The sequence below is a fragment of the Pseudomonas sp. HMSC065H01 genome (assembly GCF_001815235.1).
GTDB lineage: Bacteria > Pseudomonadota > Gammaproteobacteria > Pseudomonadales > Pseudomonadaceae > Pseudomonas > Pseudomonas aeruginosa.
This window is the reverse complement of the sequence record NZ_KV819855.1, coordinates 1-54,811: the sequence shown is the minus strand read 5'-3', so window position 1 is coordinate 54,811 and position 54,811 is coordinate 1. Positions and strand designations below refer to the sequence as shown.

55 protein-coding genes and 1 pseudogene (1 of these 56 cut by a window edge) are annotated in these 54,811 nt (G+C 67.5%); 26 read left to right on the top strand and 30 right to left on the bottom strand.

Annotated features, from left to right (window positions below; all coding sequences use genetic code 11):
• From HMPREF3014_RS05890 to HMPREF3014_RS05875, 4 genes are all read left to right on the top strand, one after another.
• Positions 1 to 784, top strand: the 3' portion of a protein-coding gene (locus HMPREF3014_RS05890; protein WP_023087648.1) for an alpha/beta hydrolase family protein. 101 nt of this gene lie to the left of the window's left edge; 784 of the gene's 885 nt are visible here — the last part of the coding sequence; its start codon lies off the left edge, out of view; the stop codon is at positions 782 to 784.
• A gap of 382 nt (positions 785 to 1,166) precedes the next feature.
• On the top strand, positions 1,167 to 2,615 hold the full coding sequence (locus HMPREF3014_RS05885) for an efflux transporter outer membrane subunit (RefSeq protein ID WP_023087954.1): 1,449 nt from the start codon (positions 1,167 to 1,169) through the stop codon (positions 2,613 to 2,615).
• Positions 2,612 to 3,763: an HlyD family secretion protein gene (locus HMPREF3014_RS05880; protein WP_016561669.1), complete on the top strand. Its 1,152-nt coding sequence runs from the start codon at positions 2,612 to 2,614 to the stop codon at positions 3,761 to 3,763. The genes HMPREF3014_RS05885 and HMPREF3014_RS05880 overlap by 4 nt, the downstream gene beginning before the upstream one ends.
• Complete coding sequence (locus tag HMPREF3014_RS05875) at positions 3,753 to 5,264, top strand: MDR family MFS transporter (RefSeq protein ID WP_003082523.1); 1,512 nt, start codon at positions 3,753 to 3,755, stop codon at positions 5,262 to 5,264. The genes HMPREF3014_RS05880 and HMPREF3014_RS05875 overlap by 11 nt, the downstream gene beginning before the upstream one ends.
• A 2-nt stretch (positions 5,265 to 5,266) precedes the next feature.
• On the opposite strand, the gene HMPREF3014_RS05870 is transcribed toward HMPREF3014_RS05875, so the two are convergent.
• Positions 5,267 to 6,049 (bottom strand): AraC family transcriptional regulator, encoded by a 783-nt coding sequence (locus HMPREF3014_RS05870; RefSeq protein ID WP_023087651.1) that lies wholly within the window; start codon positions 6,047 to 6,049, stop codon positions 5,267 to 5,269.
• A 191-nt stretch (positions 6,050 to 6,240) separates the two neighbouring features.
• On the opposite strand from HMPREF3014_RS05870, the gene HMPREF3014_RS05865 reads away from it, so the two are divergent.
• The gene (locus tag HMPREF3014_RS05865) at positions 6,241 to 6,744 is read left to right on the top strand and encodes a thioredoxin family protein (protein WP_003086710.1); all 504 of its coding nucleotides are present in this window, start codon (positions 6,241 to 6,243) and stop codon (positions 6,742 to 6,744) included.
• 21 nt (positions 6,745 to 6,765) lie between these two features.
• On the opposite strand, the gene HMPREF3014_RS05860 is transcribed toward HMPREF3014_RS05865, so the two are convergent.
• Genes HMPREF3014_RS05860 through HMPREF3014_RS05845 form a run of 4 tightly spaced genes read right to left on the bottom strand, consistent with a single transcriptional unit; the run spans position 6,766 to position 10,177 of the window.
• On the bottom strand, positions 6,766 to 7,023 hold the full coding sequence (locus tag HMPREF3014_RS05860) for a DUF2790 domain-containing protein (RefSeq protein ID WP_003107483.1): 258 nt from the start codon (positions 7,021 to 7,023) through the stop codon (positions 6,766 to 6,768).
• Entirely contained in the window at positions 7,020 to 9,059 is a 2,040-nt protein-coding gene (locus HMPREF3014_RS05855) for an FUSC family protein (protein ID WP_023087652.1), read from the bottom strand. The genes HMPREF3014_RS05860 and HMPREF3014_RS05855 overlap by 4 nt, the downstream gene beginning before the upstream one ends.
• A complete protein-coding gene (locus HMPREF3014_RS05850) occupies positions 9,059 to 9,967 on the bottom strand; it encodes an efflux RND transporter periplasmic adaptor subunit (protein ID WP_003112442.1) in 909 nt (302 codons plus the stop codon). The genes HMPREF3014_RS05855 and HMPREF3014_RS05850 overlap by 1 nt, the downstream gene beginning before the upstream one ends.
• A 12-nt stretch (positions 9,968 to 9,979) precedes the next feature.
• Positions 9,980 to 10,177: a DUF1656 domain-containing protein gene (locus HMPREF3014_RS05845; protein ID WP_003082517.1), complete on the bottom strand. Its 198-nt coding sequence runs from the start codon at positions 10,175 to 10,177 to the stop codon at positions 9,980 to 9,982.
• 133 nt (positions 10,178 to 10,310) lie between these two features.
• Between HMPREF3014_RS05845 and HMPREF3014_RS05840 the strand changes: the two genes are divergently transcribed.
• Together HMPREF3014_RS05840 and HMPREF3014_RS05835 are read left to right on the top strand one after the other, a co-directional pair.
• Positions 10,311 to 11,117, top strand: a complete 807-nt coding sequence (locus tag HMPREF3014_RS05840; protein ID WP_023087653.1) for an AraC family transcriptional regulator — start codon at positions 10,311 to 10,313, stop codon at positions 11,115 to 11,117.
• A 109-nt stretch (positions 11,118 to 11,226) separates the two neighbouring features.
• Positions 11,227 to 11,577 carry a hypothetical protein gene (locus tag HMPREF3014_RS05835; RefSeq protein ID WP_003082515.1) on the top strand — a complete coding sequence of 117 codons (351 nt, stop codon included), beginning with the start codon at positions 11,227 to 11,229 and terminating at the stop codon, positions 11,575 to 11,577.
• A gap of 76 nt (positions 11,578 to 11,653) precedes the next feature.
• On the opposite strand, the gene HMPREF3014_RS05830 is transcribed toward HMPREF3014_RS05835, so the two are convergent.
• Positions 11,654 to 12,502 carry an aminoglycoside phosphotransferase family protein gene (locus tag HMPREF3014_RS05830; RefSeq protein ID WP_073647858.1) on the bottom strand — a complete coding sequence of 283 codons (849 nt, stop codon included), beginning with the start codon at positions 12,500 to 12,502 and terminating at the stop codon, positions 11,654 to 11,656.
• Between the two features lie 38 nt (positions 12,503 to 12,540).
• Entirely contained in the window at positions 12,541 to 13,149 is a 609-nt protein-coding gene (locus HMPREF3014_RS05825) for a TetR/AcrR family transcriptional regulator (RefSeq protein WP_003123120.1), read from the bottom strand.
• Positions 13,150 to 13,254: 105 nt separating this feature from the next.
• Here HMPREF3014_RS05825 and HMPREF3014_RS05820 point away from each other — a divergent pair, with 105 nt between their 5' ends.
• A complete protein-coding gene (locus HMPREF3014_RS05820) occupies positions 13,255 to 13,881 on the top strand; it encodes an NAD(P)H-dependent oxidoreductase (RefSeq protein WP_003116364.1) in 627 nt (208 codons plus the stop codon).
• 7 nt (positions 13,882 to 13,888) lie between these two features.
• On the opposite strand, the gene HMPREF3014_RS05815 is transcribed toward HMPREF3014_RS05820, so the two are convergent.
• Entirely contained in the window at positions 13,889 to 14,668 is a 780-nt protein-coding gene (locus HMPREF3014_RS05815) for an NAD(P)H-dependent oxidoreductase (RefSeq protein WP_009876095.1), read from the bottom strand.
• Positions 14,669 to 14,752: 84 nt separating this feature from the next.
• Between HMPREF3014_RS05815 and HMPREF3014_RS05810 the strand changes: the two genes are divergently transcribed.
• From HMPREF3014_RS05810 to HMPREF3014_RS05740, 15 genes are all read left to right on the top strand, one after another.
• Positions 14,753 to 15,646, top strand: coding sequence for a LysR family transcriptional regulator (locus HMPREF3014_RS05810; RefSeq protein ID WP_003082510.1), 894 nt, complete (start codon positions 14,753 to 14,755; stop codon positions 15,644 to 15,646).
• A 95-nt stretch (positions 15,647 to 15,741) separates the two neighbouring features.
• Positions 15,742 to 16,899, top strand: coding sequence for a murein transglycosylase A (locus HMPREF3014_RS05805; RefSeq protein WP_003082509.1), 1,158 nt, complete (start codon positions 15,742 to 15,744; stop codon positions 16,897 to 16,899).
• A 719-nt stretch (positions 16,900 to 17,618) separates the two neighbouring features.
• Positions 17,619 to 19,439, top strand: coding sequence for a non-ribosomal peptide synthetase (locus HMPREF3014_RS05800; RefSeq protein WP_023087654.1), 1,821 nt, complete (start codon positions 17,619 to 17,621; stop codon positions 19,437 to 19,439).
• Complete coding sequence (locus HMPREF3014_RS05795; RefSeq protein ID WP_023087655.1) at positions 19,436 to 20,698, top strand: hypothetical protein; 1,263 nt, start codon at positions 19,436 to 19,438, stop codon at positions 20,696 to 20,698. Before HMPREF3014_RS05800 ends, HMPREF3014_RS05795 begins: the two co-directional genes overlap by 4 nt.
• Complete coding sequence (locus HMPREF3014_RS05790) at positions 20,692 to 21,306, top strand: alpha/beta fold hydrolase (protein WP_023087656.1); 615 nt, start codon at positions 20,692 to 20,694, stop codon at positions 21,304 to 21,306. Before HMPREF3014_RS05795 ends, HMPREF3014_RS05790 begins: the two co-directional genes overlap by 7 nt.
• Positions 21,303 to 22,181, top strand: a complete 879-nt coding sequence (locus tag HMPREF3014_RS05785; protein ID WP_003120545.1) for a phytanoyl-CoA dioxygenase family protein — start codon at positions 21,303 to 21,305, stop codon at positions 22,179 to 22,181. Before HMPREF3014_RS05790 ends, HMPREF3014_RS05785 begins: the two co-directional genes overlap by 4 nt.
• Positions 22,178 to 23,545 carry a 2-isopropylmalate synthase gene (locus HMPREF3014_RS05780; protein WP_003086676.1) on the top strand — a complete coding sequence of 456 codons (1,368 nt, stop codon included), beginning with the start codon at positions 22,178 to 22,180 and terminating at the stop codon, positions 23,543 to 23,545. Before HMPREF3014_RS05785 ends, HMPREF3014_RS05780 begins: the two co-directional genes overlap by 4 nt.
• Positions 23,542 to 24,288 carry a class I SAM-dependent methyltransferase gene (locus tag HMPREF3014_RS05775; RefSeq protein WP_003112447.1) on the top strand — a complete coding sequence of 249 codons (747 nt, stop codon included), beginning with the start codon at positions 23,542 to 23,544 and terminating at the stop codon, positions 24,286 to 24,288. The genes HMPREF3014_RS05780 and HMPREF3014_RS05775 overlap by 4 nt, the downstream gene beginning before the upstream one ends.
• A 9-nt stretch (positions 24,289 to 24,297) precedes the next feature.
• Entirely contained in the window at positions 24,298 to 25,776 is a 1,479-nt protein-coding gene (locus tag HMPREF3014_RS05770; protein ID WP_003159809.1) for an ANL family adenylate-forming protein, read from the top strand.
• A complete protein-coding gene (locus HMPREF3014_RS05765) occupies positions 25,776 to 27,374 on the top strand; it encodes an asparagine synthetase B family protein (protein ID WP_003123124.1) in 1,599 nt (532 codons plus the stop codon). The genes HMPREF3014_RS05770 and HMPREF3014_RS05765 overlap by 1 nt, the downstream gene beginning before the upstream one ends.
• Positions 27,371 to 28,330, top strand: a complete 960-nt coding sequence (locus HMPREF3014_RS05760) for a clavaminate synthase family protein (RefSeq protein ID WP_003082503.1) — start codon at positions 27,371 to 27,373, stop codon at positions 28,328 to 28,330. Before HMPREF3014_RS05765 ends, HMPREF3014_RS05760 begins: the two co-directional genes overlap by 4 nt.
• Complete coding sequence (locus HMPREF3014_RS05755) at positions 28,327 to 29,556, top strand: MDR family MFS transporter (protein WP_003082502.1); 1,230 nt, start codon at positions 28,327 to 28,329, stop codon at positions 29,554 to 29,556. The genes HMPREF3014_RS05760 and HMPREF3014_RS05755 overlap by 4 nt, the downstream gene beginning before the upstream one ends.
• Positions 29,553 to 30,188: an alpha/beta fold hydrolase gene (locus HMPREF3014_RS05750; RefSeq protein WP_003082501.1), complete on the top strand. Its 636-nt coding sequence runs from the start codon at positions 29,553 to 29,555 to the stop codon at positions 30,186 to 30,188. Before HMPREF3014_RS05755 ends, HMPREF3014_RS05750 begins: the two co-directional genes overlap by 4 nt.
• Positions 30,189 to 30,305: 117 nt before the next feature.
• Positions 30,306 to 31,004: a pirin family protein gene (locus tag HMPREF3014_RS05745; RefSeq protein WP_003086661.1), complete on the top strand. Its 699-nt coding sequence runs from the start codon at positions 30,306 to 30,308 to the stop codon at positions 31,002 to 31,004.
• 169 nt (positions 31,005 to 31,173) lie between these two features.
• Positions 31,174 to 32,109 (top strand): DedA family protein/thiosulfate sulfurtransferase GlpE, encoded by a 936-nt coding sequence (locus tag HMPREF3014_RS05740; protein ID WP_003112452.1) that lies wholly within the window; start codon positions 31,174 to 31,176, stop codon positions 32,107 to 32,109.
• Positions 32,110 to 32,125: 16 nt separating this feature from the next.
• On the opposite strand, the gene HMPREF3014_RS05735 is transcribed toward HMPREF3014_RS05740, so the two are convergent.
• From HMPREF3014_RS05735 to ycaC, 7 genes are all read right to left on the bottom strand, one after another.
• Positions 32,126 to 33,625 carry a flavin-containing monooxygenase gene (locus HMPREF3014_RS05735; RefSeq protein WP_003082495.1) on the bottom strand — a complete coding sequence of 500 codons (1,500 nt, stop codon included), beginning with the start codon at positions 33,623 to 33,625 and terminating at the stop codon, positions 32,126 to 32,128.
• A gap of 166 nt (positions 33,626 to 33,791) precedes the next feature.
• A complete protein-coding gene (kefB, locus tag HMPREF3014_RS05730; RefSeq protein WP_003112454.1) occupies positions 33,792 to 35,633 on the bottom strand; it encodes a glutathione-regulated potassium-efflux system protein KefB in 1,842 nt (613 codons plus the stop codon).
• 2 nt (positions 35,634 to 35,635) lie between these two features.
• Complete coding sequence (locus HMPREF3014_RS05725) at positions 35,636 to 36,109, bottom strand: SRPBCC family protein (RefSeq protein WP_003082488.1); 474 nt, start codon at positions 36,107 to 36,109, stop codon at positions 35,636 to 35,638.
• A gap of 159 nt (positions 36,110 to 36,268) precedes the next feature.
• A complete protein-coding gene (locus HMPREF3014_RS05720) occupies positions 36,269 to 37,216 on the bottom strand; it encodes a pirin family protein (protein WP_003145400.1) in 948 nt (315 codons plus the stop codon).
• A 26-nt stretch (positions 37,217 to 37,242) separates the two neighbouring features.
• Positions 37,243 to 37,800, bottom strand: coding sequence for an NAD(P)H-dependent FMN reductase (locus tag HMPREF3014_RS05715; RefSeq protein WP_003082483.1), 558 nt, complete (start codon positions 37,798 to 37,800; stop codon positions 37,243 to 37,245).
• 27 nt (positions 37,801 to 37,827) lie between these two features.
• Entirely contained in the window at positions 37,828 to 38,235 is a 408-nt protein-coding gene (locus HMPREF3014_RS05710) for an OsmC family protein (RefSeq protein WP_003082478.1), read from the bottom strand.
• A gap of 142 nt (positions 38,236 to 38,377) precedes the next feature.
• A complete protein-coding gene (gene ycaC, locus HMPREF3014_RS05705) occupies positions 38,378 to 38,995 on the bottom strand; it encodes an isochorismate family cysteine hydrolase YcaC (RefSeq protein ID WP_003082476.1) in 618 nt (205 codons plus the stop codon).
• Positions 38,996 to 39,295: 300 nt separating this feature from the next.
• Here ycaC and HMPREF3014_RS05700 point away from each other — a divergent pair, with 300 nt between their 5' ends.
• On the top strand, positions 39,296 to 40,210 hold the full coding sequence (locus tag HMPREF3014_RS05700) for a LysR family transcriptional regulator (protein WP_003082475.1): 915 nt from the start codon (positions 39,296 to 39,298) through the stop codon (positions 40,208 to 40,210).
• A 7-nt stretch (positions 40,211 to 40,217) separates the two neighbouring features.
• Here the strand turns inward: HMPREF3014_RS05700 and HMPREF3014_RS05695 are convergent, their stop codons facing one another.
• From HMPREF3014_RS05695 to ddaR, 5 genes are all read right to left on the bottom strand, one after another.
• Positions 40,218 to 40,880, bottom strand: coding sequence for an O-methyltransferase (locus HMPREF3014_RS05695; RefSeq protein WP_003086626.1), 663 nt, complete (start codon positions 40,878 to 40,880; stop codon positions 40,218 to 40,220).
• A gap of 19 nt (positions 40,881 to 40,899) precedes the next feature.
• Entirely contained in the window at positions 40,900 to 41,433 is a 534-nt protein-coding gene (locus tag HMPREF3014_RS05690) for a C40 family peptidase (protein WP_003082473.1), read from the bottom strand.
• Between the two features lie 82 nt (positions 41,434 to 41,515).
• Positions 41,516 to 42,133 (bottom strand): C40 family peptidase, encoded by a 618-nt coding sequence (locus HMPREF3014_RS05685; protein ID WP_003082470.1) that lies wholly within the window; start codon positions 42,131 to 42,133, stop codon positions 41,516 to 41,518.
• A 65-nt stretch (positions 42,134 to 42,198) separates the two neighbouring features.
• Complete coding sequence (locus HMPREF3014_RS05680; RefSeq protein ID WP_003112457.1) at positions 42,199 to 42,969, bottom strand: NAD-dependent deacylase; 771 nt, start codon at positions 42,967 to 42,969, stop codon at positions 42,199 to 42,201.
• Positions 42,970 to 42,981: 12 nt separating this feature from the next.
• Positions 42,982 to 44,382, bottom strand: coding sequence for a transcriptional regulator DdaR (gene ddaR, locus HMPREF3014_RS05675; protein WP_003112458.1), 1,401 nt, complete (start codon positions 44,380 to 44,382; stop codon positions 42,982 to 42,984).
• Between the two features lie 210 nt (positions 44,383 to 44,592).
• Between ddaR and ddaH the strand changes: the two genes are divergently transcribed.
• Together ddaH and HMPREF3014_RS05665 are read left to right on the top strand one after the other, a co-directional pair.
• Positions 44,593 to 45,357, top strand: a complete 765-nt coding sequence (gene ddaH, locus HMPREF3014_RS05670) for a dimethylargininase (protein WP_003086612.1) — start codon at positions 44,593 to 44,595, stop codon at positions 45,355 to 45,357.
• 104 nt (positions 45,358 to 45,461) lie between these two features.
• Positions 45,462 to 46,880, top strand: a complete 1,419-nt coding sequence (locus HMPREF3014_RS05665) for a basic amino acid/polyamine antiporter (protein WP_003112459.1) — start codon at positions 45,462 to 45,464, stop codon at positions 46,878 to 46,880.
• 1 nt (position 46,881) lies between these two features.
• Here the strand turns inward: HMPREF3014_RS05665 and HMPREF3014_RS05660 are convergent, their stop codons facing one another.
• The 10 genes and pseudogenes from HMPREF3014_RS05660 to HMPREF3014_RS05610 all read right to left on the bottom strand — a co-directional run.
• The gene (locus tag HMPREF3014_RS05660; RefSeq protein WP_023087657.1) at positions 46,882 to 47,553 is read right to left on the bottom strand and encodes a DNA-3-methyladenine glycosylase I; all 672 of its coding nucleotides are present in this window, start codon (positions 47,551 to 47,553) and stop codon (positions 46,882 to 46,884) included.
• 46 nt (positions 47,554 to 47,599) lie between these two features.
• Entirely contained in the window at positions 47,600 to 48,424 is an 825-nt protein-coding gene (ttcA, locus tag HMPREF3014_RS05655; RefSeq protein ID WP_003082462.1) for a tRNA 2-thiocytidine(32) synthetase TtcA, read from the bottom strand.
• A 105-nt stretch (positions 48,425 to 48,529) separates the two neighbouring features.
• Positions 48,530 to 49,546: a phage integrase gene (locus HMPREF3014_RS05650; protein ID WP_012614375.1), complete on the bottom strand. Its 1,017-nt coding sequence runs from the start codon at positions 49,544 to 49,546 to the stop codon at positions 48,530 to 48,532.
• Positions 49,546 to 50,838 carry a hypothetical protein gene (locus HMPREF3014_RS05645; RefSeq protein ID WP_023087658.1) on the bottom strand — a complete coding sequence of 431 codons (1,293 nt, stop codon included), beginning with the start codon at positions 50,836 to 50,838 and terminating at the stop codon, positions 49,546 to 49,548. Before HMPREF3014_RS05645 ends, HMPREF3014_RS05650 begins: the two co-directional genes overlap by 1 nt.
• A gap of 257 nt (positions 50,839 to 51,095) precedes the next feature.
• The gene (locus HMPREF3014_RS05640; RefSeq protein WP_023087660.1) at positions 51,096 to 52,358 is read right to left on the bottom strand and encodes a zonular occludens toxin domain-containing protein; all 1,263 of its coding nucleotides are present in this window, start codon (positions 52,356 to 52,358) and stop codon (positions 51,096 to 51,098) included.
• Between the two features lies 1 nt (position 52,359).
• Positions 52,360 to 52,710 (bottom strand): DUF2523 family protein, encoded by a 351-nt coding sequence (locus HMPREF3014_RS05635; RefSeq protein WP_003133726.1) that lies wholly within the window; start codon positions 52,708 to 52,710, stop codon positions 52,360 to 52,362.
• A gap of 9 nt (positions 52,711 to 52,719) precedes the next feature.
• On the bottom strand, positions 52,720 to 53,694 hold the full coding sequence (locus HMPREF3014_RS35030) for a hypothetical protein (protein ID WP_023087661.1): 975 nt from the start codon (positions 53,692 to 53,694) through the stop codon (positions 52,720 to 52,722).
• 333 nt (positions 53,695 to 54,027) lie between these two features.
• On the bottom strand, positions 54,028 to 54,246 hold the full coding sequence (locus tag HMPREF3014_RS05625) for a hypothetical protein (RefSeq protein WP_003124953.1): 219 nt from the start codon (positions 54,244 to 54,246) through the stop codon (positions 54,028 to 54,030).
• Between the two features lie 13 nt (positions 54,247 to 54,259).
• Complete coding sequence (locus HMPREF3014_RS05620; RefSeq protein ID WP_003124954.1) at positions 54,260 to 54,511, bottom strand: hypothetical protein; 252 nt, start codon at positions 54,509 to 54,511, stop codon at positions 54,260 to 54,262.
• Between the two features lie 120 nt (positions 54,512 to 54,631).
• A pseudogene (locus tag HMPREF3014_RS05610) lies at positions 54,632 to 54,811 on the bottom strand (DNA-binding protein); the annotation flags it as partial.

Sequence of the window (54,811 nt, the reverse complement as noted above, 5' to 3'; positions counted from 1 at the left end):
GCCGGGCCACGCCCATGGCAACCTGCTGGTGGCCGGCGCGACGGGCGTCGCCCAGCGCTTCTACCGGCGTTTCGCCGAACACGCCGCGCGCCAGGGCTTCGACGTACTCACCCTGGACTATCGCGGCATCGGCGAATCCGCGCCGGCAAGCCTGAAGGGCTTCGCCATGTCCTACCTGGACTGGGCCTACCGGGACCTCGCCGCCGCCGTCGAGCTGCTCGGCCGGGAGGAGCGGCCGCTGTACTGGGCCGGCCACTCCTTCGGCGGCCACGCCATCGGCCTGCTGCCCGACCATGGGCGGCTCGCCGCCTGCTACAGCTTCGGCAGCGGCGCCGGCTGGAGCGGCTGGATGTCGCGCCGCGAAGCGCTCAAGGTGCGCCTGCTGTGGACCCTGGTGCTGCCGCCGCTGGTGGCCTGGAAAGGCTACATGGCCTGGAGCCTGCTGGGCATGGGCGACGACCTGCCGCTGGGGGTCTACCGCGACTGGAAGCGCTGGTGCCGCCATCCCCGCTACTATTTCGACGACCCGGCGATGCGCCACCTCCACCAGCGCTACGCCGCAGTGCGCACGCCCTGTCTGTTCGCCACCGCCCTGGACGATCCCTGGGCACCGCCGCGCTCGCGGGACGCCTTCGTCGAGGCCTACCGCAACGCACCGCTGGAAACCCTCGACCTGCGACCCGACGGTGGGCCGCTCGGACACATGGGCTACTTCCGCGCCGGTGCAGAGGCGCTGTGGGACGACGCCCTGCGCTGGCTGAGACGGCATCCGGAGAACGCCTGAAAGACCAGCGAGAGCGCGCCATGCACCCGTTGCCGTTGTCCCTTCGCCTGTTCGCCGTCGCATTCTGGCTGGGCGTGGTCGCCGTGGAGTTCCTTCTCGAACGCAGCCGCGCCGAAAGCCGCGACCGGGGTTTCGCCGGGAGACCGCCACCAAGGCCGACAGCTTTGCCGGGGTGAACCGCTACTCCCGGCAGATCGCCCGCATCTCCCTGCTGGCCATCCCGGCCGGGCTGCTGGCCCTGGGCTGCGGCCCGTACCTGATGCGACAACGCTGAAAAATCCGCCGACTGTCCATTTCGCGACGATGACTGGCGCTTTTGCCGGCGCAGGCCGCCCGCGCCTGCCTTACCGTTCCCCGCTCTTTCAGACACGGGAGCAGGGCAATGCCGCTTGCCAGTCATCTGCGTTGCGTGGCGCTGGCGCTGGGGATCTCCACCGCGCTGGGCTGCGCGAACCGCAACCAACCCGCGCCACGCGCGGAAAGCCTCGACCCTGGCCTGTCGAGGGTGGCGGGAACCCGCGGCGACGCGCCGCCCGCCCAGTGGTGGACGCTCTATCAGGACCCTGGGCTGAACCGCCTGGTGGCCGCCGCGCTGCGCCACAACCGCGACCTGGCGGCGGCCGATGCCCATGCCCGCGCGCTCCTCGGCCATCTGCGCGGCGCACAGGGCGAACGCTGGCCACGGACCGAGGTCGGCTATGGCTACCAGTATGGGCGCGACGGCGACGACCAGACCCTCGCCGAAGCCACCGACGAGGACGTACGCAGCCAGTGGAAACACACCGCCCGCCTCGACCTGTCCTACCAGTTGGACCTGTGGGGCGAAGTCCGCGCCCGCATCGCCGCGGCGAAGGCGGATGCCGAAGCGGCGCAAGCGGCGCGCGACCTGCTCAGGGTCAGCGTGGCCAGCCAGACCACCCTCGCCTACGTCCGCGCCTGCGCCCTGGCGCGACGGGCAGAGGTACAACGCCGATCGGTCGGCCTGCTCGACGCGAGCCTGGCGCTGAGCGAACGCCAGCTCGCCGCCGGCCTTTCCAGCGAGCTGCAGCGACGCCGGCTGCTGGCCTTGCGCGAGCGGACCCGCGCCGCGCTGCCGATGCTCGAGGCGCGGCGGCGCGCGGCACTCTACGAACTGGCGCTGCTCAGCGGGCGCTCGCCGCGCCAGTTGGACGCTCCTGCCGCGACCTGCGCCGGCATACCGCAACTGCGCCGTGCCCTGCCCACCGGCGACGGCTGGAGCCTGCTGGCGCGCCGCCCGGACGTCCGCGCGGCCGAGCGCCGGCTCGCCGCCGCCGACGCCCGGCGCGCGCTGGCCGAAGCCGAGCTGTACCCGCGCATCAGCTTCGCCGTCGGCGCCGAGACCTCCGCAGTGACCCTCGCCGGCCTCGGCGGCAGCGGCGCGCTGGCCTACGCGGCCGGCCCGCTGCTGAGCTGGCGCTTCCCCAACCGGGAAAGCGCGCGAGGCCGCCTGGACAGCGCAGCGGCAGAGCGCGACGCCGCCCTGGCGCGCTTCGACGGAGCGGTGCTCGGCGCCCTGCGCGAGGTCGAGCGTGCCCTGGCGCTGTATGCCGGCGAGCGCCAGCGGCGTGCCGACCTCCAGCGTGCCCTCGACGAGCAGCGCCACGCCTACCGGTTGGCGCGCAGCAACTATCGCGCCGGCGCCCTCGATGCCCTCGAGCTGCTCGACAGCCAACGCAGCCTGGTCGCCGACCGGGCGCGCCTGGTCGACGCCGAGATGCGCGTCGCCGAGCGCCAGGTCGAACTGTTCCGGGCTCTCGGCGGCGGCTGGCAAGCCGCTCCCAGCCCCTCCCACCAGGATAACGGACAATGAACCAGGCAATCAGGGAACCCATCGAACACACCACTGGCGAAACCATGCCAGCAGCCACGCGCCGGCGCCGAACCTGGCTGCTGGGCGGCCTCGCCGGCGCCATCGCGCTCGCCGCCCTGCTGGCCTGGTGGTGGAGCAGCGGACGCTTCCTGGAGGGCACCGACGATGCCTATGTACGCGCCGACTGGGTGGCGGTCAGCGCGCAGGTCTCCGGCTACGTCGCCGAGGTGCTGGTGGCCGACGACGCCGACGTCCAGGCCGGCGACCTGCTGCTGCGCCTGGACCCGCGCGACTTCCGCCAGCGCCTGCGCGCCGCCGAGGCCCGCGAAGCGGCGGCGCAGGCGGCGCTGGAAGCCCAGCGCGCGAAGCTGGAGACCCTCGATCGGCAACTGCTGGAGCAGGTGCAGACGATCAGCCGCGCCCGCGCCGATGGCGAAGCGGCGCGAGCCGAATGGCGCCGCGCCGAGACCGACTGGCGACGCTACCGGCAATTGGCCGACGAGCATGCCACCAGTCGCCAGCGCCTGGAGAACGCCGACGCGGCGCACCAGCGAGCGCGGGCGGCGGCGCGGCGGGCAAGCGCCGAGGAAGGCCGCCAGCGCGCCGCCAAGGACGTACTGAAGAGCCGGCGACGCGAGGCGGAGGCGGCGCTCGCCCAGCGCCAGGCGGAGCTGCAGGAAGCCGCGGCGGCGCGCGAACTGGCGCGCCACGCCCTGGACGATACCGAAATCCGCGCCCCATTCGCCGGCCGCGTCGGCCAGCGCAAGGTGCGCCTGCGCCAGTACGTCACGCCGGGGCTGCCGCTGCTGGCGGTGGTGCCGCTGGAGCAGGCCTACGTGGTGGCCAACTACAAGGAGACCCAGCTCGAACGCATCCGTCCCGGGCAACCGGTAGAGCTGGAGGTGGACACGTTCGGCCGCCGCTGGCGCGGCCGCGTCGACAGCGTGGCGCCGGCCTCCGGCGCGGTATTCGCGCTGCTGCCGCCGGACAACGCCACCGGCAACTTCACCAAGATCGTCCAGCGCTTCCCGGTGCGTATCCGCCTGGACGCCGACGCCGCCGAGCGGGGCCGGCTGCTTCCGGGGATGTCGGTGATCGCCACCGTGGACACTCGCGAACCGGACGGAGCCTCCGCCGATGAGCGCTGACGACAAGGTATCGCTGCGTGCCTGGGTCGCCGTCACCGGCGGCCTGTTCGGCTGCTTCATGGCCGGCATGAACGTGCACGTCACCAGCGCGGCGCTGCCGGAGATAGAAGGCGCGCTGGGAGCCACCTTCGAGGAGGGCTCGTGGATCTCCACCGCCTATCTGGTCGCGGAAATCAGCATGATCCCGCTTACCGCCTGGCTGGTGGAAGTGTTCTCCTTGCGCCGGGTGATGCTCCTCGGCTCGCTGGTGTTCCTGCTCAGTTCGCTGAGCTGCGCGCTGGCGCCGAACCTGTCGACGCTGATCCTGATCCGGGTGATCCAGGGGGCTTCGGGGGCGGTGCTGATCCCGCTGTCGATGCAACTGATCCTCACCGAGCTGCCGTCCAGCCGGATACCCCTCGGCATGGCGCTGTTCAGCCTTTCCAACAGCGTGGCCCAGGCCGCCGGCCCGTCGATCGGCGGCTGGCTGGCGGATGCCTATTCCTGGCGCTGGATCTTTCTCCTGCAACTGTTGCCGGGGATCGCCCTGCTGGCCGCGGTGGCCTGGTCGATCCGCCCCCGCGACGGCGACCGCGAACGCCTGCGCCAGGCCGACTGGCTCGGCATCGGCGCGATGGTCGCCGGCCTCGGCGCGCTGCAGATAGTGCTGGAGGAAGGTGGCCGCCGCGACTGGTTCGAGTCCGGCTTCATCCGCACCTTCGCCGTCCTCGCCGTGCTCGCCCTGCTGCTCTTCGTACAGCGCCAACTGTGGGGCGCGCGGCCGTTCATCAACCTGCGCCTGCTGGGCAGCTACAACTTCGGCGTGTCCAGCCTGGCGATGGCGGTGTTCGGCGCGGCGACCTTCGGCCTGGTGTTCCTGGTGCCCAACTACCTGTCCCAGTTGCAGGGTTTCAACGCCCGGCAGATCGGCGACAGCCTGATCCTCTACGGCCTCGTGCAACTGCTCCTGGCGCCGCTGCTGCCGCGCCTGATGCGCTGGCTGAACCCCAAGCTGCTGGTGGCCGGCGGCTTCGCGATCATGGCCCTGGGCTGCTGGATGGGCGCGCACCTGAACGCCGACGCGGGACGCAACGTGATCATCCCCTCCATCGTCGTGCGCGGCATCGGCCAGCCGCTGATCATGGTCGCGCTCTCGGTACTGGCGGTGAAGGGCCTGGACAAGGCCCAGGCCGGCTCGGCCTCGGCGCTGATCTCGATGCTGCGCAACCTCGGCGGCGCGATCGGCACCGCGCTGCTGACGCAACTGGTCTCGCTGCGCGAGCGCTTCCACTCCGAGCGGATCGGCGAGACCCTGACGATCTTCGACGGCGCCCTGCAGCAGCGCCTGGGCGGTGGCCAGGTGCGGATACAACTGCCGGAGCAGCAGCAGGCGCTGGCCCTGCTCGACCACGGGGTGCGCCAGCAGGCCTACCTGATGGCCTACTCCGACGCCTTCTACCTTTCCTGCGTGGCGCTCCTGGCCTGCGCCCTGGCCTCGCTGATGCTGCGCCAGAAGGACTGAACTCAGTCGCCCTCGGCCACCCCGTAGGCGGCGCCGCGGCCGAAATAGAGGCTCGGCGAAACGCCCAGGGTCCGGCGAAACATGGCGCTGAAGGCGCTCTGGCTGTCGTAGCCGAGGTCCAGTGCGACCTCGAGGATCGAGTGCCCTGCCGCCAGCGCATCGAGGCTGGCGAGCAGGCGCGTGCGCCGCAGCCACTGGACGAAGCTGAGACCGGTTTCGCGCTGGAAGGCGCGGGTCAGGGTCCGCGGGCTGACGCCCAGGCGACGCGCGGCATCGCCCAGGCTCCAGTCGGCGGCCGGGTCGGCGCGCAGGCTGCGGCACAGCGCCGCCAGTCGCGGATCGACCGGCTGTGGCACGTGCAGGGCGAGGATCGGCAGCACCCGCAGTTCATCGAGGATCAGCTCCATCACCCGCTCGTCGCGGCCACCCGGCGGGTAGTCCGGGGCGATCCGCATCGCCGCGACGATCAATTGCCGCAGCAACGGCGGCACGTCCACCACCCGGCAGTCCCGCGGTAGGTCGTGGCGCGCCTGCGGGGCGATGAACAAGGTGCGCATGCGCACCTGGCCGGCGAAACGCAGGGCATGCTCGATACCGGCCGGCAACCAGACACCGCGTCCCGGCGGCACCACCCAGGTGCCCTCGGCGGTGCCGACCGTGACCACCCCGCTGAGCGCATGGATCAATTGCGCGCGCGAATGCCGGTGCAGCTCGACGCGCTCGCCGTGGAGATAATCCTGGGCATAGGCGAAGACCGGACGGGTGGAAGGCAGGTCGATCAGCATCGGGCGGGCCTTGGCGGGCAGTGGGGGCGCTGTCTTTTTACCAGCCGCGCCATGCTAACGACCAGTCCCGGCGAAGCACGCCGGCGCTCGCCGCGACGCGGCGAGCGCGCTACCCTGGCCGCCCCGGCGTGGCGCGACTGCCTGGCGTATCCGCCGCGCCATCCCTCCCCAAGTACAGGAGCGAAACCAGCATGGCCTCTTACGCGGAACTGTTCGATATCGGAGAAGACTTCGCCGCCTTCGTCGGCCATGGCCTGGCCACGGAACAGGGCGCGGTCGCGCGGTTCCGGCAGAAGCTGGAAAGCAACGGGCTGCCGAGCGCGCTGACGGAACGCCTGCAACGCATCGAACGGCGCTATCGCCTGCTGGTCGCCGGGGAAATGTGGTGCCCGGACTGCCAGATCAACCTGGCCGCGCTGGACTTCGCGCAGCGCCTGCAACCGAACATCGAGCTGGCGATCATTTCCAAGGGCCGCGCCGAGGACGACCTGCGCCAGCGCCTGGCGCTGGAGCGAATCCCGATTCCGCTGGTACTGGTGCTGGACGAGGAGTTCAACCTGCTCGGACGCTTCGTCGAACGGCCGCAGGCGGTGCTCGACGGCGGTCCGCAGGCGCTTGCGGCGTACAAGGCGGGCGACTACCTGGAGCACGCCATCGGCGACGTCCTGGCGATCATCGAAGGCGCGGCGCGCTGAGACAGCGCCTGCGCCCGCTTCTCAGTGCCGCGAACAGCCCGCGCCAAGGCCTCGGTACTGCAAGCGATGTAGGCGTCCGGCGCTGTCGCGGTAGAGCATCACCAGCGGCACCACGCCACAGGTGGCCGGCACCGGCGTGACGGAAAGCACCCGCTCGATGTCCAGCGGCATGCCGTAGTCGTAGCGCTCGATCGGCGGCAACTCTTTCCCGTCGTCGTCCGCCGCCTGGACCTGGGACCAGCAGGACAGCAGCAAGGCCAGCAAGAACGAGGTTTTCATGAGGTCTTTTCTCCATGCTGCGCCCCGTCGGACGAGACGCTTTGCGAATAGGCCCGAAGCAACCAGGCGAGGTCGGTGAGGATCGCGGCCAGGCGCCACTCGCCGGCGGCCGCCAGGCGGGCGCCGGCACGGCGTGCGTGCCGCGCGGCGAGCGGCGGATCGCGATGGCGGACGGCGATGGCTCGCAGTGCGCGCTCGATCCACCGCGCCTCCGCGGCGGCCGGGTCGAGCCCGGCCAGGGCGCGCCACAGGCGCCGCGACTCGCGGCCGAGTTGCAGGGATACGAAGCCCAGGCGCAGGGCCAGCGCGCTGCGCGGATGTTCCATGCCATGCAGCGCGCCCAACTGGGCGATGCGATGCTGCTGGCGGGCCTGCCAGGCATGCGCGTCGAAACCGGCGCGACGACGCAGCAAGGCGAGGGTCTCGCGGCGCAGATGGTCGAGCAGCGACGCCGAATGCCGTTCCAGGTCCTTCGGCAGCAGGCGGTAGACCAGCAGGCTGATGCAGAGCGCCAGCACCCAGGCGCAGGACTGGTTGGCGAAGTCGCCGAAATCGAAGCGGGCGAGATTGCCGGTGGCGACCAGGGTGTTGAAGGCGATCAGGTAGGCGATTCCCTGCAACGCCCGCCTGGGCACTGTGGTGGCCTGGATACCGAACGACCAGAAGAAGGCGAGGCACAGCAGCAGCAATGGAAAACCGTTGATCAGCGGTAGCAGAAGGAATTTGCAGAGCAATGCGGCAGGTATCGCGTAGAGCGTGCCGCGAATGAAATTGCGCGTGCCCTCGGCGGGAAAGGGCGAGGCTGCCAGCAGCGTGCAGTAGGGGCCGAGCACCGCCAGCAGGGTCGGCCCCTGGTCCCACCCGCTGAGGAACCACAGGGCGCCGCCGACCAGCATCGCCAGCCAGGCTCGCGCGCCGTTGCGCAAGGCCTCGCGGTAATGTCGATGGAAGGCCGCTGGGCGGACGTCGGCGCGGGCCCGGCCGTCGAGCCGGGCGAACCCCCGCAGGGCGGCCTGCAGGTCATCCAGTTGCTCGTCGAGACGCTCCATGAACAGCCCTTCGCGACAGGCATCCGCTTGGTCTGTCGGAAGTCCGCGCCGAATCGCCGCCAGGCGACCGCGCAAGCTCGCGAGCCGTCGCGCGGCGCCGGCGAAGTCGAGCTCGCCGCGCTCCAGTTGGCCGCCCAGCAGGCGCAGGTCGTCGGCCATCGGCAGCGCCAGTCCACGCTCCGCCAAGCGCCGGGCCCAATGCGTCTCGCCGGCGAAGCGGAACTCCATCAGCGTGGAAAACAGCGCCGCCAGGCCACCGCGGATCGCCGGGAGCGCAGCGCTCAGCGCCCGCGACTCGGCGCGACCGACACCCAGCAGGTCGTCTACCGCGTAGACCTCGCCGGCCAGCGTCCGGCGACGGCGCTCCAGTTCCCCGTCAGCCGCACCGGCATGCCGCGCAGCGACCAGCGCCAGCGTCGCCGCGCAGAGCGAGACGAGACGCTGGCGCACCCGCCCGGACACGGTCCTGCGGCTGAAGAGCACGGTCACCAGGCTCAGGCAGCAGACCCCGACGATTACCGCCGAGGCGCGGGTGACGATGTGCTCGAAGGCCGCCTCGGGCTCGACCATGGCCGATCCCAGCGCCAGGCACACGGTGTAGCCGGCGACCACCGCGGCGGTGGCGTAGAAGTGCCGGACCAGGCTCATGACGCCGACGCAGAGACCCAGCCAGAAACCCAGGGCGACGACGAACAGCAGCATCTTCTGGGCGAACAGCGCGGTCAGGACGAAGGCAGCGAGCGTGCCGACCAGGGTACCCACGGCGCGCCACCAGCCCTTGCCGACCACCGCTCCCTGCACCGGATTGATCAGCAACAGCACAGTGGACGCCGCGGAAAACGGCGAATCCAATTGCAGGTAGAGCCCCAGGCCGAGCGCCAGAGCGGCAGCGCCGATGCTGCGCAGCACGTAGTCCAGGCTGTCGGTCCGCCAGGGCAACGGCAACGCCGCGTACCAATCGCGCCCGCCGGACGCCGACGCCGCCATCAAAGGTACTCCTGCAACCAGCGGGTCAGCCGCCAGTGCCGCGCGGTCCCCGCCTGCAGCACCTCGACACTGCCGGTCATGCCGGCGGCAAGCACCACGCCCGCCGGTACCCGGTCGAGTTCGATGCGCACCGGCACGCGCTGCGCCAGGCGTATCCAGCTGAAGTTCGGGCTGACCTGCGGCAGGCCGCTGTCGGCACGGCTTTCGTTGAGGTCGGCGACACCGCGACCGATGCTCGCGACATGGCCGTCGAGCAGCGGATCGAACCCCATCAGCTTGATCGTCGCCGGCGCGCCGACCTGTACATTGCGCAGCTTGGTTTCCTCGAAATAGCCGGTGACCCAGAAGCTTCGCCGATCGACGATGAAGATGTTGGTCCGGCCCGCCGCCGCGTAATCGCCGGGCTGCACGCGCAACTGCGTCACATAGCCGTCCACCGGCGAGCGCAACTCGCTGCGCCGCAGGTCCAGCCGCGCCTGGTCGAGCGCCGCCCCGGCGGCCTCGGCGCGGGCGCGGGCGATACGCAGGGCGCGACCGGCGTTGGCGACCTCCTCGCGCGAAACCGCGCCGGCCAACTGCATGCGTCGGCGCCATTGCTCGTCACGTTGGCGCAGGGTTTCCCGCGCCTGCTCCAGCTCCGCCTCGCGCTGGCGCACGGCCAGGCGATAGCTGCGCGGATCGATGCGGTACAGCGGATCGCCGCGGGCCACCCGCTGGTTATCTGCGACGAACACCGCCTCGACGCTGCCGGAGACTTCCGGCGCGATGCGGATCACCTGCGCGCTGACCCGCCCGTCGCGGGTCCAGGGCGCCAGCACGTAGGCTTGCCACAACTGCAACGCCAGGCACAGGGCGAGCAGGCCGCAGGCGAAGGTCGCAGCCACCTTGGAAAGACGAACGATGGACATGGGGACCTCGGCTCAGAACTTCAGCACCAGCACGGACAGCACGATGAACGACAGGAAGAAACGCAGCAGGCCGGGATGCCAGGCGCATTCCAGCCAGCGCCAGGCGAGGCGCTCCAGCAGCAGGTAGAGCGGCATCGCCAGGCACAGGTAGAGGAACAATGGCGGCACGTAGAGGCCGGAAACGGAGACTTCGCTCAGCATGCAGGGCACCAGGGTATCGAGGGCGCGGAGCGGTCGGCCGCTCCTGTCGGGTTGACGAGCACAGGCTACGGGTCGTAGCGATTTGCAAATATCGACTACTCAGCCAGAAAATAATCGAATTCGGACAACCACAGGACCTGCCGTGAGCCGTGAACCGCAGACCTACCTCGCCCAACGCTTCGATCCCGACGCGCTCGGCCAGCCGGCCCTGGCCCTGCAGCTGGAGGCCCGGCACAACGACACCGAAGTGCCGGTGCACCGGCATCGCAAGGGCCAGCTGGTGGTGGCCTGCCGCGGCGGCATCACCTGCACGGTGCCCGATGGCCTGTGGATGGTGCCGGCCGGGTTCGGTGTGTGGATTCCCGGCGGCATCGCCCATAGCAACCGGGTCACCGCCAACGGCAAGGTCTGCTTCCTCTTCGTCGAGCCCGGGGCGGCACGCCTGCCGAGCGACTGCTGCACCCTGGCCCTGTCGCCGCTGGTCCTCGAACTGATCCTGCACCTGAGCGCGCAACTGCAGGACTATCCGCACGACGGCCCGCTCGCACGTCTCGCCGGGGTGCTGCTGGAACTCCTGGAACAGGCGCCGACCGAACAGCTCTACCTGCCGCTGCCGGACAACCGCGGCCTGCGCCGCATCGCCGACGAACTGACCCGCGCCCCCGGCGACCGCGCCAGCATGGCCGAATGGGCCAGGCGAGTGGCGATGAGCGAGCGGTCCCTGGCGCGGATGGTGCGCCGGGAGACCGGCATGACCTTCGGCCAGTGGCGCCAGCAATTGCAGATCATCATCGCCCTGCAGCAACTGTCCGCCGGCGTTTCGGTGCAACGCACCGCCGAGATCCTCGGCTACGAGTCGGTCAGCTCGTTCATCGGCATGTTCCGCAAGGCGCTCGGCAGCCCCCCGGCCCGCTACGTGCGCGACAGCATGCGGCGGCCAGCCGACTGAACGGAGGTCGACGGAAAGGTCTTGCAGTTCGTCAGCTGTTCTCCCCCGAGGCTGGCACTCGAAGGCACTTCTGGGAATAATGCCGCCCTTTTTTCTCCAGGAGGATCAGATGGTTACGCACTTCTTGAGCGAATCCGGCCAGGCAGCCTGCGGACGCGGCGACAGCAACGTGAACGGCTCGAGCGACGTCGGCCAGGTCAGTTGCAAGACCTGCCGGCGCACCAACGCCTTCGCCCAGGCCCAGGAAAACGCCGCTCCGGCCAGTGCCCCTGTCACCCCCACCGCCGCTGCGCCAGTGATCGACAAGGCCGCGCCGCGGCCGAAAGCCGAGGCCAGGCTCGCCGCCGCGCAGCGCCAGGACCGCGATGCCGCCCGCAAGGCCTGGCAGGCGCGTCTCAACGAATTGTCCGGGAAGAACCGCATGCCGCGCTCGCGGCGCCGCGCGCAAGCCTATCTCTGAGCGGTAGCGGTACTTCGCGGCGGATGTCCGCACGCGGTCATATCCGTCCTGCCCAGCACAACCGCGCGTCCCCTCATCAGGCCAGGCCCTGCGCCTCCACCAGGGCCAGGCCGTCGAGGGCGCCGGCGAGCATGTCCGGCAGATGGCGCGGCTCGTCGGCCAGCTCGGCCAGCTCCGACAACCGATGCGCCGCCGTCAGCAAGGCGATCCGCCGACGCTCCAGGCGCCGACCGCTGAAGCGCTCGTAGGCGGCGACGATGCGCTCGGTGAGGTCGGCATCGATGAACGCGGAATAGATGAATTCCTGGTGCAGCGGACCGATGCCCGCGTCGGCGAAGTCGTACACACCGTTCAGCCGCCCGGCCTCGCTATCGAATGCCATGTTCCAGCCATGGCCGTCGAAGAAGCCGAAGATCGAACCCAGCGGATCGGCAGGCAGCTTGGCATATTCCCGCACCAAGCGTTCCGCGCGTTCGCGCCAGGCCGCAGGCAGCAGCGGCAAGGCGCGCCTGCGCATCGCCGCAGGCGACTCCCAGGGACGCACCGGCAAGGCTCCAACCGCCCGCATGCGCGCCGGTGGCAGTCGATGCAGCTCGGCGTAGAAGCGCCCCAACGCATCGCCGACCGCCTGCCGTGCGGGTTCGTCCAGGCGCCGGTAGTCCTCGCCCAGGAGGTAACCGCCAGGCAGTTTCTCGTGGCGGGAAAACAGCGGCGGTCCCGCAAACACCTGCGGCGCCGGCACCGGCAGGCTCACCGCCGGACGCACCAGGCGTAGCACGGCGGCCTCGCGCAGCAGCGCCGCCTCGGCCTCCGCGCCGCGCGGAAACTTGAACACCCAGCGCCCTCCGACCTCCACCGCCGTGGAATGCCAGCCCGAGGCCAGGATGGCGAAAGTGGCGTCCGCCAGCTCCGGACAGGCCGCCACTATCGCCCGGCGATATTCCTCCAGGGCACGCGGTTCCTTCACCGACGACTCCGCGCGACCATCGCCACGATCGCCTCGTACAGTTCCCGCCGCGCCTCTTCCGGGGCGATCTCTTCGGTGGCGGCCGCGTGCGACAGCGCTTCGGCGGCGCCGATCATTGCGCGCAGAGCGGCGACGGTCAGCCGTCCGCCGCCGGCGAAGGGCTCCAGCACGGCGCGGCACTTGTCCATGAAGAGAACCTCGTAGTCGCGCTTGATCCGCTCCAGCTCCGGCGAGCTGGCGAGGGCCGCGACCACCCCGGGAATCTCCCGGCCTTGTTGCATCACGCAGTCGACATAGGCGCGGGCGATGACGTCGGCGCGCCCCTCCAGGGTCGCCTCGCTCGCTTCCAGGGCAGCCTCCATCAGCGCCGTCTGGCGCAGGTCGTAATCCTGGTAGAGCGCCGCCAGCAGGCCGGCGCGGGTGCCGAAGTGGTCATAGACCACCGGCTTGGTCACCCCGGCCTGCTCGGCCAGGCGTCCGAGGGTCAGCGCCTCGGTACCTTCTTCGCGGACCAGCCGCCAGGCCACCTCGAGCAACTGGCGCTGGCGCTCGTCGCGGGACAGGCGGCGGCGTGGCGACGGGTCGTCTGGGGAGTGCGTTGACATAGATAACCTACTAAAAGTAACTTACTAAAGGTAACCTACGGAAAGTAGGTTTTACCCAGACTATCGACTTGCCCCCCTTCCCGCAATTCCCGGAGGAATTCGCCCATGCATGCCCTGATCGTCGTCGCCCATCACCATCCTCGCTCTCTCACACATGCCCTCGCCGCGCGCATCGCCGAAGGCGTGGTCCGCGCCGGTCATTCCGCGGAAACCGCCGACCTGGCGGCGGAAGGCTTCGAGCCGCGCTTCGGCCTGGCCGACCACGCCGTGCATCGCGGCCAGGCGTCGCCTCCCGCCGACGTCCTCGCCGAGCAGGCGCGCATCGATCGCGCCGATACCCTGGTGCTGGTCTACCCGATCTACTGGTGGTCGATGCCGGCCCTGCTCAAGGGCTGGATCGATCGCGTGTTCTCCAATGGCTGGGCCTTCGACTACAGCATCGGCGGCGACCTGCGGAAAAAGCTGCAGCGCCTGCGCGTGGTGCTGGTCGGTGTCGGCGGCGCCGATGCCGGCACCTTCGAGCGGCACGGCTACGCCGGGGCGATGCGCACCCAGATCGACCATGGCATCTTCGATTACTGCGGCGCACGGGTGGTCCGTTCCGAACTGTTGCTGGAATCGGAGACCGCCGATCCGATCCGGCATCTGGACCAGGCCCTGCACATCGGCAGCCAGCTCTTCGCCGCACGCGGCGCGCAGGGGGCCGCCCAGGCGCAGCCGCTGGAGGCCTGACCCCAGGTCATTCGGCCAGGTGCATGGCGAAACCGGCCCGCTGCGGGGCAAGTTCGTCGCGCAGGGTCAGCGCCGGGATCAGGTAGTCGCCGCCGTTCTGCCGGCGGAACGGGATCGGCGCAGTGCGCTGCAGGTCATCGAGGCGCCGGCCCAACTGCTCGCTCAGCGCGGCGAAACGCTCCGCGTCGATCCGGCCGCTGCGATAGACGACGAACGGCGGCAATACCTCGAAGCCGGGGTAATGCAGGATGCCGTGATGGATGGGGAACAGCAGGTCGTCCATCGGTCCGTTGATACCGCGCGCGGCGTAGTGCGACTCCCAGCCGCCGGCGGTGACTACCAGCATCGCCCGCTTGCCCTGCATCCGGCCCTCGCCGTAGCGGTCGCCCCAGTGGCTGTCGGAATGTTCGCCGACCCCGTAGGCGAAGCCGCAGGCATAGACGCGATCGATCCAACCCTTGAGGATCGCCGGCATGCTGAACCACCAGAGCGGGAATTGCAGGATCAGCGTATCGGCCCAGCGCAGCTTGTCCTGCTCACCGGCGATGTCGACGCTCTGCCAACCGTTCTCGAAGGCGCGCAGGGAAGTTGCGGAAGGATCGAAGCGTTCGCTGGCCTCGCGCTCGAGGCTGTCGCCGGCATCGAGCACGGCCTTCCAGCCCATCGCGTAGAGGTCCGAAACCTGCACCGCATGGCCGGCCGCCTCGAAGCGGGCGACCGCGAAGTCCTTGAGCGCACCGTTGAGGGAGCGCGGCTCGGGATGGGCATAGACGATGAGTACGTTCATGGCGGGTCTCCGGCAAAAGGTGGGCGCAGGATCGGCCATCGCCGGATATAGTTGAAATGAATATCCGAAATTCCAGGTATATGGATGATTAATCTCCGGAGACTGGACCTGAACCTGCTGGTGACCCTCGACGTGCTGCTCACCGAACACAATGTGACGCGCGCGGCGGAACGCCTGAATTTTTCCCAACCCTCGGTGAGCGTGCACCTGGCCAAGCTGCGGGCGATCTTCGACGATCCCTTGCTGCTTCCCGGCCCGCGCGGGATGCGCCCGACGGCGCGGGCGGAGGAGCTGCGCGAGCCGTTACGCCTGGCCCTGGAAGCCCTGGAGCAGGCGGTGGCGCCGGCCGCGCCGTTCGATCCGACGCAGTCACGGCATACCTGGCGCGTCGCCGCCACCGACTACGCCGAGTCGGCGATCCTCCTGCCGATCCTCGCCAGTCTTCGCCGCCAGGCGCCGGGCAGCCGCCTGGCGGTGCTGGAGCTGGCGCCGACGCGAATCGTCAGGCAGGCGGAACGCGGCGAGATCGACCTGGCCTTCCACACCCTCGAAGAAGCGCCGCCGGGACTGCGCTGTCGCCGGCTGTTCAGCGAGCGCTATGTGCTGGCCGGGCGCGCCGGGCATCCGGGGCTGCGTCGGCGACCGACGCTGAAGCAGTTCTGCCGCCTCGAGCAGGCGATCGTCTCGCCCGACGGCGGCGGCTTCCTAGGTCCCACCGACCAGGCGCTCGCCGAACTCGGCGCGGAACGCCGGGTGGCGTTGTCGGTGCCGCACTTCCTGTTCCTCCGCGCGGTGCTGGAAAGCACCGACCTGGTGGCGCTGCTGCCGTCGCGACTGGTACGCGAGCGCGACAGGTTGCGAGTGGTCGAGGCGCCCCTGGAGGTGTCCGGCTACGACCTGGCCATGCTCTGGCACGAGCGCTCGCACCGCGATCCGGCCCATCGCTGGCTGCGCGAACTCATCGCCGCCTCGGTGTAACGCGGCGATACGCTTCGGTCGTCGCCGCGGTTTGACGCACCGTCGCGCTTTGCCCAAGCTAGCGGGCTTCGATCCACCACCAGGAAGTCCTTGGCGTGAAGTTTCCGTTCCATCCCTGGCGCCGCCTGCTGCTCTGCGCGCTCCCTTTCGCCGCCCTGCTGACGGCATGCGACGACGGCAAGAAAGAGCCCCCGCCCAAACCCGCCGAAGTCACCACCTACAACAGCGTGCCCTGGGACGCCCTGCCGGCCACCAGCGACGCCGACCTGCTCGCCGGCTTCAATGCCTGGCGCTCGGCCTGCGCGCGGCTGGCCAAGGACCCGGTATGGGGCGAGCCCTGTGCGAGCGCCACGACGGTCGCCGCCGATCCGACGGCGGTGCGCGCGTTCCTCCAGGAGCGGATGCAGGTCTATAGCCTGCGTTCCTCCAGCAACGGCGACCAGGGCCTGATCACCGGCTACTACGAACCGGTCTACCACGGCAGCCTGAGCCAGGGCGAAAAAACCCCGGTGCCGGTCTACGGCGTACCGGACGACCTGGTGGTGGTCGCGCTGGAAAGCGTCTACCCGGAACTCAAGGGCAAGCGCCTGCGCGGACGCCTGGAAGGCCGGGTGCTGAAACCCTACGACGACGCCGCGACGATCCGCGACAACGGCTCCAGCGCGCCGGTGCTCGCCTGGCTGGGCGACCCGATGGACCTGCAGTTCCTGCAGATCCAGGGTTCCGGGCGCATCCAGCTGGAAGACGGCCGGCAACTGCGCATCGGCTACGGCGACCAGAATGGCCACCCGTACAAGCCGGTCGGCCGCTGGCTGGTCGAGCAGGGCCTGGTGCCGAAGGAAGAGATCAGCATGAAGCGCATCCGCGACTGGGCCGAGGCCAATCCGCAGCGGGTCTCCGAACTGCTGGCGAGCAATCCCAGCTTCGTGTTCTTCAGCCTGCGCCCGGACAGCGACGAAGGTCCGCGCGGCTCGCTGAACGTACCGCTGACCGACGGCTACAGCGTGGCCATCGACCGCAAGGTGATTCCGCTGGGCAGCCTGATGTGGCTGTCCACCACCCGCCCTGACGACGGCAGCGCGGTGGTCCGTCCGGTGGCGGCCCAGGATACCGGCGGGGCCATCGTCGGCGAGGTCCGCGCCGATCTGTTCTGGGGCACCGGCGACGCCGCCGGCGAACTCGCCGGACACATGAAGCAGCCGGGCCGGCTCTGGCTGCTATGGCCCAAGGGGGCGCCGCTGCCCGCCTCCTGAAAACCTCCGGCCGGTGCCTACGCACCCGGCCGGGACGGCTGGCCAACGCAACGCCAGCGAGCGCCCGACACCGCCGACCAGCATCGACGGCGCCGGGCGCGCTTGCGGCAGCAACCATTCAAACGATGAATGACGCCGCAGAATCTTCTGTGATGATCGCCGCGCCAGCCGGACCTCCGCGCCTCGCCGCAGCGGCCAGGCCCCCCGAAACCACCTGTCCGTGCTACCCCCGGCAGGCGTAGCCGCGGCCGCCTGCCTCGGCAAAAAGCCATCAGCCGGCGCGCTTCGACGCCCCTCATGGCGCCCTTTCGCCAACTACCAATTCTCATAGTTGTGAGGGGAAATTTGTATCTTATTTTAAATACCCACGAAACATATAAAAACACACACAGCGAAACACTTCGGAAAACCAACGCAAGGTGGAAGTGCAATGCGTGACCGTGAATCCATTCTCATCGCTTTTCTCTCTTTCCTGACGATAAGACTGCATGGCAGCAGTTGACTGCCCTTGAGTCGACGGCACTCCGTATTTCCATAACGGTTTTTCCGGGCAAGGCGCCTCGACGCTTGCCGCTCGCGTGAGCGAGCCGGTGGGCGGCGGACGACTGGCAGAGCCCGGGAAGACTCGGTCGCCGTCTTCGCGAAAAACCAAAAATCCTTCATTTAGCCGAAGAAGCCGGCAGATGGACTCATTTTTTCGAAAAAAGGCGATTGCCAGAATGTCCCAGAACTCCCTGCTCGACCTGTACGCGCACCCGACGGTGGTGGCCCGCTTCAGCGAAATGGCAGCGCTTCATCCCCATCGCGAAGCCATCAGGGACCGTTTCGGAAGTGTCGACTATCGGCAACTCCTGGATAGCGCCGAACAACTTTCAGACTATCTTCTCGAGCATTATCCGCAGCCGGGAGTTTGTCTTGGAGTGTACGGCGAATATTCTCGGGAAAGCATTACCTGCCTGCTCGCCATACTGTTATCCGGCCATCACTACTTATATATAGACCTGAAACAACCGGCGGCCTGGAATGCAGAGTTGTGCCGGCAGGTCGACTGCCGCCTGATCCTCGACTGCTCGACCACGCCGACGCCGGCCAACGGTCTTCCCTGCGTCCCGGTCAGGCACCTGCCTGCCGCTCCAGCCTCGGTCGCCCGGCCATGCTTCGCGGCGGACCAGATCGCCTACATCAACTTCTCCTCGGGCACCACCGGCCGCCCGAAAGCCATCGCCTGCACCCACGCCGGCATTACCCGCCTGTGCCTGGGCCAGTCGTTCCTCGCGTTCGCTCCGCAGATGCGCTTCCTGGTGAACTCGCCGCTGTCCTTCGATGCGGCGACCCTGGAGATCTGGGGTGCGCTGCTCAACGGCGGCTGCTGCGTGCTGAACGACCTCGGCCCCCTCGACCCGGGCGTGCTGCGCCAGTTGATCGGCGAGCGCGGAGCCGACAGCGCCTGGCTCACCGCCTCGCTGTTCAACACCCTGGTGGACCTCGACCCGGACTGTCTCGGCGGCCTTCGCCAGTTGCTCACCGGCGGCGACATCCTCTCGGTGCCGCACGTGCGCCGGGCGCTGCTGCGGCATCCGCGACTGCACCTGGTGAATGGCTACGGACCGACGGAGAACACCACCTTCACCTGCTGCCATGTCGTCACCGACGACGACCTCGAGGAAGACGACATCCCCATCGGCAAGGCCATCGCCGGCACCGCGGTGCTCCTGCTCGACGAGCAAGGACAGGAGATCGCCGAGCCCGACCGGGCCGGGGAGATCGTCGCCTTCGGCGCCGGCCTGGCGCAGGGTTATCGGAACGATGCGGCGCGCACCCGCGCCAGCTTCGTCGAGTTGCCCTATCGCGGCCGCCTCCTGCGTGCCTACCGTACCGGCGACCGCGCTCGCTACGACGAGCAGGGCCGGCTGCGCTTCATCGGCCGCGGCGATGGCCAGGTCAAGCTGAACGGCTATCGCCTCGACCTCCCCGCCCTGGAACAGCGCTTCCGCCGCCAGCCGGGCATCCTCGACTGCGCCCTGCTGGTCCGCGAGCGCAACGGCGTCAAGCAACTGCTCTGCGCCTGGACGGGAAAAGCCGACGCCAGCCCGCAGGCCCTGCTCCGCCAACTGCCCACCTGGCAGCGCCCGCATGCCTGCGTCCGGGTCGAGGCCTTGCCCTTGACGGCACACGGCAAGCTGGACCGCGCCGCCCTGCTGCGCCGCCTGGAAGAACCGCTGGAGCGCTGCGCCAGCGCGCTCGATCCCGACCAACGCGGCTGCGCGCAGCTGTGGAGCGAATTGCTGGGTTGCGAGGTCGGCGCCGCCGACCAGGATTTCTTCCTCTGCGGCGGCAACTCGTTGCTCGCCCTGCAACTGGTCGCCCTCTGTCAATCGGCGGGTGCGGGAGCAAACCTGGGACTCGCCGACTTGCAGGCAAACTCGCGCCTCGACCAGTTCAGCCGTCTCCTGCGCAGCCACGGCCTGGCGCCGGAGCGTCTGCTGGAACGGGCGGCGACGCCGGAGCAGCCGCTGGTGCTGTCGAGGAGCGCGGCATGAACGTCGGTCTCTCCGCGGAGGTGCGCTACCACTGGTTCCGCGAGCACCTGGTGGTGGTCGGCGATTGGCACCGCCTGTCCCCCTCCGAGCGCGACCGCCTGCGGCACCAACCGATGCCGGATGAGGCCGCGCAGTCCTTGCGCGTCGACCTGTCGCCCTGGTCCTGCGGGATGGTCTTCAGCGAGCTGCTCGGCGCCGACCTGACCCGCTTCGGCCTCTGCTACCTGGCTCCGGCCGAGGTGCCGGCATCCGACCTGACGCGCCTGGGACGGCGCCTGCGCGAAGAGTTCCCGTTGCTCGACAGCCAGGTGGACAGCGGCGCGGAAGGTTTCGAACTGGTCGTCCACGGGCGGCCCGAGGAGAGCCCGGCGCTGGAAGTCGGCCCCTTCGCCGACGAAAACGCGCTCATCGCAGCGCTGCTGCAACGCCCGCATTCCCTGTTCGAGCGCGGCCTGCTGCGACTGTTCCACGGGCGCTGCGGAGGACGTGCGCGCTGGGGCGTCTGGCTGCATCACCTGGTCGCCGACGCCGACTTCGCCAGCGTGCTGCTGGCCCGCCTGGCCGTGCTCAACGCCGACCCCACGACCGAAGCGGCGGCCCCCGAGTTCGGCTTCCTCCAGCAGCAATGGCGCCTGGAGCGCCAGCTGCGCGAGCGCAGGACCAGGCTGGAAGACTACTGGAGCGAGCGCGGCGAGGCGTTCCGTGAACTGGCGAACCTGCCCTGGGCGGAGCGCGCCAGCCATTGCGAGGATTTCCGCTTGGCTGCCACGCCAGGAGGCGGCGAAGCCGCCCTGCTGACCCGGCTCGCCTGCGCCCTGGCTCTCGCCCTGGCCAGCCAGGGCGCCACCGGCAAGGTCTTGGCGCTGACCCCGGTCAGCCTGCGCAGTCGCCGAGGCACGGCGGTTTCCGGTTGCTGGCTGAACCTGGTGCCGCTGTTGCTGGACGCCGCGACCGCCGAGGACACCTTCGAACGACACAGGCTCGAGGCCTTCGAGCACAGCCTGCTGCCGGCGGAGGCCATCGCCGAACGGGCCGGGCTGCGCTATGCCGACGCCCAGGTGATGATCAATGTCATCGACCAGCCATTCCGCAGCGCCGGGTTCATCCACCGGCCGACACTGAAGAGCCGCCTGCCGCTGACCCTGACCCTGGTCCGGCGCGACGACGGCGGCTGGGACGCCAGCCTGGCCAGCCGCTTCGGCCGCGAACGGACCCTGGCGCTGGCGGCGGCCATGGCCGAGGCGCTACGCCCATGCTGATCCTGCTGCCTGACTTCATCGGCCACCCGAGCTGCTTCCGCGGGCTGCTGGCACGCCTCGACGCAACGGACTGCCGGCTGGTCGACTACCACCGGCTGGATGCCTACGCCAGCATCGAAGCCCTCGCCAGCCAGGTACTCGACGGCCTGGCGGAAGAACCGGACTGGCTGATCGGCTATTCCTTCGGCGGCCTGGTCGGCTACGAGATGGCCCGCCAGTTGCCGGCCAGCCGCCTGCTGATGATCGACAGCCACCTGCCCTGGCCGGCCCTGCGGCGAATGCCGCCGAGCGAGCAATACCAGCGCTGGCTGAGCGCCGAGATGCGCGAATGGATCGCCCTGATGAGCGAGCTTGGCGAACTGCGCGAAGAGGTCCTGCTGCGCAATGTCGAGCTGTTCGGCCGCTGGCAGCCCCGCCATCGCCTCGCCCGCGCCAGCTGGGTGCGCTGCCGGGACGACGCCGGCCGCGACCCGGCCGCCGAACGCTGGTGCGACCTGATCGAGCGGCTCGACACCTTCCCCTGCGAGCGTCCGCACCACCTGGCCCTGCAGGACCCGGCGGTGATCGATTTCATCGTCCACACCGTCAGCAAGGAGTCCGTCCAATGAAACACTATCGGCAGGTGGTATCCCCGCAATTGCGCCAACAGGCGCTGGACTGGATCCTCGCCGCGGCGCAGCGGCCGGACCCGGCGCTGGAACCGGAATTCGACATCGCCGACGACGAGCGCCGCGAGGCGAAGAAGGTGCGCAACCTGCACCGCCACGACCCGCTCTTCTGGGACGACTGGTTCGCCCGCTCCGGGCTCGACGCGCTGGTCCGCGACCATCTGCGCAAGCCGCGCCTGCTGCGCCACGCGGCGTTCATCAAGCGCCACGCCGACGAGTCCTACATCCCGCTGCACCAGGACATCGCGCTATGGGAGAAGCGCTACGAAAGCGCGCAGACCTTCTGGGTCGCCCTGACCCCGTCGCGGAACGACAACGGTGGGATGTTCTATTACCCCGACGACCGCACGATCTTCCCCCACGAGTTCGACCTCGCCTACCCGATGTTCAAGTGCATCGACCTCCAGGCCAACGGCATTTCCCGCGAGCAACTGGTGGATGCCGAGCTGGACGCCGGCGACGTCCTGGTCTGGCCCGCCCGCACCGCACATGGCAGCCACAACAACCGCAGCGGCGAGCTGCGCATCGGCATGCCGATCGTCTTCGTCGAGGACGACGAATTCCACCAACTGAATCGAGAGGACAGCATGAAAACCTGGATCGCTTCCAACCTGAAAAGCGTGTTCCCGGACGAAGCAATCACCGAGGACAACCTCGACCACTATCTTCCGCAGCTGTGCGACTACTCGCTGAAGATGGTCACCTTCCTCGCCCGTTTCTCCCGCCAGTTCGGCCATGCGCCGAAGATCCACGACTTCATCAGGGAGCCGCGGCTGGCGACGCTGTCGGCCTCGGACGCGGGAGCGAGACGATGATCCGGGTCATCGACTGCACCCTGCGCGAGGGGTGCCAGGCCCGCCAGTGCAGCTTCGACAGCGCGCAGTCGGTCCAGCTGGCACGGGAAATCGCGGCGCTGGGGGTGGATATGATCGAGTGCGGCCACCCGCGGATTTCCGCGGACGAACGCGAGCGGGTACGCGCCGTGGTGGCGGCGGTTTCCACGCCGGTGCTGGCCCACGCCCGGGCGCGCCGGGAGGATATCGACGCGGTGCTGGAAACCGGTGCCCAGTGGGTCGGGCTGTTCGCCTCGATCAACGCGATCTCGCTGGAAACCAAGTTCAAGGGCATGAACCGCGAGGAGGTGCTCGAACTGTTCCACGACGCGATCCGCTACGCCCGCGAACGCGGCCTGCGGGTCCGGGCCACGGTGGAAGACGCCGCGCGCACCTCGGTCAGCGACCTGGTCAGCATGATCGCCACCGCGCGCGACGCCGGCGCCGATCGCATCTGCTTCGCCGACAGCGTCGGCATCCTGCTGCCGGACGAGACCTTCGACGTGCTCTCGCTGCTGCGTCACGAGTTCCCCGACGTGGTCTTCGAGTACCACGTGCACAACGACCGCGGCCTGGCCCTGGGCAATACCCTGGCGGCGATCCAGGCCGGGGTCCAGTGGCACTCGGCGAGCTGCAACGGGATCGGCGAACGCGCCGGGATCACCGACACCTTCCAGTTGCTGACCCTGCTGCACACCAAGTTCGCCGCCGACCGCTTCAACCTGAAGAACGTCCTCGCGGTCTCCGAGCTGGTCGAGGCGCACAGCCGGATCAAGCGTTCACCGATGCACCCGGTGGTCGGCGAGAACGCCTTCGTCCATGTCGCCCGCCTGCACCAGTTGGCCATGCAGGAAAACCAGGACGCCTACAGCGCCTTCGATCCGGAACTGATCAACGGCCGCGTCTCGCTGCAACGCTACACGCCGATGCACCGCCAATCCCTGTTCCTCACGCCTTTCGAGAAGTCCGCCAGCGAACTGAAGTACCACCGCCACGGCCCCGGCAAGCGCTTCGTCATGCTCGACCGGCGCCTGCTCGACGGCTCGCCGTTCTACTTCATCGCCCGCCAGTTCCACGACGTCGGCGACGGCGGGCCGGGCCACGTCGACAGCCACGTACACAACTGCGACTCGGTGTTCCTGTTCCTCGGCAGCGACGAGGACTACCGCGGCCTGGAGGTGGAAGTCCTGCTCGGCGGCCAGCTGCGCCGTTTGCAGAGCCCGGCCAGCGTGTTCATCCCCGCCGGCGTCGAGCACAGCTACCGCTACCTCGGCGGCAGCGGCACCTACATCAATTTCGTCCACAAGGGCGATTACCACGAGAGCCTACTGGAGATTACCCAATGAAGCAGTTCGACAAGCACGCAGACGCCTACAACGTGGTCCGCGGCAAGATCGCCTATCCGGATTCGCTCTACCGCAACCTCGCCGAACGCGCCCCGGCACGCGAAGCGGCGCTGGACATCGGCTGCGGCAACGGCGTCTCGACCGTCCGCCTGCAACCCTGGTTCCGCTACGTGGAAGGCAGCGACCTGGGCGAGGCGCTGATCGCCAAGGCCCGCGAGAACTACCCGGAGATCCGCTTCAGCGTGTCGCCGGCGGAAACCTTCGCGCCGCAACGCCGCTTCGACCTGGTCACCAGCGCCACCTCCTTCTACTGGATGGACCGCAAGCAGGTGCTGACGCGCATGGCCGACTGGCTGACCCCCGGCGGGCTGTTCTGCGCCTACAAGTACGACTTCCCGATCGCCTACGGGCCGCTGCGCGACTTCATCGAGCACGAACTGGTGAACAAGTGGGCCAAACACCGTGATCCGCGCCTGACCCGCTATGACGACACCCTGGAGATCATGGGCAGTTGCCCGCACCTGCGCGACTGCCGCCGCGAAGTGTTCGCCAACATCATCTTCCTCAGCCCGGAGGAGGTCGCGCTGTTCTTCCTCTCCACCAGCTACGTGACCCGCTACATCGAGCAGGAAGGCGGCGAAGACTACGCCGACCGCTTCATCGCCGCGGTGCGCGAGATCGAGAGCGCGCCGCAGGTGGCGGTGAACTTCGACATCCACGCCTTCACCGCGCTGAATCGCTGAGGAGCCGGCATGAGCAGCCTCCCCGTACCCGTATCGCTCGACAGCACCCTCCGCCATCTCGGCAGCGCCGACCCGCGGCGGCCGTTCCTGATCGACGCCCGCGAGCCGGAGCGACCGCTGGAATACACCTGGGGCGACGCCGACCGCCAGGTCGATGCCCTCGCCGAGCAGATCGCCGCGCATGCCTGCCGCAGTGTCGGCGTGCTGCTCGACAACAGCTACCGCAACCTCTGCCTGATCTATGCGGTCATGCGCGCGGGCAAGCATCTGGTGCTGATCGATCCCGAGTGGGGGGAGGCCGCGAAGCAGGCCATCGTCGACGAGATGCGCCTGGACGCGCTGGCCAGCGAACATCCGCTCGAGGGCGCGCTGGCCGGGCTGCGCCTGGCGCTGGACTTCGAGCGCAGCGCGACGCGCCGGCTCGACCGCGCCGCGCACAGCCACATGATCCTGTTCACCTCGGGCACCACCGGCCAGCCGAAAGGCATCGAACTCAGCCAGCAGGCCATGCTCCATGCCTACCGCATCGGCCGCGACTGCCTGGGCATCGGCGAGCACACGCGCTCCGGTTGCTTCTACCGGATCAGCGGCCTGGGCATCCTCGGCATCAATTTCCTCTTCCCGCTGCTGTACGGCGGCAGCGCGGTGCTCCTGCCGCTGCACTGCTGGGCCGACAGCGAAGGCTTCTGGGAATGCGTGGAACGCTTCGGCATCAGTTTCCTCTACCTGGTGCCGCCGGTGGTCAACCACATGGTCAAGGAAGGCTCCCCGCCGCCGCGCCGCTTGCCGTTGCAGCGCCTGCTCTGCGTCGCCGGCTCGGCGCGCCTGGACGCCGACCTGCAGGCGGCCTTCCAGCGCGACTACGCGGCGCTGGCGAACATCTACGGCCTCAGCGAGTGCGGCTTCGCCTTCCTCTTCGGCAAGCGTCGCGGCGATGCGTTCGACAACTCGGTGGGACCTGCCGTCGGCCTGGAACTCAAGCTGACCGACCCCGACGGCCGCCCGCTGGAGGGCAGCGGCGAACGCGGGCGCCTGTGGGTGCGCACGCCGAGCCTGTTCTCCGGCTACGTCAACCGCCCCGACCTGACCGCCCAGGTGCTCGAGGACGGCTGGCTGAACACCCAGGACCTCGCCTACTTCGACGAGGACCGCTGCGTGCACGTCCTCGGCCGTTGCGACGGCACCATCAACAAGGGCGGCAACCTGTTCCACCTGAATGAATGCGAAAGGGCGCTCAACGGCCTGGACGAGGTGATCGACGTCTGCTGCCTGAAGGTCGACTGCCCGCTCTATGGCGAAGACTATGTCGCCGTGATCCACACCGCGCCGCAGGTCGAGTTCGCCTTCCTGCCCTGGCTCCAGCAGCAGCTCGGCACCCTCCGCGCGCCACAGCGCGTGGTGCTGTCGCACCAGGCCCTGCCGCTGAACGGCGCCGGCAAGCACGACCGCCGTGCGCTCGCCGCCCTGCTGCAACGGGAAGCCTCGTGATGTGCGGCATCCTCGGTTACGTCGGCACCGGTTTCAGTGTCTCGCGCTTCGCCGGAGCGCTACGCCTGCTGGCCCATCGCGGCCCGTTCGGCGAGGGCATCGCGGCCCTGCCGAACGGCGCCATCGGCATGACCCGCCTGCCGATGTCCGGCGCCGCGGCGGTACCGCTGCCGCCGCAGGAGGGCCAGCGGCGGGTCGCCTACAACGGCGAGGTCTACCAGGCCGGCTGCGAAATCCATGGCGAGATCCGCCTGCTGCTCGACGGCTTGCAGCGCGGGGTACTGCCGGACGGCATGTACGCCCTCGCCAGCTGGGACCCGCAGACCCGGCAATTGACCCTGCTGCGCGACGAGTTCGGCATCAAGCCGCTGTACTACAGCTACCAGCCCGAGCGCGGCCTGCTGGCCTTCGCCTCCGAGCCGCGGGCGCTGCTGCACCTGCTCGGCGGCGCCCGCGCCGACGCCGAGGCGATCGCCCAGGTGGTCGCCGCCGGCGTGCCGCTGGAAGGCCAGACCCTGTTCCAGCAGGTCCGTCTGCTGCTGCCCGGCGAGGTGTTGCGCTTCGATCTCTCCCAGGAGCGTCCGCGCCTCTGCCAGCGCCAGCGGCTGGCCACCGCCCCGGCCAGCGAGGTGGACAGCCTCGACGAGCAGCTCGGCGAAACCCTCGAACGCTGCCGCCAGACCTTCCGCCCCTGCGCCCTGCTGGTCAGCGGCGGGGTCGATTCCAACCTGCTCGGCAGCTACCTGGACCCGCAGTTGCAACGCTTTCACCTGTGCCTGGAAGGCGACGAGGAAAGCCTGCTGCCACACCCTCGGCTGCAACGCTTCGAGCTGCGCCAGGAAGCCTTCATGCCGCTGCTGCGTCGCGCGGTCGGCAACTTCGGCGGGGCGACACGGATGTCCAGCCTGCTGATGTACCAGCGCCTGGCCGACGGTATCGGCGAGCAGGGCTATCACTGCGTGCTTCTCGGCGAAGGCGCCGACGAACTGTTCTGGGGCTACCCGCGCCATCTCGAACTCTGGCGCCGGCGCGACGCACCGGAACCGCGGCGCTTCGCCGCCGCCTGGTTCGGCGAGTACCGGCGCAAGGCCGCGCTGCTGGCGGAACCGGCGGGCCGACGGGTCGCCGAGCGGATCGAGGAACTCGCCCACGAGGCCCTCGGCCAGGGCCTCGAGGCGGCGATCGGCCAGTTCGACCTGCACTACTCGCTGGAGCCGCTGCTGCGCCGCGCCGACCATCTGCTGATGTCGCGCACCATCGAAGCGCGCACCCCCTACCTGCATGGCGCCCTGGCGCAGCGCGCCGGGCGCCTCCAGCGGATCGTCGGCGACACCGCCAAGGCACCGCTGGTGGCGCTCCTGGAGCAGCGCGAGAAACGCTGGCAGGCGCAGCCGAAACGGCATTTCCGCCTGCCGTTCGAACGTTGGCCGCAGGCCCTCGGGGAAATGCGCCGGCACCTCGCCGAACGCCTGCCGGCGCTCCACGACCTCGGCCTGGAAGGCCTGGATGCACCGAGCGTCGCGGCGCTGCCCGGCGACCAGTTGTTCACCCTCACCACCCTGTCGCTCTGGCAGCAGGAATACGGAGCCTCGCTATGACAACCATCCATCGTCGCCCCGCGCCCTGGCGGGGCAACGCGGTGTTCTGCGCTTCGGCCGCTTTCGCCGCCGGCCTGGAAACGCTGTTCGCGCGCCTGCTGGAGCGGCGTCCCGCGGATAGCGCGGAGGCTCTCCTGCGCCAGCGCCTGCATCACGAACTGGAGCATGGAAGCGGCGTGCTGCTGCACGATTCCGCGCTGCTGCGCGGACTCGCCGAGGACGAATTCCAGCGGGTGTTCCGCGCATTCTGCCAATGGCTGGGACGCACCGTGGCGATCAACCGCAACGGCGAGTACCTCAAGGAAGTGCGCGACCTCGGCCTGCGCGACGCCCGCGACGCGCCGCAGCGCGGCCACCTGACCAGCCAGGAACTGGCCTTCCACTCCGATCGCGCCGACCTCACGGTGCTCGCCTGCTGGTCGCCGGCACGCCGGGGCGGCGCCTTCCGCATCCGTTCCTCGGCCGACGTCCTCGCCACCCTGGAAGCCGCCAATCCGGCCTGGCTGCCCCTGCTCGGCCAGCCGATCCCCCACGACCTGCGCGACGAAGGCGACGCCGACTACGCGCTGGTGCCGCTGCTCACGGAAACCCCGCGGACCTTCGTCTTGCGCTATATCCGCAAGTTCAACGAATCGGTGACGCGCCACGGGCTAAGCCTCGCCCCGCAGGTGCGAAGCATGCTCGACGGCCTGGACGAGGCGATCGAACGCGCCGACGGCTATGCCGAACTGGACTTCAGCAAGGGCATGCTGGTGCTGGTGAACAACCACACCACCCTGCACGCGCGCACCGAGTTCAGCGACGACGAGCGGCAGCGCCGCTGCCTGCTGCGCTGCTGGCTGAGCAGCGAATTCACCCGCGAACTGCCGGAAAGCTTCCTGCCGCTGTTCCACCAGGTAGCCGCCGGCAGCCTGCGCGGCGGCATCCGTCCCCTCGCCCAGGAGCCCCGCCCGTGAGCGACAACACCTTCAGCGTGCAACGCTTCCGCGCCCTGCCGACGGAAATCCACGTGATGCTCGTCGGTACGCTGCTGACCCGCGGCGCCTACTTCATGGTCTGGCCGTTCCTGGCATTGCTGCTGTGGCGCGAGTTCCGGCTGTCCGCCAGCGCCATCGGCCTGCTGCTGGCGCTGGCGACCGTCTGCGGCGCGCTCAGCGGCATCTACACCGGCTGGCTGTCGGACCGTTTCGGGCGCAAGCGCCTGATCTTCTTCGGCACCAGCCTCAGCGGGCTTTCCTTCGTGTTGCTGGGCTTCAGCGGCCAGCCGCTGTCCTACGGACTGGCGATCTCCGGGGTGAGCATCGGCTGCGCCCTGCTCGAATCCAGTTGCAAGGCGCTGATCGGCGACCGCGTCGAGGATCGCCGCTCGCGGGAACTGGCGCTCTACTGCCGGTACTTCCTGATCAACCTCGGCGCCGCCCTCGGCCCGCTGATCGGCCTGACTCTCGGCGTCGCCGCCCAGGCCGGCACCTTCCTGGTCACCGCGCTGGTCTACTTCTGCTACGGCCTGCTGCTCTGGCGCCTGCTGCACCACCTCGAACTTAAGCGGCGCAGCCTTGCCCCGCGATCCTCGACGGGGTTCCTCGAAGCCTGCCTGAGCATGGCCCGGCATCGCGCCTTCACCCTGCTGTTGCTGTGCAACATGCTGGCCGCGCTGATCTACGCCACCTTCGATTCGACCCTCGTGCAGTACCTCACCCGCAGCGGTCTGCCCGACGTGGTCAACAGCATCGCCCTGCTGGTGACCATCAACGCGCTGACCATAGTGGTCGCCCAGTTTCCCCTCCTCCGCCTGCTGGAAAACACCGGCACCGGCGGCCGCCTGATGCTCGGCATGCTGCTCATGCTCCTGGCCCAGCTAGGCTTCGCCTGGACCCCGGTGACCCTGTTCGCCGGCCTGGCGCTGGCCACGGTGGTACTCAGCCTCGGCGAACTGATCGTGTTCCCGACCTTCAGCGTGGAGGTCGACCAACTGACCCCCGACGACTTGCGCGGCAGCTATTTCGGCGCGGCCAATCTCTACAGCCTCGGCACCGCGCTGGCACCGCTGTACGGCGGGATCATGCTCGACCATGCCGGCAGCCAGGCGCTGTACCTCGGCCTGGCCGCGCTGTGCGGGGTGATCATGCTGCTGCAGGTCGGCGCGGTCGGCCTGCGCCAGGCCGAGCGGGCCGGCGGATGAGCGGCGCGCTGCTGGTCTCGGGATTTTTCCTGCGCCGCTCCGCCTGGTCCGTGGAAGGCGCCGGCTGGCGAAGCTGCGACCATCTGCGCGACGCGCCCGGATGCGACCTGGCGCATTGGCTGGACCAGGCCGCCGCCACGCTGGCCGGCGAGGAGCGGGTGATACTCTGCGGCCACAGCTTCGGCGGCTACCTGGCGCAATGCCTGGCGGCCCGCCTGGGCGAGCGCGCCGCGCACCTGTACCTGTTCAGCGCGCTGGTCAGCGAGGGCGGCGGCGCGCTGGAAAGCTACCAGGACAGCGGCCAGGACAATCTCCTCGGGCTATGCCGCCTCGACCCGCTCGGAGGGCGGGTCCGCCTGGAAGACCGCGCCGGCTTCCTCGAACTGCTCGGCGCCGAGGTGCCGACCAGCGCCAGCGAACCCGCGCAATTGCTGATCGACTCGCCGCGGCAGGTTCGTCCAGCCTGCCCGGTCACCTACGTTGTGGCGGCCGCCGACCGGCTCAGCCCGCCGCCGCTGCAACGTACCTTCGCCCACCGCCTGGACGCGCGAGTGCGGGAATACCCGGGCGGGCACCTCGCCGCACTGGCGGACCCGCGCTTCCTTCGCGCCCTGATCGAATCTAATAATTAGATAGATAAAGCCGAAAATACGCGCTTTTTTATCGCAATGATCTGACGGATGATGACCCCATCAACCGCCCGCACCCTCGCGCAAACGAGCGGCGACGGGCCCAATGGAGATCCGATCATGATCGAACGTCGTCCCTTCGACCGTCTGGGCCATGCCAACCACGGCTGGCTGAACGCGCGTCATCATTTTTCCTTCGCCGACTACTATGACCCGGAGCGCGAGGACTGGGGCCGCCTGCGGGTCTGGAACGATGACGAGATCGCCGCCGGCAGCGGCTTCCCGCCGCACCCGCACCGCGACATGGAGATCATTACCTATGTCCGCGAAGGCGCGATCACCCACCAGGACAGCCTGGGCAACAAGGGCCGCACCGAGGCCGGTGACGTGCAGGTGATGAGCGCCGGTACCGGCATCGTCCATTCGGAGTACAACCTGGAAGCCGAGACCACCCGGATCTTCCAGATCTGGATCATCCCGGACCGCCGCGGCGACCAACCGCGCTGGGGCTCCAAACCGTTCCCGAAGGCCGAGCGCGACGGTCGTTTCGTCACTCTCGCCAGCGGCGACGAGCAGGACAGCGAAGCGCTGCACATCCGCGCCGACGCCGAGGTCGCCGCGGTGACCCTGAAGGCCGGCCAGAGCGCCGAGTACGCCCTGGAAAACGGTCGCCGCGCCTACCTGGTGCCGGCCACCGGCAGCATCGAGGTCAACGGCGTGCGCGCCGAGGCCCGCGATGGCCTGGCGGTACGCGACGAACCGACCCTGAAGGTCACCGCCCTGGAAGACAGCGAAGTGCTGCTGGTGGAAGTGGCCTGACCCGACAGCCCCTCGCCCCCACGGGCGAGGGGCTGCTTTCGTTGCGCCCCAGCCTCTCTCGACGCAGCGGCGTTATCCGCCGCAACGCCTCCGGCCCTGCCGACTGGGTTCTTCCCAGCTTCACGCTTCGCGCTCACACTACCCGCAGAAGAATTCGAGAGGCTCCGCCATGCGTGAACTGCAACCCCTGCTGGAGAACCACGGGCTGCTCCTGCTGTTCCTCAACGTGCTCTGCGAGCAGGCCGGGCTGCCGATCCCCGCCTACCCGGCGCTGATCGTCGCCGGCGCGCTGGCCATGCAGGGCGTCGGCGCGCCGCTGGGCGTGGTCCTGCTGGTGGTGGTGCTCGCCTGCCTGCTGGCGGACGTCGCCTGGTACCTGGCCGGACGCCGCTACGGCGGCTTCCTCCTGCGCAGCATCTGCAAGGTCTCGCTGTCCCAGGACAGTTGCATCCGCCAGAGCCAGAACATGTACCTGCGGGTCGGTCCGAGGGCGCTGCTGATGTCGAAGTTCCTGCCCGGCGCCAGTGCGTTGTCCACCACCCTGGCCGGCATGACCCGCACCCACCTGCGCCGCTTCCTCGCCTACGACGCCGCCGGCTCGGCACTCTGGGCCGGTTCCGCGCTGCTGCTGGGGGTGATCTTCAGCGATGCGGTAGACCACCTGCTGGCCCTGCTCAGCGACTACGCGGCCATCGGCGCGCTGCTGATCGCCGGCGCCTTCGCCGCCTTCATCGCCTGGAAGCTCTGGCAGCGCCAGCGCCTGCTGTCGCGCAGCCGGCGGATTCCGCGAATCAGCGTGGAGGAACTGGAAAACCTTCGCGAACAGGGGCAATTGCCGGTGATCCTCGATGTCCGCGCCCATCACGAAGACGAGCCGAGCGGCATTCCGGGAGCCATCCCGGTGGAGCTGAACGTGTCGCTGAAGGACCTCCCCGGCGACCTCAGGGACGCCAGCATCGTCATCTATTGCGCCTGTCCCCACGAACTTTCCGCCGCGATGCTCGCCCAGCGCCTCAACGCCTCCGGCTTCACCCGCACCTGGGCGCTGGCCGGCGGCCTGGACGCCTGGCGCAAGGCCTACGGGCAGGTCGTGGCGAACGCCTGAGCGACGCCCACCGGGTTCAGCCCAGGGCCTGCACCGCCGCGCCGCCGGCTTGCCGCTGCGGCGCCGGCGAGGAGAACACCAGGTAGCCGTCCTCGACCTTGCCGTAGCGCAGCAGCGCCAGGTCGAGGACGTAGTTCTGGTAAAGCTTCCAGGGCATCCGGTCGCCCTGCTTGGGCATGCGCTCGGCGGCGCGCTGGATGTAGCCGGAGTCGAGGTTGAGGAAGGGCTCCTCGCGCACGTCGCCGGTGCTGTCGCGGGCGGTCACCTGGCGCATGCCGGTGGCATCCATGTGATTGATCAGGCGGCAGAAGTATTCGCTGGAGAGGTCCGCCTTGAGCGTCCAACTGGCGTTGGTATAGCCGACCACCGCCGCCAGGTTCGGCAGGTCGCGCAGCATGATGCCGCGATAGCCCATGCTCTGGTTGACCTGGAACGGCTTGCCGTCGACCGCCAGCTCGGCGCCGCCGAACATCACCAGGTCGAGGCCGGTGGCGGTGACGATGATGTCCGCCTCCAGCACCTCGCCGGTCTTCAGGCGAATGCCCCGCTCGACGAAGCGGTCGATGTGCTCGGTGACCACCGACGCCTTGCCCTTGCGCAGCACCTTGAACAGGTCGCCGTCCGGCACCGCGCAGACCCGCTCGTCCCACGGCTTGTAGCGCGGGCTGAAGTGACGCATGTCGAAGCGTTTGCCCAGTTGCAGGCTGGCCAGCTTGAGCAGGGCCTTGCGGACCAGGCCGGGGAAGGTCCTGGCGAGCATGAAGAAGACCATCTGCATGGCCACGTTGCGCGCCCGCGCCTGGCGGTAGATCCAGGTTTCCGGAAGGAAGCGGCGGAGGAAATTGGAGATCGCGTCCTTCTGCGGCAGGGTGATCACGTAGGATGGCGAGCGCTGCAGCATGGTGACGTGGGCGGCCTTGTCGGTCAGCGACGGCACCAGGGTTACGGCGGTCGCGCCGCTACCGATCACCACCACCTTCTTGCCGCTGTAGTCGAGGTCCTCGGGCCACAGCTGCGGATGGACGACCTGCCCGGCGAAATCCTCGCGACCGACGAATTCCGGGGTATAGCCGGCCTCGTAGCGGTAGTAGCCGGTGCACATCAGCAGGAACTGCGCGGTCATGCGCAGCGGCTCGGGCTCGTCGCCGCGCTGCACGTCGAGGTTCCAGCGCGCATTGGCGGAATCCCAGTCGGCCCTGAGCACCCGGTGGCGGTAGCGGATCTTCCGGTCGATGCCGTTCTCCCGTGCGGTCTCCTCGATGTAGCGGCGGATCGACGGACCGTCGGCGATGGCCTTGGGATCGCTCCATGGCTTGAAGTTGTAGCCGAGGGTGAACATGTCCGAGTCGGAACGGATGCCGGGGTAGCGGAACAGGTCCCAGGTACCGCCCATCGCCGCGCGCCCTTCGAGCAGGGCGAAGCTCTTGCCGGGGCAATGCTTCATCAGGTGGTAGGCGGCGCCGACGCCGGACAATCCGGCGCCGACGATGAGTACGTCCAGGTGTTCGACAGGCATAAGGTTCCTCGATCGGCGGAAGCGTCCAGCCGTCTGCTGGGCTGATGCCCTCCACCCTACAGAGGGGATGCCGCGCGGGTATCCCAACCTTCGTACTGCGATATCCGCAAAGTATGGACCCAGGCGTGGGAATCACCCATGCCGGCGTACCGGCATGGGTCGGGCGCTAGGAGGCGCGGGAAGGTTTCTCCGGGGTCTCCGCCGCTACCGCGCCACGGTCTTCCAACTGGTCGGTCTGGAACAGCGTCTCCAGCTCGACCCGCGCCTCGCGAGCGCTTTTGATCAGCGCGTCGCGGTCGTTGTAGAACAGGTGCTGGGAGGCCAGGACCTCTTCGTCGTGCCGGCGGAAACGACGGATCCGCGCGTCCGCCTGTTCCTCGCTCAGACCCAGGCCGCAGAGCACCATGCGGCTCATCTCCAGGCTGGAGAAGAAGGTCTCGCGCACCGGCTCGACCCCGGCGTCGAGCAACAGGTGGACGTGCTGGCGGTTACGCGCGCGAGCGATGATCTTCAGGTGCGGATACAGCTTGCGCACGCGCTTGGCCGTCTCGATGTTGGTCTCCGGGTCATCGGTGGCGATGACGAAGAACTCGGCCTTCTCTACCTGGGCCGCGCGAAGGATCTCCGGGCGCATCGGGTCGCCGTAGAAGATCGGGATCGCGCCGAGGGTACGGGTCAGCTCGATGGTCTCCACCGAGGTGTCCAGGGCGATGAACGGCACGCGCTGGGCGCGCAGCACGCGAGCGACGATCTGGCCCATGCGGCCGACCCCGGCGATCACCACGCGCGGGGTGTCGTCGTTGTCGATGCGTTCCATTTCCGGCGGCGGCTTCGTCGCCTCCGGCTCCTTCGCCAGCAGGCGCGCGAGACCGAGTACCAGCAACGGGGTCAGGGCCATCGACAGGGTGATGGAAAGCACCAGCAGGTTGTGCAGGTCGTTCTGGAACAGGCCCTGGTCGCGGGCCATCTTGAACACGACGAAGGCGAACTCGCCGCCGGCCGCCAGGACCACGCCCAGGCGCAGCGCCGAGGCCTTGTCGAGGCCGCCGGAAATGCGTCCGACGAAGTACAGCACCGGCGCCTTCAGGGCGATCAGCAGCACGGTCAGGCCGAGCACCATCCACGGCGACTTGAGCAGCAGGCTGATGTCCGCGCTCATCCCCACGCTGATGAAGAACAGGCCGAGCAACAGGCCCTTGAACGGCTCGATCTGCGCCTCCAGTTCGTGGCGGTACTCCGAGTCGGCCAGCAGCAGGCCGGCGAGGAAGGCACCGAGGGCCATGGACACGCCGGCCAGCTCCATCAGCAGCGCGGTGCCCATCACCACCAGCAGCGCGGTGGCGGTGGACATGTCCTGCAGCTTGGTCTGGGCGACGATGCGGAACACCGGGCGCAGCAGGTAGCGGCCACCGACCACCACCGCGGCGATGCTGCCGACCACCTTGAGGGTCTGGGTCAGTTCGCTGCCGCCGGCGTCGCTGTGCGCACCGCTGAGCAGCGGGATCATGGCGATCAGCGGGATCGCCGCGATGTCCTGGAACAGCAGGATGGCGAAGGCCAGGCGGCCATGGGGCTGGGTCAGTTCCTTGCGCTCGGCGAGGATCTGCAGGCCGAAGGCGGTGGAGGACAGCGCCAGGCCCAGGCCGAGCACCACCGCGCTGTTCACCGGCTGGTCGAAGCCGACCAGGGCCACGGTGCCGATCACCAGGCCGGTCAGCAGCACCTGCAGCAGGCCGACGCCGAACACCGACTTGCGCATCACCCACAGGCGCCGCGGCGACAGCTCCAGGCCGATGATGAACAGCAGCAATACCACGCCCATCTCGGAGATCTGCGCGACGCTTTCCGGGTTGTCCACCAGGCCCAGCACGCTGGGACCGATCAGCACGCCGGCCAGCAGGTAGCCGAGCACCGCGCCCAGTTGCAGGCGCTTGGCCAGCGGCACCATGAACACCGCCGCGATCAGGAAGACCACGCCGGACTGGAGAAAACTGCTTCCGTGTTCCACGCTCAACTCCCGCTGGCGGCGCTGGCGCCGAACCGGTCGCGGATGGTGGCGATGGTCTCCACATCCATGGCGATATAGGCCTGCTTGACGAAGGCGTCGTAGGGTAGTTCGTCGCCCAGCGGCTGCAGGTAGCGGGTGCAGTAGGCGAAACGCACGAACAGCGAGCCGGGTTCCGGCTCCTCGATGGTCATGTCGAGGCTGCCGCCGGCCACCTCGGCGCTCGGCTTGATACTGTAGTGGGCACTGTCCGGCGCCTTCAGCACGACTTCGTCCTCGACCACCAGACCCGGCAGGTAGAGGCGCCGGTGCAGGCGGTCGCCGTCATCGACGAGGATCTCGAAACGCTCCAGGCCGACGACGAAATACTGTGGCTCGCGCGCACGGCAGACCAGGCCTTCCCAGAGTTGCAGCCGGTCGAGGACCGGCAGGTCGACAAGTGTCCGGTCGTTGACCTGGACCAGGTGTTCGAATTGCATGTGGCTCACTTCCTGTTCGGTGCATGCGATAGGCGAGTTCTGACCGGCGATGGGTGCAGAAAGTTTTCCCGCTGCCGGCGAATCGCCAGGCCGCAGGTCCACAACGATCGCCGACAGGCATTCGAGGACGCCGCCGGGGCACCCGGCGGCACATCGACCTCACTCGGCGTCGATCTTCCAGGGAATCGGCGGAGCGCTCAAGCGCGGCCCTTCCAGGGCGTCGAGCCGGCCGAAGCGGGCATCCCCCTCCTCCCAGGCCTTCTGCGCCCGGGCGATCTCGCCCTTGCTGTGGCCGACGAAGTTCCACCACATGAAGATCTCCGCACCGAACGGTGCGCCACCCAGCAACAGCACCCGCGCGCCAGGGTCGAGTTGCAGTTGCAGGCCGTCGCGGCCGTCGCCCAGGTAGGCCAGTTCGTTCACCGCGAAATGCTCGCCGCCCACTTCCAACCCGCCTTCCAGCGGCAGCAGGCCGTACTCGAAGTGCGGGTCGAGCGTCAGTTGCAGGGTCGAGGCGTCGTGGCAGGCCAGGTCGGCACCGAGCAGCGGCGAGTAGAGCCGGCACGGCGCCTGTCGCCCGGCCAGCGCACCGGCCAGCAGGGTGAAGGTGACCCCCTGCTCCTGCCAGCGCGGCAGGTCGGGATGATGGTCGAAGGCCGGGGCGATGTCGCGCTGCTCGTAGGGCAGCGCGATCCACAACTGCGCGGCGTGGGCGTGGCGCTCGTCGGGCAGCGACTCCTCGGTGTGGGCGATGCCATGACCGGCGGTCATCAGGTTGACCTGGCCGGGGCGGATCACCTGGACGTTGCCCAGGCTGTCGCGGTGCAACGCCTCGCCCTGGATCATCCAGGTAAAGGTCTGCAGGCCGATGTGCGGGTGCGGGCCCACGGCCAGTCCGCCGCCAGGTTCGAATTCGGCGGGACCGGCATGGTCGAGGAAGCACCAGGCACCGATCATCCGCCGCTGGCGCGACGGCATCAGCCGACTGACGGTGATCCCGCCGCCGATTTCCGCGGCACGCGCGGTGACCCGTTGCAGCAGGTGTTCGCGGCGCTCCGGACAGTCCCGCGAGGAGGACAGGTCGCAACGCTCTTCGGTATTGCTCATGTTCAGGCTCTCCGGTGACGAGGCATTCAACCGCGCAGGCGGCGCACCCATAGCTGCAGGGCCTGCAACTGCTGCTGGATCAGCTCGCGCGCCTTGTCGTCGAGCAGCCGGCCCTGGGCGTCGAAGGCGTTCTGCGCGCTGGAGATCATCACTTCCGGCTTGTTCAGCGGATGAACGTCGAGGAACACCAGCGTCTGGCGCAAGTGATACTGCGCCCGCGCGGTGCCGAAACGCCCGGCACTGGCACCGAGGATCGCCGCCGGCTTGCCGGAGAACGGCTGCTCCGGCGGCCGCGAGGCCCAGTCGATGGCATTCTTCAGCACCCCGGCCATCGAATAGTTGTATTCCGGGGTGGCGAACAGCAGCGCGTCCGCCGCGCGGATCTGCTCGCGGAAGCGTTCCACCGCGGGCGGGAAGCCGAGGGCGTAGACGTCCTCGTTGTACAGCGGGATGCCGGAGATGTCCGCCAGCTCGATGCTCATGCCCGGCGGGACCAGGCCAATCGCCTCCTGCAGCGCCGCGCTGTTGTAGGAGCCGCTGCGCAGGCTGCCGGAAATGCCCAATACCTTGATGTCGTCGCTCATGCCGTGCTCCTCGTTGTGCGTGCGGGTTCAGTCGCGTAGCTGGCTGCTGACGCTGACCTCTCCGGAGAGTACACGATGGATCGGGCAGGCATTGGCGATCTCCAGCAGACGCTGGCGCTGCTCGGCGTCGAGATCGCCGGCCAGGCGGATGTCGCGGCGGATATGGGTGAAGGGCTCCGGCTTGGTGCGTTCCTCGACGATGTTCAGTTGCACGTCGATACCCTCCAGCGGCCACTCCTTGCGCTGCGCGTACATCGCCACGGTGATCGCCGTGCAGGCGCCCAGCGCCGAGAGCAGGATCTCGTGCGGCGAGGGACCGCTGTCGGCGCCGCCGAGGGCGGCCGGCACGTCGCTCAGCCACTGGTGGCTGTCGTCGCCGAGGGTCACGCGATAAGGGGTGGTGCCGAGGGAAGCGTTGACGACCTGGGTAGCCATGGGGTTTCTCCTGTGCATGGGGGGCGTGCCGGAACCTCGGGTTCCGGCGAAGCGGCGTTCCGATGAAAACATCTGGACGGAAAACGACACAAGGCACCCGATGGTCGGAGTGCCTTGTGTCCGGGACAGCGGCGAAGCCGGCTTACTTCTTCGTGCCGAAGCTCTGGATCAGGTTGGCGTACGCCGGCAGGTGGCCGCCGAGGATGGCACCGAAGCCTTCGATGTCGTTGCGCCAGTCGCGGTGCAGTTCGCAGCCGACGCTGAACCAGTTCATCAGTTGCGCGCCGGCGGCGGTCATGCGCGCCCAGGCGGCGTCGCGCACCACCGGGTTGAAGGTGCCGGAGGCGTCGGTGACGACGAATACGTCAAACCCCTCCTCCAGTGCCGAGAGGGTCGGGAAGGCTACGCAGACATCGGTCACCACGCCGGCGATGATCAGTTGCTTCTTGCCGGTGGCCTTGACTGCCTTGACGAAGTCCTCGTTGTCCCAGGCGTTGATGTTGCCGGGGCGGGCGATGTACGGGGCCTGCGGAAACATTTCCTTGAGTTCCGGCACCAGCGGGCCGTTGGGGCCATCCTCGAAGCTGGTGGTGAGGATGGTCGGCAGGTTGAAGAACCTGGCGATGTCGGCCAATGCCAGGACGTTGTTCTTGAACTCGTCCGGGCTGAAATCGCGGACCAGGGAGAGCAGGCCTGCCTGGTGGTCGACGAACAGCACCGCCGCATCGTTCTTGTCGAGTCGCTTGTAGGTGAAGGACATGGTGTTTCTCCGGTCTCGGGCGGCGTCCGTCGCCGCGCGGTGTGAAACGAAGCGCCTCCTGGGAGGCAAGCATGGGCGGTCTCGGGAGCGCACGCCGCCCATCAAGAGTAGTGACAGCGACAGCGATTTACCGCCCGGTAAAATGCGAAAACGGTGTTCTCGATACGAGAACAATGCCATTCCCCGGGCGCGCTACGCTTGCCCTGCCATTGTCTTTCCCGTACGTGCGACGCGCGCATCCCCTTACCAGGAGTTCTCCCGCATGCGACAGTCTGCCTCCCGATTGTTTCGAGATTCGCCATGAGCCTGCGCCTTGAAGACATACAGGCCTTCCTCAACGTGGTCGAGCTGGGCAGCATCAGCGCCGCCGCCGAACGCATGAGCCTGTCCAAGTCCGTGATCAGCAAACGCGTCAGCGACCTGGAGCGCCACCTCGGCGTGCGCCTGCTCTACCGCTCGACGCGCAACGTCGAGCCGACCGAGGCCGGCGGCTTCTTCTACAAGTCGGCCAAGGCCTCGCTGCAGGACCTGAACAACGCCGCGGAAAGCGTGGCCCTGCGCGAGAACGACCTGTGCGGGGAATTGCGGGTGATGGCGCCGATGAGCTTCGGCACGCTCTGGCTGGGGCCGCTGGTGATGGAATTCATGGCGCGCAACCCGCGCCTGGAAGTGGTCCTGCAACTGGACGACCGGATCGTCGACTTCGAGAAGGAAGGCTACGACCTGGCGATCCGCATCACCCGCCTGCAGGACAGCTCGCTGATCGCCCGCCAACTGGGCACCAGCCGCCGGGTAGTGTGTTGCAGCCCGGAATACCTGGAACGGCACGGCCCGCTGCAACGTATCGAAGACATCCTCTGCCATCCCTGCATCGGCTACAGCCACAACACCCCGTCGCAGCTATGGAGCTTCGAGCCGCGGGTGGCCGGCGAGCCGGCGCGGATGATCACCCCGCGCGGACGCTTCAACACCAACAACGGCCAGACCATGCGCGACGCCGCGGTGCGTGGCCTGGGCCTGGCGATGCTGCCGCTGTTCATCGCCGCCGAGGACCTGGCCGCCGGCCGGCTGGTCGAGGCCCTGCCGCAGGAGCGGCCGCTGGACGACCTGATCTACGCCATGTATTCGCGAGCGGCAACCCTCTCGCCGAAAGTGAAGCTGTTCGTCCAGTTTCTCCAGCAGGCCCTGGGCAGCCCGCCGTGGGGCGTGCGCTGAGCCTCGCTCAGCGCTTGCGACAGACGCTCAGCCCGTCGCCGATCGGCAGCAGCGAGTAGTCCACCCGCGCGTCGTTCTTCAGCGCCAGGTTGAGCTGCTGGATGCCGCGGGTATCCGCACTCTTCGGCTGCGCTTCGAGCACCCGGCCGCTCCACAGCACGTTGTCGAAAAGCACCAGCCCACCCTGGCGCACCAGCGCCAGCGCGGCCTCCAGGTATTCGGGGTAGTTGGCCTTGTCGGCGTCGATGAAGGCCAGGTCGAACTGCCCGGCCAGGCCTTCGTCGAGCAACGCACGCAGGGTTTCCAGGGCGGGCCCGAGGCGTAGCTCGATGCGCTCCTCGACAGCGGCTTCGCGCCAGTAGCGGCGCGCAGTCAGGTGGTAGTCGCCGGGCAGGTCGCAACAGGTAAGACGCCCCTGCTCGCCAAGGGCGGTAGCCATGCACAGGGCGCTGTAGCCGGTGAAGGTGCCGACCTCCAGCGCCCGCCGCGCGCCGATCAGGGTCAGCAGCAAGGCGATGAACTGGCCCTGCTCGGGGGCGATCTGCCAGCGTGCGTTGGGCAGCTTCGCGGTTTCCTCGCGCAGGCGGGTCATCAGCGGGGTTTCCCGCAGCGAAACGTCCAGCAGGTAGCGGTAGAGGTTGTCGTCGAGGTTGAGGGTGCGGGTGGTCATCGGCCCGGACCTCCCCGCCTCAGGGCACCCGCGCCAACGGCGACGGCGCGACCAGCACGCGCTTGGCGTCCAGGTACGCGCGTTGCCAGTAGCTGTTCTGCAGGCTGTCCAGGCGCACCGTGCCGCCGGTGCGCGGCGCATGCACGAAGCGACCCTCGCCGACGTAGATGCCGGCATGGCTCACGGTGCGACCACCGGAGGTGGCGAAGAACACCAGGTCGCCGGTCTGCAGGGCCTGCACCGGCACGCTGGGCGCGCGCATGGAAATCATCTCGCGGGTCGAGCGCGGCAGCTTGATGCCGGTCATGTCGCGGTAGACGAAGTTGATCAGGCCGCTGCAATCGAAGCCCGAATCGGGCGTGTTGCCGCCCCAGCGGTAGGGCGTGCCGACCAGGCCGAGGGCACGGAACAGCACATCGTCGGCGGCGGGCGAGAAATTCGTCGCCGGACGGAATACGACCTGTTTGGCGGGCGCGGGGGGCGGCGCTTTGCTGGCGCAGGCGGTAAGCAGCGCAGCAAAGGCGAGGATCGAGAATCGGGCCAGTGCATGCATAGTGGAAGCCTTCCTGGTGAGGAATGCTTCCACTTTGCTACGACAAGGAGTTAAACGCAATACTTAAAGTAAAACTTTAAGTTTAGCGCTTGCTCGTCAGGGCATCCTTGTAGCCGGGTTCGAGCACCCGCTTGGCTTCCATGTAGCTCAGGCTCCAGTAGCTGGAGTCCAGGCTGTCCACCCGCACCCCGCCGCCGCGACGGCTGGCGGAATGGATGAACTGGCCATCGCCGATGTAGATGCCGGCGTGGCTGACGCGGCCACGGCCACGGTTGTTGAAGAACAGCAGGTCGCCGGGCTGCAGCTCGTCCTTGGAGACCAGCGGTACGTCCATATCGATGAGTTCGCGGGTGGAGCGCGGCAGCTTGATGCCGGCCTCCTCGCGGAACAGGTAGCCGACGAAGCCGCTGCAATCGAAGCCTTTCGCCGTCGTACCGCCGAAACGGTACGGCGTACCGATCAGTTCGAAAGCGCGCTCGAGGATGCTGGACGCCAGCGCAGGCGTACCAGCCGATGAATTGTCCGCCCCTTCGTCCTCAACATCCTGCCAAGCGATCGCGTCGCGTTCGACGTCGATGCTGCTCTTGGCTGCGGTCGGCTCTTTGGCGACCTGCGGCTCCGGCGAATGGCTGGCGCAAGCGGCCAGCAGCAGAACGAAACTCATGGGCACGAGGGGTGCTAAGCGTTTAAGCATGGGCACGACCGTGTCTCATTAGTTTTACTAGCGGGCTAATTTGCCTTCTCGATCAATCCTATGCAAGTTTTTTATCGATAAATGTGACTTACCACCTGCGGCATGATGTCTAAGGCTCGTCCTGTCATTTTCACATCGACCCGCTCGCTGAGGTCGGTCACGCCAGGATTCACCTCCGCGGTGAAGCCTCCCGCCTGCCGCGTGCGCAGCACCGGTTCGACGATATAGGGGAAGCTCGCGGTGGTTCCCACCACCAGCACCGCATCGAAGCCTTTGCGCAATTCGCGGTACAGGGTATCGATCGCCTCTTCCGGCAACATTTCCTCGAACAGCACCACCGGCGGCCGCAGCACCCCACCGCAAGCGGCGCAGCGCGGCGGCAACTGGCCGTGCAGATGCTCCTCCAGGCCGCCGCTCTCGGCACCGCAGGACTGGCAGTAGAGCGGCGCCAGTTCGCCATGGATCTCGATCAGCCGCTCGGCCGGCGAGCCGGCCTGGCGATGGAAGCCGTCGATGTTCTGGGTCAGCACCCAGCATTCCGGCTTGTGCTTCTGCAACTCGGCGATGGCTTCGTGGCCGGCGTTGGGTCGGGCCGCCAGGCAAGCCTTGCCAAGTTCCGCGAGGTACTTCCAGCACAGCGCCGGATCGCGCCGCAGCATCGGTCCGGAAAGTGCCGCCTCGATCGGCAGGCCCTCTTCCGTGCGACCGTTGTAGAGACCGCCGAGGCCGCGATAGGTGGGCATACCGGAGTCCGCGGAGAGGCCGGCGCCGGTGATGACCAGGATGCGTTCGGCGCGCCGCAGGGCCTGGGCGACGGTAGCGATCGGGCTGTGGCTGTCCATGGTTGGCTCCTGTCAGGCTGGCGGATCGAGGGAAGCCGGCAAGCCGAGCCGGCGCATGCGCCCGAGCAGGGTCGTGCGCGGAATCCGCAACCGGGCGGCGGCCCGGGAGAGATTGCCGCGCGCCTGGCGCAAGGCGTCTTCTATCAGGTTGCGCTCCTGTTGCGCCAGCGCCTCGCGCAGGCCTCCGACCGCCGCGCTGTTCATCGAGAGCGCGGCCTCGCCGCCCACGGCCTCGGCGCCGTCGTCGGCGAACGCCACCTCATCCAGCAGTGCGCCGCCCTCCCCGTGCAGCAACAGGCTGCGCCGGATCACGTTTTCCAGTTGCCGGACGTTGCCCGGCCAGTCGCAGGCCAGCAACTGCGCCAGCGCCCGCTCGCCAAGAGCGGTGACACGCGGGTTGAGGCTGCGCGCATCGCGACGGACGAACGCCCGTGCCAGCAGTTCCACATCGCCGGGGCGCTCGCGCAGCGGCGGGATGCACAGGCTGCCCACGTCCAGACGGTAGTACAGGTCCTCGCGCAGGCGTCCCTCGGCGATCGCCTGGCGCGGCGGCTGGTTGCTCGCCGCGATCAGGCGCACATCGGCCCGCTGCGGGCTCAGGCTGCCCAGAGGCAGGTAGCTGCCGTCCTGCAGGACCCGCAGCAGCTTGCTCTGCATGGCCATCGGCATGGAATTGATCTCGTCGAGGAACAAGCTGCCGCCCTGCGCCAGGGCGAACATGCCCTTGCGGTTCTCGGCGCCGGTGAAAGCGCCGCGGGTGGTGCCGAACAGGGTACTTTCCAGCAGCGTCTCGGGAATCGCTGCGCAGTTCAGGCTGATCATCGGACCGCTGCGTCGCGGGCTCAGGGCATGGGCGCGACGGGCGAACAGTTCCTTGCCGGTGCCGGTCTCGCCATGGATCAGCAGCGGCAGGTCGGTGGCCGCGAAAACGTCCAGGCGCTGCAACTGCCGCAGCAGGCTCGGCGCCACGCTCAGGATGTTCGGGCAATCCGCCAGGCCTGCGGCCTCTTCGGTCTCGGCGACGACTTCGCCGAGCTCCATCGCGCCGAGCAGGCAACCGTCGCGCCCGCGCAGCGGGATCGCCCGGTGGCGATACTGCAACAGCTCGCCGCCGGCCCCCACGTAGGCCTGCAGCGTATCGATCGACGGCCGCCCTTCGGCCAGGCAACGCAACAGCGTGCTTTGCTCGGCCGCCAGCCAGGGAGCGCTCTGCAACAGGTGCATACCCAACGCCCGCTGCGGGTCGAGACCATCGAGCAGGCCGCTGGCACGGTTGTAGTAGACGAAGCGACCGGAGGGGTCGACCACCGTGACCGGTTGCCGCAGGCCGTCGAAAATCGGCGCCAGGCAGTCCACCAACCAGGCCAGTTCACCGCTTCGCGTGGAAATCGTCGGCTCCTCGACAAGCGCCATGCTCTCCCCCTCGGTTTCCCGGATGTCGAAATCTCGTCAGTTGACCCATCTTCGACGCAGCGCGACCGAGCATCCTTGGCGTGGATCAACCAAGCCCTCGGAAAACCAGGAAAATCCTCCGATTTATCAAGGATTTCCAAGGCAATTCCCGGGCGTTGGCTGGCGCGTGGCTTGCAACGACCTCGTCGTCCCCACACGAGGAAAATCGTCATGTTCAAGCACATCATCGCTCGCACGCCCGCCCGCAGCCTGGTCGACGGCCTGACCTCCAGCCACCTCGGCAAGCCGGACTACGCCAAGGCCCTGGAGCAGCACAACGCCTACATCCGCGCCTTGCAGACCTGCGACGTGGACATCACCCTGCTGCCGCCGGACGAACGCTTCCCCGACTCGGTGTTCGTCGAGGACCCGGTGCTCTGCACCTCGCGCTGCGCCATCATCACCCGCCCCGGCGCCGAATCGCGGCGCGGCGAGACCGAGATCATCGAGGAAACCGTGCAGCGCTTCTATCCGGGCAAGGTCGAGCGCATCGAGGCACCCGGCACGGTGGAAGCCGGCGACATCATGATGGTCGGCGACCACTTCTACATCGGCGAATCGGCCCGCACCAACGCCGAGGGCGCCCGGCAGATGATCGCGATCCTGGAGAAACATGGCCTCAGCGGCTCGGTGGTGCGCCTGGAAAAGGTCCTGCACCTGAAGACCGGGCTCGCCTACCTGGAACACAACAACCTGCTGGCCGCCGGCGAGTTCGTCAGCAAGCCGGAGTTCCAGGACTTCAACATCATCGAGATCCCCGAAGAGGAGTCCTACGCCGCCAACTGCATCTGGGTCAACGAAAGGGTGATCATGCCCGCCGGCTATCCCCGGACCCGCGAGAAGATCGCCCGCCTCGGCTACCGGGTGATCGAGGTGGACACCTCCGAATATCGCAAGATCGACGGCGGCGTCAGTTGCATGTCGCTGCGCTTCTGAACCATGCCGCGGCGGACCGACCCGCCGCCTCCCGCCGTCGCACCCCGGCGCAGGCTCCGCCTGCGCCGGGCGCGACATACCGGATGCAGTTTCGGAGGTGCCACATGGCCGATTCGGACAAGGGAAAACTGGGGCTGCCGGCGCTGACCGCGCTGGTGGTGGGCGGCATCATCGGCAGCGGCATCTTCAGCCTGCCGCAGAACATGGCCGAAGGCGCAGGCGCCGGCGCGATCCTGATCGCCTGGGCGATCACCTTCGTCGGCATGCTGACCCTGACGCGGATATTCCAGTGGCTGTCGACCACCCGCCCCGAACTGGACGACGGCGTCTACGGCTACGCCCGCGAAGGCTTCGGCGAATACCTGGGGTTCAATGCCGCCTGGGGCTACTGGATTTCCGCCTGGGTCGGCAACGCCGGCTACCTGGTGGTGCTGTTCAGCGCCCTCGGCTCGTTCGGCGCGCTGGCCTTCTTCGGCGACGGAACCACCTGGCCGGCGCTGCTCGGCGAATTGACGGTGCTCTGGCTGATGCATGCCTTCGTCCTCCACGGCGTGCACAACGCGGCGATCACCAACGCCATCGTGACCCTCGCCAAGGTGGTGCCGATCGCCCTGTTCATCCTCTGCGTAGCCCTGGCCTTCCGCATCGAGACCTTTCACCTGGACTTCTGGGGCAGCCCGGCCCTGGGCAGTGTCACCCGCCAGGTGGAAACCACCATGCTCTACACCGTCTGGGTATTCCTCGGCATCGAGAGCGCCACGGTCTATGCCAGCCACGCACGGCACGCGGCCGATGTCAGCCGCGCAACCCTGCTCGGCTTCGTGGTCACCCTGCTGTTGCTGGTCTGCGTCTCGGTGCTGTCGCTGGGCGTGGTGCCGCAGCACGAACTGGCGCAGATGAAGAACCCCTCGATGGCCCAGGTGATGGCCGCGGCGGTGGGCCCCTGGGGCGCCACGCTGATCAACGTCGGGCTGATCGTCTCGGTCGGCGGCGCGCTGCTGGCCTGGACCATGCTCGCGGTGGAAATGCTCTACCTGGCCAGCCGTGGCCCAACGCACACCGCGCCGGCACTGTTCGGCCGCACCAATGCGGTGGAAACCCCGGCGCCGGCACTGTGGCTGACCAGCACGCTGATCTCTGCGCTGCTGCTGGTGGCCTTCCTCAACGCCTCGGGCTACAACGCGCTGATCCAGTTGGCCACCTCGATGGCGCTGATCCCCTACCTGCTCTGCGCCGGCTTCTGCCTGAAGCTGGTGGCGCGCCGCCCGCACTCGGGCGCGATGCTGGCGCTGGCGCTGTTGGGGACGCTCTACGGGGTCTGGCTGATCTACGCCGCCGGGCTGAAATACCTGCTGCTGTCGATGATCCTCTACGCGCCAGGCCTGGGCTTCTTCCTGCATGCCCGTCGCCAGCGCGGCCTGCCGGCGTTCGGCAATCGCGCCGAAGGCAGCGTCGCGGCGCTGGTGCTGGTCCTCGCGCTGGCGGCGCTATGGATGATCGGCAGCGGTCGGCTGACCCTCTAGCTCAATGATTGACCGTATGTGCCAGCATCACCGACAGCTGGCACAGCGGCCGGTCGCTCTCCTCGCGCCACTGGTTGAAGGCGGCCTGCACGGCAGCCAGGTCCTTGAGGCTGGTGGGCGGTTTGTCGATGATCTCCTGGGCCTTCAGCGCGGCGACCATGTCGTCGCTGGGAATGAAGGTGTCCTTGCCGGCCATCCGCAGGAAACGCGGCGCCGACAAGCCGCCGAGCTGGTTGCCGCGCTTGCTCAGCAGCTTCCACAGGCCGACGATGTCGGTTTCCGGCCAATCCGCGAGGAAGTTGCCGAAGCTGCCATGCTCGCGGGCCAGGTCGAGCACCATCTGCGCATTGCGCGGCACGCTCTTGAGCTTGCCCAGGTGGCGGATCAGGCGGGCGTCCTGCATCAGCCGCTCGAGATGCTCGGCGCTCATGAGCACGACCTTCTGCGGATCGAAGCCGAAGAACACTTCCTCGAAGGCCGGCCACTTGGCGTCCACCAGGCTGTGCTTGAGGCCGGCGCGGAAGATCCGCAGGCTGATCAGCGACAGGTAGCGGTCGTCACCCACCGCGCGCAGCTCGGCGGCGCTCTTCGGCTGCGGCAGGCGCGCTTCCAGCGCCTCCCTGGAGCCGAAGCGGTTCAGGCAGTATTCGTACATCCAGGCGTAGTCGCGCATCGGGAATCCTTGCAGACCGGAGAGAAGAACTGACTCGCGGCGCGGCTCAGAGGTTCATCACGTCGAGGAAGCGCGGCGTGGCGTTCTCGTCGATGCGCAGGTTGGCGAAGTCGAACAGGTTGCGGTCGGCCAGTTGCGACGGCACCACGTTCTGCAGGGCGCGGAACATGATCTCGGTACGCCCCGGCGATTTGCGTTCCCATTCCAGCAGCATTTCCTTGACCACCTGGCGCTGCAGGTTCTCCTGCGAACCGCAGAGGTTGCAGGGGATGATCGGGAACTCCTTGAGCTGGGAATAGGCCTCGATGTCCTTCTCGCTGCAATAGGCCAGCGGCCGGATCACCACGTTGCGCCCGTCGTCGGCCAGCAGCTTCGGCGGCATGGCCTTCAGGGTGCCGCCGTAGAACATGTTGAGGAAGAAGGTCTCGAGGATGTCGTCGCGATGGTGACCGAGGGCCATCTTGGTCGCGCCGATCTCGTCGGCGAAGGTGTACAGCGTGCCACGGCGCAGGCGCGAGCACAGCGAGCAGGTGGTCTTGCCTTCCGGGATCTTCTCCTTGACCACCGAGTAGGTGTCCTTCTCGACGATGTGGTACTCGACGCCGATCGACTTCAGGTACTCCGGCAGGACATGCTCGGGAAAACCGGGCTGCTTCTGGTCCATGTTCACCGCGACGATCTCGAAGCGGATCGGCGCGACCTTCTGCAGGTAGAGCAGGATGTCGAGCATGGTGTAGCTGTCCTTGCCGCCGGACAGGCAGACCATGACCTTGTCGCCATCCTCGATCATGTTGAAGTCGGTGATGGCCTCGCCGGCCAGGCGGCGCAGGCGCTTCTGCAGTTTGTTCTGATTGACCGAAAGGGTGCCCATGGTGCTCTGGAATCCGGGTGTTCGAGGAGAAAAGCTGGCTATTTTACGCACAAATCGGCAAAGCCGAATCAGCGCTCATAACTTATTGATATGCAAAGGAAAAATCTAGGACGTCTCGGCAAGTGTCGAAGAACTGTCGAAATCCGCCAGCGGGTTGAGTCGAATAGCGTCCCGCAGGTATTCCGGCGACAAATGCGCATAGCGCATGGTCATGTTCAGCGACGAATGCCCAAGAATCTCTTTCAGCGCCAGGATGTTTCCACCGTTCATCATGAAGTGGGAAGCGAACGTATGGCGTAGCACATGGGTGCACTGCCCTCTTGGCAGTACGATACCGCAACGCTTCACCATCCGTGCAAACGCCTCCCGACAAGAGGGAAAGCGATTCCGACCGGCGAAATATTTCTCAAGTCGAGCCTGCAAGTCTGTCGAGATTGGTACGGATCGAACACGCTTTGATTTGGTATTGGAGAAGACCACCGATCCATCCCGAACCATGGGCAGAGTCAACCCTTGCGCTTCCGACCAGCGAGCCCCCGTCGCCAAGCAGACCTCTGAAATCAATGCCAAGTGGGGAAAGGTCGAATAGTCCCGGAGCGCTGACACCAGCACCGCTACCTGATCCTTAGACAGGAACGATACAACCGACTGTTGAGGCTTCAACGGCTTGAGACGATCCAAAGGATTCGGATAGTCGATATCGCCGAGCCTACGAAGCTCGGTGAATACTGTTTTCAGATACGAATAGCGAACGTTGATAGACCTAGGTAAGGCGCCCTCCTCCAACTCACGCTTCCTGAACGCGACCAGATCAGCAGTGGTGAACCTCTGCCCTACCGGGTCGCCTAGGCGAGACGCGATCAGCAATAGCAGATTCTTACGACGCCTCCCGCTGGTAATCGAGTGCCCATGCAATTCATACCAACGCTCTATAAGTTCCGACAGCAGTCGCTTATCTTGCTGAACGGGGTTCCACTCCCGCTGTCGCGCATGCTTCGTCCGCACCATCGCCTCAAACCGCTGGGCTTCGCCCTTGGTCTTGAAACGCTTCCTAAAGCGCTTGCCTTTGATCGGTTCAACGTCGGCCAGCCAGCGGCCATCCTCAAGCTTGGTGATCGCCATCAGATCGCGTATCCCCGCCGTAGATACCGATCACACATCAGCTTGTGTATATGCCTTTCCAGATCGCGACGAGTCCAACCCTTGGCCAGGTAGTGGTCTTCGATGACGTGCCAGAACTCCAATTTGCGGGCGGACTCAATAGCCTTTTTTGCAGGGATACGCTCCCGCGCAATCAGGCTGATGAACTGGCCGAGGAACATCTCGCAGTTACGCCCGCTGAAGCCCTTGGCAGTCTTGTAATAGCGCCGATACTCGGTGCGCTCGATCAGCGGATCGCACTCGACCTGGACGCGGGCGTCCTGGCTGATCAGGCTCCAGAAGGGATCGTAGACCGCTGTCCGGCTCAGCAGCTTGAAGCTTTCGCAGGCGTAGTTCCACAGCCCTTGCAGGTGCGGGCAGAGGCCCTCATAAGTGCGGCAGCCAATGACCTCCCCGGAGGCCATACGCGAGCCTTCGGAGAACTGCTGGACGATGGAGTGATGGAAACGGAATTCGAGCCGCCACACCGTTTCCAGGGGGTTATAGGCCGGGTCGCCATCGCCGAACGGATCCCCGTTCAGAGTCGCCCACACGCTTTCCCAATAGTCGAGCTTGTCGGTGGCCCGAGCCTGGAGAGTCTTGTTATAGATCGACAGTTGCAGGCCGTTGGCCGAGCCGAACATGTACGTCTCGCCACGCCCGTAGACCGAGGCGTTGCCGTCAAACTCGATCCGCTCGATCCCGCTGATTTGCCGCACCCGACGCGAGCGGCAATGCATGCGGTCCACCAGATCGCGAGGCGGTTTCCAGCCTTGCACGTCCAGGGCGATATGCACAGCGGCTTGGTTGGTTTCGCAGTGGCTCAGCACGGCAGCGGCCAAGTCATCCAGCACGCCCTGGAGGATGCGCGGATCGGCGCCATCGAGGGCGTGAGGCGATACCTCGATCTTGAGGTGCGAGCCGAGGGTATCGACCTTGATGTTGTGATTCTTGATCAGCAGGATCAGCCCCAATTCTGCGTTCTGCAGACGGTACTGATAGCCGGAGTCGCGACCGATGCGGCCCTTGGACCACTCGTAGCCGGCGAACTCGACCACATCCACCGAGAGGTCAAACAGCGCCATCACTTCCGGCCGGAGCTTGCCGTTGTACAACTGCCGCACCGTATCCACGCCGCAACGCAGAATGCGCACGCCTGACAGGTCGGTGAACGCCCCCGTCATGGAATCAACGAAGAGCCGTCCCTTGGGGGAGTCCAGCAGTTGCCCGTCGGGTTGCAGCAGGAGGCGGTTTTGATGGGTCACTTTCTTCATGGTTTCACCTAACAATGTCCATTAATGTCCAAATCGCGGGGTGCTTATCTGACGTGTTACAGGGGCGTCAGCCGGCCCCGCCGTGGCGCTTGCTCACTCCGAGACGAGCCGTTCGCGCGCGCCCCGGCCAGGCCGGCTACAGCGGCCATACCGGCCCCGTCGGCGTCACCACCACCGCGAAGAAAAAGCCCGCCAGATAGGCCAGGAACACCAGCCCCAGAGCGGCGAAATAGCTTGTCCAGTTCATCGGCTCCCCCTCAGTTGAACGAGCGCGGCAAGCGGCTGGTGTCGGGAACCACCGTCACCCGCACGGCGGCGCTGTTCGCGGCGGCGGACGGTACGTTCGGCGCGGCGGCCTGAGCCGGCGGCGCATTGCCCAAGGCGTTACGCCCCGCGCAGGCGGCATAGCCGGACCAACCGCCCTTGAAGCTCAGTTCCGCGGCGCAGTTGCCCCGCGGCACCACGGCATAGCCGGTATCGGTCAGGTCGCGATCGGTGAGAGTGAATTCGCTGCCATCCTGGCCCCGGACGGCGAACAGATAGGTGCGGCGCCCGGAGGCGGACAGCAGGGTTGCCTTGACGATGAAGTCGCGGCCGGCGAAGGGATGGCCTACAGGAGCAGCGCCCGGAACGCCTGAGTGCCCAGGTACATCATCAGCAGCATCAGGACCAGCCGCACCAACAGCACGCGCAGCACCCACAGCAGGACCGGCTTGAGCAGGCGCAGCAGTTCCAGCAGCAGGCGACGATACAGGGTCGCCCATGAGCAGACGAGGTCCGCCGTCATAAACCACAGACCCAATAGCAAGGGCCGGAATTGCCATGAATAGAAGAATCTTAGGTTGTCTAAAAAGGCTCTTGCCGGCGATGGTGTCGGTGACGGAGCCGGTGGCTGTCGATTCATAGAGGGCGAAGGTCTCCTGGCGGATTTTCTTGATCTCGACGATCACGTCGCGGGCCGGCGGTTTGTTGTCCTGCGCCGAGTGCTGGCTTTCCTTGTAGCGGCCCCGAATGCCAATGACGGCGAGGTTGGAGTGCAGATAGGCCTTTTCCGCCGTCATGCGGATGTCGTCGCGGATATAGGCGATGTTCGGCGTGGTAAGGATGATGTCCCAGTTGAAATGCCGGTGCCGGGTCCAGGCATCCAGCCAGCCCATGGGCCGCCCGGCTGCCTTGGCCGCTTCCGGGCCGTCCGGGAAGTCGAAGCGCTTGAGGTCGGCTTCGCGCCAGGACTTCAGAAAGATCAGTTGGGTTTCGTCGAAAATGATGAACGCGCCACGCGGCGCCCACATGAACCAGGTGCGCATCTTTTCCATGTCATCCAGGTCCTCGAGGTCGAGGTTGATGACGTCGCAACTGGAGGGCGTCTCCGGCATCACCTGGAAGATCCGTTCGCGGGTCAGGCCGCGCACGTTGGTGATGATGACGCGGCCCTTCTTGATCGCGGGGATCAGGTCATCTTGGATCGCGCCGGAGGTCTTGTAGGAGCCGTTCGGGCCGTGATGAATCTTGATCGCCATGTCACTTACCTATGAAGGGGATGAAGGACATGGAGAAGCGCGTGCCGATGGCGGCGAAGATCATGTTCACCGCGTCCGGCAGGCCGAAGAACGCCAGCAGCGAGCGCAGGTCGCCGTCCAGGGACGAGTAATAGGACGTGATGGTCGAGCCGATACCGATGCCGCCGACGACCTCCTTGAAGGCCTTGTAGCCGATTTCCGCGACGAACAATTGCATCTCGAACCAGCCCTTGATGGCCATCTTGGTCAGCAGGACAAAGGCGTCGGTGACGAAGTCATAGACACCGCTGTAGAGGAAGTCCCAAAGGGATTGCATCCAGGCGAGAATGTCGGAGAGAAAGGGAATGTCCATGGCGTTTCCTCAGGAGCGATAGAAAACGATCCATCCGGCCAGGATCGCGGCGATGAACAGCACCACGTAGCGGATGACGGAGAGTTCTTTGGCGTATTCGGTCAGACAGACGTCGAAGCGTTGGCCGAGGGCGGTAAAGTCCCAACACGGCAGGGAGCCGCCGCCGGTGCCCAGGTGAATATCGAACTTGGAAGCGAGGACGCTTTCGAACTTGCCTTGCAGTTCCTGGAAGTCCTTTTGCGCCTTGGCAATGGCGTCGTCGTATTCCTTGATGGTCTTGTCGAAGGAACCTTGCTTCGGCTCTTTCAGGCCGCCCCCGCCGGAGCCGTCGCCGCCATCGCTACCAGCGCCGCCGTCGGAACCAGAACCGTCACCATCGCCGCCGCTGTTGCCATCGCCATCGCCATTGCCGTCGGGAGGGTTGCCGCCACCGCCGCCGCCACCTCCTCCACCGCCGCCACTGGAGCCGTTGTCGCCGCCACCGGGCTTGGTGCCGCCGTCGCTTCCACCGTCGCCGCCGGGCGGGTTGCTGCCACCATCGCCCCCAGTGCCGCCGTCACCACCCGGAGGCGGACCGTCGCCCGGACCCACGTCGCAGCCGAAGGCACAGGAGCCATTGGAGGTGAACCAGTTGCCGGTGAACGAGCCGATGACCCGGCAGAAGGTTCCACCGGTTTCGCCCTCAGCGGGGCCGATACAGCCGTCAATCGCGCTGACGGCAATCTCGCAGCCGAGGTAGTTGATGAAGCGAGGAATGGGCGCTTGGTGGCCGCCCTTTTCATACAGCGAGCCCTGGAGAATCTTGCACTTGTTCTCCTTACACTCGCCGGTCTCTTTGTTGTATTCGGTGTCGGCTGGACAGGAGTCACCCGAGCGAAAAAGCCTCCAGTTATCGCAGTCCGAACACTCCCTAACGTTGTTCGGATTGTTTCGATCAACATACTTGACGTAACAAAAGCCCTCGGCTCCATTCAAACGTGCCACATGGGCCTCGACGAATTGCCAGGACGAGTTTCTATCCGCGAGGACCCTAGCGGCTTCGCATGCAGCTGCGGCACTAGGCTCTGCCACGTCATATCCGGCAACCTTCCAAGAATAGGGCGCCGCACTCAAGCCGGAGCAACCCAGCCCCAAGCACAGCAAAAAGAGCCACGTCAGCCGATTCCTCATAACGTTCCCCGTTCAGCAAAAAAGCCCCCTGCCGGAAACTCCGGAGGGGGCTTCCGTTTCGGTCGCCACTACTGGTATTGCCCGACCTTGAGCCCTGAAATCAGGGAATAGGCCATGAACGCACCCAGCATGAGAGACCAGATCACGTCAGGCCTTGCGCATCGCGCCGATAACCAGGGCGAGGCCGACCAGCACCGCCACGGCGGCGATCACCAGCTTGGCCACGGACGAGCCGTCGGTGCCGGCTTGGGTCAGCACTTCCTTGGTGGTTTCGTCGATCAGCGAGTCGGCGAAGGAGACGTTGGCCACGGCCAGGCCGACGGTGGCGATGGAAGCGTTGCGGAACAGGGTTTTCATTTTTTCCATGATTGGAACCTCATTAATTGCGCGCTTTGCGCATGGCGGAAATGATCAAGCCAGCCCCCAAACCAACGGCGAACAGCCCGATGGTCCCGGCGAAGCCGAGGCGGAAGGCCGACGGGTCGAAACCACCCATCAGCAGAGTCAAATAGCCCTCTGCCTCAGGCGGCAGCAGGTAGGTCTGTATCCACTCAAGGTGCGTACAGCCGACCGTGCCGTCTGCGTTCTGGACCCAGGTCTTGCACACTTGAACCGATACAGAGCCTTCCATTCGTGCAGTCCTCAAAAAGCCAGGGAGGCCGCTAGGCCGTCGATCCAGCCCCAGGCGTAGCCGGTGGCCAGACCTACCGCGAACAGCGAGAGATAGCGGAGCATCGCGGCCTCCTACGGCTTACGCCTTGGCGTCCGGGGACTTGTCTTGTTTGTCCTGGCCCTGCGGCTGCTGGGCCGGACGCGGGGCTTGGGCCTGTGCTTGCGGGCGGGCCGGGGCTTGGGCGGTCGGCGCCACCGGCTTGCCGCCCACGGCCAGCAGATCCACGAGGACTTGGGTATTGGTGATCCGGCCGAAACG

Excerpts from the sequence above, each read along its gene's own strand:
- HMPREF3014_RS05885 (WP_023087954.1), top strand. The coding sequence starts at position 1,167 with ATGCCGCTTGCCAGTCATCTGCGTTGCGTGGCGCTGGCGCTGGGGATC.
- HMPREF3014_RS05880 (WP_016561669.1), top strand. The coding sequence starts at position 2,612 with ATGAACCAGGCAATCAGGGAACCCATCGAACACACCACTGGCGAAACC.
- HMPREF3014_RS05875 (WP_003082523.1), top strand. The coding sequence starts at position 3,753 with ATGAGCGCTGACGACAAGGTATCGCTGCGTGCCTGGGTCGCCGTCACC.
- HMPREF3014_RS05870 (WP_023087651.1), bottom strand. The coding sequence starts at position 6,049 with ATGCTGATCGACCTGCCTTCCACCCGTCCGGTCTTCGCCTATGCCCAG.
- HMPREF3014_RS05865 (WP_003086710.1), top strand. The coding sequence starts at position 6,241 with ATGGCCTCTTACGCGGAACTGTTCGATATCGGAGAAGACTTCGCCGCC.
- HMPREF3014_RS05860 (WP_003107483.1), bottom strand. The coding sequence starts at position 7,023 with ATGAAAACCTCGTTCTTGCTGGCCTTGCTGCTGTCCTGCTGGTCCCAG.
- HMPREF3014_RS05855 (WP_023087652.1), bottom strand. The coding sequence starts at position 9,059 with ATGGCGGCGTCGGCGTCCGGCGGGCGCGATTGGTACGCGGCGTTGCCG.
- HMPREF3014_RS05850 (WP_003112442.1), bottom strand. The coding sequence starts at position 9,967 with ATGTCCATCGTTCGTCTTTCCAAGGTGGCTGCGACCTTCGCCTGCGGC.
- HMPREF3014_RS05835 (WP_003082515.1), top strand. The coding sequence starts at position 11,227 with ATGGTTACGCACTTCTTGAGCGAATCCGGCCAGGCAGCCTGCGGACGC.
- HMPREF3014_RS05825 (WP_003123120.1), bottom strand. The coding sequence starts at position 13,149 with ATGTCAACGCACTCCCCAGACGACCCGTCGCCACGCCGCCGCCTGTCC.
- HMPREF3014_RS05820 (WP_003116364.1), top strand. The coding sequence starts at position 13,255 with ATGCATGCCCTGATCGTCGTCGCCCATCACCATCCTCGCTCTCTCACA.
- HMPREF3014_RS05815 (WP_009876095.1), bottom strand. The coding sequence starts at position 14,668 with ATGAACGTACTCATCGTCTATGCCCATCCCGAGCCGCGCTCCCTCAAC.
- HMPREF3014_RS05810 (WP_003082510.1), top strand. The coding sequence starts at position 14,753 with ATGATTAATCTCCGGAGACTGGACCTGAACCTGCTGGTGACCCTCGAC.
- HMPREF3014_RS05800 (WP_023087654.1), top strand. The coding sequence starts at position 17,619 with ATGTCCCAGAACTCCCTGCTCGACCTGTACGCGCACCCGACGGTGGTG.
- HMPREF3014_RS05795 (WP_023087655.1), top strand. The coding sequence starts at position 19,436 with ATGAACGTCGGTCTCTCCGCGGAGGTGCGCTACCACTGGTTCCGCGAG.
- HMPREF3014_RS05790 (WP_023087656.1), top strand. The coding sequence starts at position 20,692 with ATGCTGATCCTGCTGCCTGACTTCATCGGCCACCCGAGCTGCTTCCGC.
- HMPREF3014_RS05785 (WP_003120545.1), top strand. The coding sequence starts at position 21,303 with ATGAAACACTATCGGCAGGTGGTATCCCCGCAATTGCGCCAACAGGCG.
- HMPREF3014_RS05780 (WP_003086676.1), top strand. The coding sequence starts at position 22,178 with ATGATCCGGGTCATCGACTGCACCCTGCGCGAGGGGTGCCAGGCCCGC.
- HMPREF3014_RS05775 (WP_003112447.1), top strand. The coding sequence starts at position 23,542 with ATGAAGCAGTTCGACAAGCACGCAGACGCCTACAACGTGGTCCGCGGC.
- HMPREF3014_RS05770 (WP_003159809.1), top strand. The coding sequence starts at position 24,298 with ATGAGCAGCCTCCCCGTACCCGTATCGCTCGACAGCACCCTCCGCCAT.
- HMPREF3014_RS05765 (WP_003123124.1), top strand. The coding sequence starts at position 25,776 with ATGTGCGGCATCCTCGGTTACGTCGGCACCGGTTTCAGTGTCTCGCGC.
- HMPREF3014_RS05760 (WP_003082503.1), top strand. The coding sequence starts at position 27,371 with ATGACAACCATCCATCGTCGCCCCGCGCCCTGGCGGGGCAACGCGGTG.
- HMPREF3014_RS05750 (WP_003082501.1), top strand. The coding sequence starts at position 29,553 with ATGAGCGGCGCGCTGCTGGTCTCGGGATTTTTCCTGCGCCGCTCCGCC.
- HMPREF3014_RS05745 (WP_003086661.1), top strand. The coding sequence starts at position 30,306 with ATGATCGAACGTCGTCCCTTCGACCGTCTGGGCCATGCCAACCACGGC.
- HMPREF3014_RS05740 (WP_003112452.1), top strand. The coding sequence starts at position 31,174 with ATGCGTGAACTGCAACCCCTGCTGGAGAACCACGGGCTGCTCCTGCTG.
- HMPREF3014_RS05735 (WP_003082495.1), bottom strand. The coding sequence starts at position 33,625 with ATGCCTGTCGAACACCTGGACGTACTCATCGTCGGCGCCGGATTGTCC.
- HMPREF3014_RS05725 (WP_003082488.1), bottom strand. The coding sequence starts at position 36,109 with ATGCAATTCGAACACCTGGTCCAGGTCAACGACCGGACACTTGTCGAC.
- HMPREF3014_RS05720 (WP_003145400.1), bottom strand. The coding sequence starts at position 37,216 with ATGAGCAATACCGAAGAGCGTTGCGACCTGTCCTCCTCGCGGGACTGT.
- HMPREF3014_RS05715 (WP_003082483.1), bottom strand. The coding sequence starts at position 37,800 with ATGAGCGACGACATCAAGGTATTGGGCATTTCCGGCAGCCTGCGCAGC.
- HMPREF3014_RS05710 (WP_003082478.1), bottom strand. The coding sequence starts at position 38,235 with ATGGCTACCCAGGTCGTCAACGCTTCCCTCGGCACCACCCCTTATCGC.
- ycaC (WP_003082476.1), bottom strand. The coding sequence starts at position 38,995 with ATGTCCTTCACCTACAAGCGACTCGACAAGAACGATGCGGCGGTGCTG.
- HMPREF3014_RS05700 (WP_003082475.1), top strand. The coding sequence starts at position 39,296 with ATGAGCCTGCGCCTTGAAGACATACAGGCCTTCCTCAACGTGGTCGAG.
- HMPREF3014_RS05695 (WP_003086626.1), bottom strand. The coding sequence starts at position 40,880 with ATGACCACCCGCACCCTCAACCTCGACGACAACCTCTACCGCTACCTG.
- HMPREF3014_RS05690 (WP_003082473.1), bottom strand. The coding sequence starts at position 41,433 with ATGCATGCACTGGCCCGATTCTCGATCCTCGCCTTTGCTGCGCTGCTT.
- HMPREF3014_RS05680 (WP_003112457.1), bottom strand. The coding sequence starts at position 42,969 with ATGGACAGCCACAGCCCGATCGCTACCGTCGCCCAGGCCCTGCGGCGC.
- ddaR (WP_003112458.1), bottom strand. The coding sequence starts at position 44,382 with ATGGCGCTTGTCGAGGAGCCGACGATTTCCACGCGAAGCGGTGAACTG.
- ddaH (WP_003086612.1), top strand. The coding sequence starts at position 44,593 with ATGTTCAAGCACATCATCGCTCGCACGCCCGCCCGCAGCCTGGTCGAC.
- HMPREF3014_RS05665 (WP_003112459.1), top strand. The coding sequence starts at position 45,462 with ATGGCCGATTCGGACAAGGGAAAACTGGGGCTGCCGGCGCTGACCGCG.
- HMPREF3014_RS05660 (WP_023087657.1), bottom strand. The coding sequence starts at position 47,553 with ATGCGCGACTACGCCTGGATGTACGAATACTGCCTGAACCGCTTCGGC.
- ttcA (WP_003082462.1), bottom strand. The coding sequence starts at position 48,424 with ATGGGCACCCTTTCGGTCAATCAGAACAAACTGCAGAAGCGCCTGCGC.
- HMPREF3014_RS05650 (WP_012614375.1), bottom strand. The coding sequence starts at position 49,546 with ATGGCGATCACCAAGCTTGAGGATGGCCGCTGGCTGGCCGACGTTGAA.
- HMPREF3014_RS05645 (WP_023087658.1), bottom strand. The coding sequence starts at position 50,838 with ATGAAGAAAGTGACCCATCAAAACCGCCTCCTGCTGCAACCCGACGGG.
- HMPREF3014_RS05640 (WP_023087660.1), bottom strand. The coding sequence starts at position 52,358 with ATGGCGATCAAGATTCATCACGGCCCGAACGGCTCCTACAAGACCTCC.
- HMPREF3014_RS05635 (WP_003133726.1), bottom strand. The coding sequence starts at position 52,710 with ATGGACATTCCCTTTCTCTCCGACATTCTCGCCTGGATGCAATCCCTT.
- HMPREF3014_RS05625 (WP_003124953.1), bottom strand. The coding sequence starts at position 54,246 with ATGGAAAAAATGAAAACCCTGTTCCGCAACGCTTCCATCGCCACCGTC.
- HMPREF3014_RS05620 (WP_003124954.1), bottom strand. The coding sequence starts at position 54,511 with ATGGAAGGCTCTGTATCGGTTCAAGTGTGCAAGACCTGGGTCCAGAAC.